The organism is Marinobacter sp. L-46 (assembly GCF_056859535.1).
The window spans coordinates 1-57,671 of sequence record NZ_JBSXOP010000047.1; the positions used below are offsets into that span (position 1 = coordinate 1).

General features: G+C 56.6%; 46 protein-coding genes and 1 pseudogene (1 of these 47 running past the window's edge). 39 read left to right on the forward strand and 8 right to left on the reverse strand.

The window, feature by feature from the left end:
* The first annotated feature begins 500 nt into the window (after window positions 1-500).
* Genes AC13DJ_RS05865 through AC13DJ_RS05885 form a run of 5 tightly spaced genes read left to right on the forward strand, consistent with a single transcriptional unit; the run spans window position 501 to window position 8,201 of the window.
* The gene (locus AC13DJ_RS05865; protein WP_278351413.1) at window positions 501-1,322 is read left to right on the forward strand and encodes a TnsA endonuclease N-terminal domain-containing protein; all 822 of its coding nucleotides are present in this window, start codon (window positions 501-503) and stop codon (window positions 1,320-1,322) included.
* Complete coding sequence (locus AC13DJ_RS05870) at window positions 1,306-3,381, forward strand: integrase catalytic domain-containing protein (protein ID WP_482933006.1); 2,076 nt, start codon at window positions 1,306-1,308, stop codon at window positions 3,379-3,381. The genes AC13DJ_RS05865 and AC13DJ_RS05870 overlap by 17 nt, the downstream gene beginning before the upstream one ends.
* Complete coding sequence (locus AC13DJ_RS05875) at window positions 3,378-5,039, forward strand: AAA family ATPase (RefSeq protein WP_278351415.1); 1,662 nt, start codon at window positions 3,378-3,380, stop codon at window positions 5,037-5,039. The genes AC13DJ_RS05870 and AC13DJ_RS05875 overlap by 4 nt, the downstream gene beginning before the upstream one ends.
* Window positions 5,040-5,044: 5 nt before the next feature.
* Entirely contained in the window at window positions 5,045-6,601 is a 1,557-nt protein-coding gene (locus AC13DJ_RS05880) for a TnsD family Tn7-like transposition protein (RefSeq protein ID WP_023008482.1), read from the forward strand.
* A complete protein-coding gene (locus tag AC13DJ_RS05885) occupies window positions 6,546-8,201 on the forward strand; it encodes a Tn7-like element transposition protein TnsE (RefSeq protein ID WP_278351416.1) in 1,656 nt (551 codons plus the stop codon). Before AC13DJ_RS05880 ends, AC13DJ_RS05885 begins: the two co-directional genes overlap by 56 nt.
* Window positions 8,202-8,228: 27 nt before the next feature.
* On the opposite strand, the gene AC13DJ_RS05890 is transcribed toward AC13DJ_RS05885, so the two are convergent.
* A complete protein-coding gene (locus AC13DJ_RS05890) occupies window positions 8,229-8,543 on the reverse strand; it encodes a HipA N-terminal domain-containing protein (RefSeq protein WP_023008480.1) in 315 nt (104 codons plus the stop codon).
* Window positions 8,544-8,933: 390 nt separating this feature from the next.
* On the opposite strand from AC13DJ_RS05890, the gene AC13DJ_RS05895 reads away from it, so the two are divergent.
* Both AC13DJ_RS05895 and AC13DJ_RS05900 read left to right on the forward strand, forming a co-directional pair.
* Window positions 8,934-9,161: an AbrB/MazE/SpoVT family DNA-binding domain-containing protein gene (locus AC13DJ_RS05895; protein WP_278351417.1), complete on the forward strand. Its 228-nt coding sequence runs from the start codon at window positions 8,934-8,936 to the stop codon at window positions 9,159-9,161.
* Window positions 9,162-9,343: 182 nt separating this feature from the next.
* Window positions 9,344-10,254, forward strand: a pseudogene (locus AC13DJ_RS05900) (IS3 family transposase); the annotation flags it as partial.
* A 38-nt stretch (window positions 10,255-10,292) separates the two neighbouring features.
* On the opposite strand, the gene AC13DJ_RS05905 reads toward AC13DJ_RS05900, so the two are convergent.
* Both AC13DJ_RS05905 and AC13DJ_RS05910 read right to left on the reverse strand, forming a co-directional pair.
* Entirely contained in the window at window positions 10,293-11,042 is a 750-nt protein-coding gene (locus tag AC13DJ_RS05905; RefSeq protein ID WP_278350823.1) for a hypothetical protein, read from the reverse strand.
* Window positions 11,030-13,978: an HsdM family class I SAM-dependent methyltransferase gene (locus AC13DJ_RS05910; protein ID WP_482933005.1), complete on the reverse strand. Its 2,949-nt coding sequence runs from the start codon at window positions 13,976-13,978 to the stop codon at window positions 11,030-11,032. The genes AC13DJ_RS05905 and AC13DJ_RS05910 overlap by 13 nt, the downstream gene beginning before the upstream one ends.
* 755 nt (window positions 13,979-14,733) lie before the next feature.
* Between AC13DJ_RS05910 and AC13DJ_RS05915 the strand changes: the two genes are divergently transcribed.
* The 4 genes from AC13DJ_RS05915 (at window position 14,734) to AC13DJ_RS05930 (ending at window position 29,384) form a co-directional block, all read left to right on the forward strand.
* Window positions 14,734-15,381: an STN domain-containing protein gene (locus AC13DJ_RS05915; RefSeq protein ID WP_278350825.1), complete on the forward strand. Its 648-nt coding sequence runs from the start codon at window positions 14,734-14,736 to the stop codon at window positions 15,379-15,381.
* Window positions 15,382-15,412: 31 nt separating this feature from the next.
* Window positions 15,413-15,934, forward strand: a complete 522-nt coding sequence (locus AC13DJ_RS05920) for an RNA polymerase sigma factor (RefSeq protein ID WP_278350826.1) — start codon at window positions 15,413-15,415, stop codon at window positions 15,932-15,934.
* A 29-nt stretch (window positions 15,935-15,963) separates the two neighbouring features.
* Window positions 15,964-16,911, forward strand: a complete 948-nt coding sequence (locus AC13DJ_RS05925) for a FecR family protein (RefSeq protein ID WP_482933004.1) — start codon at window positions 15,964-15,966, stop codon at window positions 16,909-16,911.
* Window positions 16,912-17,042: 131 nt separating this feature from the next.
* The gene (locus AC13DJ_RS05930; RefSeq protein ID WP_482933003.1) at window positions 17,043-29,384 is read left to right on the forward strand and encodes a filamentous haemagglutinin family protein; all 12,342 of its coding nucleotides are present in this window, start codon (window positions 17,043-17,045) and stop codon (window positions 29,382-29,384) included.
* 21 nt (window positions 29,385-29,405) lie between these two features.
* Here AC13DJ_RS05930 and AC13DJ_RS05935 read toward each other — a convergent pair whose 3' ends face one another.
* On the reverse strand, window positions 29,406-29,735 hold the full coding sequence (locus tag AC13DJ_RS05935; protein WP_482933002.1) for a hypothetical protein: 330 nt from the start codon (window positions 29,733-29,735) through the stop codon (window positions 29,406-29,408).
* Between the two features lie 480 nt (window positions 29,736-30,215).
* Here AC13DJ_RS05935 and AC13DJ_RS05940 point away from each other — a divergent pair, with 480 nt between their 5' ends.
* From AC13DJ_RS05940 to panB, 13 genes are all read left to right on the forward strand, one after another.
* Entirely contained in the window at window positions 30,216-31,736 is a 1,521-nt protein-coding gene (locus tag AC13DJ_RS05940) for a ShlB/FhaC/HecB family hemolysin secretion/activation protein (RefSeq protein WP_278350848.1), read from the forward strand.
* A 60-nt stretch (window positions 31,737-31,796) separates the two neighbouring features.
* Complete coding sequence (locus AC13DJ_RS05945; RefSeq protein WP_482933001.1) at window positions 31,797-33,662, forward strand: DUF2341 domain-containing protein; 1,866 nt, start codon at window positions 31,797-31,799, stop codon at window positions 33,660-33,662.
* 11 nt (window positions 33,663-33,673) lie between these two features.
* Window positions 33,674-34,099: an ExbD/TolR family protein gene (locus tag AC13DJ_RS05950; RefSeq protein WP_278350831.1), complete on the forward strand. Its 426-nt coding sequence runs from the start codon at window positions 33,674-33,676 to the stop codon at window positions 34,097-34,099.
* A gap of 143 nt (window positions 34,100-34,242) precedes the next feature.
* Window positions 34,243-34,890 (forward strand): energy transducer TonB family protein, encoded by a 648-nt coding sequence (locus AC13DJ_RS05955; RefSeq protein ID WP_482933007.1) that lies wholly within the window; start codon window positions 34,243-34,245, stop codon window positions 34,888-34,890.
* Between the two features lie 51 nt (window positions 34,891-34,941).
* Window positions 34,942-36,675: a putative porin gene (locus AC13DJ_RS05960; protein WP_482933000.1), complete on the forward strand. Its 1,734-nt coding sequence runs from the start codon at window positions 34,942-34,944 to the stop codon at window positions 36,673-36,675.
* A 28-nt stretch (window positions 36,676-36,703) separates the two neighbouring features.
* On the forward strand, window positions 36,704-37,363 hold the full coding sequence (locus AC13DJ_RS05965) for a DNA repair protein (protein ID WP_278350833.1): 660 nt from the start codon (window positions 36,704-36,706) through the stop codon (window positions 37,361-37,363).
* A gap of 93 nt (window positions 37,364-37,456) precedes the next feature.
* Complete coding sequence (locus AC13DJ_RS05970) at window positions 37,457-37,951, forward strand: YbjN domain-containing protein (protein WP_278350834.1); 495 nt, start codon at window positions 37,457-37,459, stop codon at window positions 37,949-37,951.
* A 15-nt stretch (window positions 37,952-37,966) separates the two neighbouring features.
* Window positions 37,967-38,923, forward strand: a complete 957-nt coding sequence (locus AC13DJ_RS05975) for a peptidylprolyl isomerase (RefSeq protein WP_278350835.1) — start codon at window positions 37,967-37,969, stop codon at window positions 38,921-38,923.
* 375 nt (window positions 38,924-39,298) lie between these two features.
* Complete coding sequence (locus AC13DJ_RS05980) at window positions 39,299-39,925, forward strand: LysE family translocator (RefSeq protein WP_482932999.1); 627 nt, start codon at window positions 39,299-39,301, stop codon at window positions 39,923-39,925.
* 437 nt (window positions 39,926-40,362) lie between these two features.
* Window positions 40,363-40,893: a helix-turn-helix domain-containing protein gene (locus AC13DJ_RS05985; RefSeq protein WP_278350837.1), complete on the forward strand. Its 531-nt coding sequence runs from the start codon at window positions 40,363-40,365 to the stop codon at window positions 40,891-40,893.
* Complete coding sequence (locus AC13DJ_RS05990) at window positions 40,890-41,609, forward strand: AzlC family ABC transporter permease (protein WP_482932998.1); 720 nt, start codon at window positions 40,890-40,892, stop codon at window positions 41,607-41,609. Before AC13DJ_RS05985 ends, AC13DJ_RS05990 begins: the two co-directional genes overlap by 4 nt.
* 3 nt (window positions 41,610-41,612) lie before the next feature.
* Complete coding sequence (locus tag AC13DJ_RS05995) at window positions 41,613-41,960, forward strand: AzlD domain-containing protein (RefSeq protein WP_104417580.1); 348 nt, start codon at window positions 41,613-41,615, stop codon at window positions 41,958-41,960.
* A gap of 22 nt (window positions 41,961-41,982) precedes the next feature.
* Entirely contained in the window at window positions 41,983-42,813 is an 831-nt protein-coding gene (gene panB, locus AC13DJ_RS06000; RefSeq protein ID WP_104417066.1) for a 3-methyl-2-oxobutanoate hydroxymethyltransferase, read from the forward strand.
* A 408-nt stretch (window positions 42,814-43,221) separates the two neighbouring features.
* Here the strand turns inward: panB and AC13DJ_RS06005 are convergent, their stop codons facing one another.
* Together AC13DJ_RS06005 and AC13DJ_RS06010 are read right to left on the reverse strand one after the other, a co-directional pair.
* Complete coding sequence (locus AC13DJ_RS06005; RefSeq protein WP_178974604.1) at window positions 43,222-43,803, reverse strand: GNAT family N-acetyltransferase; 582 nt, start codon at window positions 43,801-43,803, stop codon at window positions 43,222-43,224.
* A 37-nt stretch (window positions 43,804-43,840) separates the two neighbouring features.
* Window positions 43,841-44,326 (reverse strand): hypothetical protein, encoded by a 486-nt coding sequence (locus AC13DJ_RS06010; RefSeq protein WP_206853115.1) that lies wholly within the window; start codon window positions 44,324-44,326, stop codon window positions 43,841-43,843.
* 284 nt (window positions 44,327-44,610) lie between these two features.
* On the opposite strand from AC13DJ_RS06010, the gene AC13DJ_RS06015 reads away from it, so the two are divergent.
* The 3 genes from AC13DJ_RS06015 (at window position 44,611) to AC13DJ_RS06025 (ending at window position 46,412) form a co-directional block, all read left to right on the forward strand.
* A complete protein-coding gene (locus AC13DJ_RS06015) occupies window positions 44,611-45,291 on the forward strand; it encodes a class I SAM-dependent methyltransferase (RefSeq protein WP_278350838.1) in 681 nt (226 codons plus the stop codon).
* An 83-nt stretch (window positions 45,292-45,374) separates the two neighbouring features.
* Complete coding sequence (locus tag AC13DJ_RS06020) at window positions 45,375-45,776, forward strand: GFA family protein (protein WP_081698919.1); 402 nt, start codon at window positions 45,375-45,377, stop codon at window positions 45,774-45,776.
* A gap of 90 nt (window positions 45,777-45,866) precedes the next feature.
* Window positions 45,867-46,412, forward strand: a complete 546-nt coding sequence (locus tag AC13DJ_RS06025; protein WP_091706200.1) for a DUF6624 domain-containing protein — start codon at window positions 45,867-45,869, stop codon at window positions 46,410-46,412.
* Window positions 46,413-46,555: 143 nt separating this feature from the next.
* Here the strand turns inward: AC13DJ_RS06025 and AC13DJ_RS06030 are convergent, their stop codons facing one another.
* Window positions 46,556-47,584 (reverse strand): IS630 family transposase, encoded by a 1,029-nt coding sequence (locus AC13DJ_RS06030; protein WP_482932997.1) that lies wholly within the window; start codon window positions 47,582-47,584, stop codon window positions 46,556-46,558.
* Between the two features lie 21 nt (window positions 47,585-47,605).
* Between AC13DJ_RS06030 and AC13DJ_RS06035 the strand changes: the two genes are divergently transcribed.
* From AC13DJ_RS06035 to AC13DJ_RS06085, 11 genes are all read left to right on the forward strand, one after another.
* Window positions 47,606-48,448, forward strand: a complete 843-nt coding sequence (locus AC13DJ_RS06035; RefSeq protein ID WP_482932996.1) for a hypothetical protein — start codon at window positions 47,606-47,608, stop codon at window positions 48,446-48,448.
* A gap of 247 nt (window positions 48,449-48,695) precedes the next feature.
* Window positions 48,696-48,941: a VOC family protein gene (locus AC13DJ_RS06040; protein WP_023008422.1), complete on the forward strand. Its 246-nt coding sequence runs from the start codon at window positions 48,696-48,698 to the stop codon at window positions 48,939-48,941.
* A gap of 262 nt (window positions 48,942-49,203) precedes the next feature.
* Window positions 49,204-49,578 carry a nucleotidyl transferase AbiEii/AbiGii toxin family protein gene (locus AC13DJ_RS06045; RefSeq protein WP_482932995.1) on the forward strand — a complete coding sequence of 125 codons (375 nt, stop codon included), beginning with the start codon at window positions 49,204-49,206 and terminating at the stop codon, window positions 49,576-49,578.
* Window positions 49,579-49,710: 132 nt separating this feature from the next.
* Window positions 49,711-49,968, forward strand: coding sequence for a helix-turn-helix domain-containing protein (locus AC13DJ_RS06050; RefSeq protein WP_482932994.1), 258 nt, complete (start codon window positions 49,711-49,713; stop codon window positions 49,966-49,968).
* A complete protein-coding gene (locus AC13DJ_RS06055; protein WP_482932993.1) occupies window positions 49,965-50,795 on the forward strand; it encodes a type II toxin-antitoxin system HipA family toxin in 831 nt (276 codons plus the stop codon). Before AC13DJ_RS06050 ends, AC13DJ_RS06055 begins: the two co-directional genes overlap by 4 nt.
* Window positions 50,796-50,948: 153 nt before the next feature.
* Window positions 50,949-51,317 carry a histone-like nucleoid-structuring protein, MvaT/MvaU family gene (locus AC13DJ_RS06060; protein ID WP_022987636.1) on the forward strand — a complete coding sequence of 123 codons (369 nt, stop codon included), beginning with the start codon at window positions 50,949-50,951 and terminating at the stop codon, window positions 51,315-51,317.
* Window positions 51,318-51,515: 198 nt separating this feature from the next.
* Window positions 51,516-52,397 carry a DUF6160 family protein gene (locus AC13DJ_RS06065; RefSeq protein WP_482932992.1) on the forward strand — a complete coding sequence of 294 codons (882 nt, stop codon included), beginning with the start codon at window positions 51,516-51,518 and terminating at the stop codon, window positions 52,395-52,397.
* Window positions 52,398-52,419: 22 nt separating this feature from the next.
* Window positions 52,420-52,650: a DUF4160 domain-containing protein gene (locus tag AC13DJ_RS06070; RefSeq protein WP_081697521.1), complete on the forward strand. Its 231-nt coding sequence runs from the start codon at window positions 52,420-52,422 to the stop codon at window positions 52,648-52,650.
* A complete protein-coding gene (locus AC13DJ_RS06075; protein WP_022987633.1) occupies window positions 52,631-52,873 on the forward strand; it encodes a DUF2442 domain-containing protein in 243 nt (80 codons plus the stop codon). Before AC13DJ_RS06070 ends, AC13DJ_RS06075 begins: the two co-directional genes overlap by 20 nt.
* A gap of 51 nt (window positions 52,874-52,924) precedes the next feature.
* Window positions 52,925-54,373: an exodeoxyribonuclease I gene (gene sbcB / locus AC13DJ_RS06080; protein ID WP_482932991.1), complete on the forward strand. Its 1,449-nt coding sequence runs from the start codon at window positions 52,925-52,927 to the stop codon at window positions 54,371-54,373.
* Window positions 54,374-54,730: 357 nt separating this feature from the next.
* Entirely contained in the window at window positions 54,731-55,942 is a 1,212-nt protein-coding gene (locus tag AC13DJ_RS06085; RefSeq protein ID WP_482932990.1) for an argininosuccinate synthase, read from the forward strand.
* Window positions 55,943-56,168: 226 nt separating this feature from the next.
* Here the strand turns inward: AC13DJ_RS06085 and AC13DJ_RS06090 are convergent, their stop codons facing one another.
* Window positions 56,169-57,140 carry a response regulator gene (locus AC13DJ_RS06090; RefSeq protein WP_273134890.1) on the reverse strand — a complete coding sequence of 324 codons (972 nt, stop codon included), beginning with the start codon at window positions 57,138-57,140 and terminating at the stop codon, window positions 56,169-56,171.
* Window positions 57,141-57,276: 136 nt separating this feature from the next.
* Between AC13DJ_RS06090 and AC13DJ_RS06095 the strand changes: the two genes are divergently transcribed.
* Window positions 57,277-57,671, forward strand: the 5' portion of a protein-coding gene (locus AC13DJ_RS06095; protein ID WP_022989470.1) for a YajQ family cyclic di-GMP-binding protein. Its footprint extends 88 nt past the window's final position; the window shows 395 of its 483 coding nt (coding positions 1-395); it begins with the start codon at window positions 57,277-57,279; its stop codon lies beyond the right edge, outside the window.

Genomic DNA, 57,671 nt, shown 5'->3' on the forward strand with positions numbered 1-57,671 from the left:
CTCTGGTTGTGAAAGAGCATGCAGGTTAGACTCGGACATGGCGTATCATTCCTCTGTTGGTTGTGATCTTGGCGGTGATCAACCAACAGGATACGCCACCCCTTCAGCCTGCTTCCATACACCAGAAATCACCATAACTCCCGGGCTATTCAGGATGAGTTTTCCGCGTTTGGTTTTGAGGTGACGCTAACGGCTAAAGAAAAAAGGGTTCGCAGCACGATTGAGTCTGCTTTTCTGAAGAAAACGTCAAGTTTGTATGACCTCGCCGTTAAGGGGCGGAAAACTCTCAAGATCAAGCTGGAGGTGGATAAGGACCCTCCGGGTGGGTTTGCTACCGAGGAGCGGCTGCTTTTACAACCTTTTTCCTTTTATACCAAATGTTTTTGTGAGATGGTAATAAAGTTGGTAACAAGGTAAAAGAGTTGGTAACTTTGGAATAAAGTTGGTAACAGACGGTCGGTGTGGCAAAGTTTGGCTATTCTCCTATGGAGCTCTCGGGAATGGCCAACTACAAACTCGACAAAAAAACTGAAAAGTGGATCAAGGAAAACCGTGGCAAAGGTAATGGTAAAGACTACCATCCATGGCTCACCGTCAGAGACCTACCCTCCGAGGGGCGTTCGCACCGGGTGATGGGCCACCTGACAGGGCGAACCCATCATTTCTTTTCTGACACAGAACTTGCGGCTTTTTTGTTAATTGAGTGGAACCCGGATGTCATCGATATCCGTGAGCAGTTTCCGCTAAGAATAGAAGACACTCTCTCACTGGCTGAACAAGCGAAAATTCCTCATCCCGCAGCAAGCGGATACCACCAGATCATGTCCAGCGATTTTTTTGTCGACCTATCCACGTCGACTGGGCCACAGAGCATGGCCATCCAGGTGAAAGTCTCATCCGACCTAATGGATCCACGAACAGTAGAAAAACTGGAAATTGAGCGTCGGTATTGGAAGCTTAAAGGTATCCCCTGGTATCTGATAACCGAGAAGCAGATGCCCTCCACTGTAATGGCGAATCTTGATCTGCTTTATTCGGCGCGAGTGCAAGATGAGAGCCTGGAGGTCCTATTTCAGAGTTTGCCGATCTATGTAAGTACGTTGGCAGATAACCCTAATACCAGACTCCCGGATATTGGAATGCTGATTGACCACTCTTACTCACTTGAGCCAGGCACATCGCTGGCTAGGTTACGGGCGATGGCAGCTTTGAGAGTATTAACGTTCGATATCTCCATCCCGTGGAACAAGCTGGTATCACGAGACCTGCATGTAGTAGAGGATATAGGGTTACTGAGGGCGGGTTATGCTGCGAATCAATGACGTCTTCAAGCTCGGGCAGGAGCGGTATCGCATATTGGCATTGGTGGGCCAACACGCTATCTGGATGAATATTGACTCAGATAAAGCGTGGCCTGAGCTAGTCAAAGCCACAGAGATCGAGCAATGGATATTGGATGAATCACTTCGCCGGGTAGAAGATCCCTACTCGGAGCTCGCCTCGCTAGCCGTTGAACAGGGCAGTAAAGCCCAAGTGATTCGGGACCAGCGGTATGAGTTAATAGCGCCTTTGATTGTTGATGAAGAAATTTATTACCGCAGTGGCAGGGGCCGGTTAGTCCAGTCTCGTAGTGACGAAACCGACAAACCCAGAAAATCGCTTTATAAAAACCTCCGTCAGTTTTGGCAGAGAGGAGCGGTGCCTAATGCCTTGTTGCCTGATTACCGAAAGTCCGGAGGAAAGGGCCAGAGAAAAGTATCCAGGAAGAAATTGGGTCGACCCCGGAAAATTTCGCCGGGTACCGGGATTACCGTCGATGGCGCCATCGGAAAGATGTTTCGTCTGATACTTGATCGCTACTACGTGAACGACAAGGGCTATAGCCTGCCGTATGCCCATCGACGATTCATCGACATGTTCGAGGCTGCTAATCCCGATGTACGGCCAGAAGATTATCCAACACTTGATCAAATCAGATATTTCTACCGCAGAGAATATGAAAACGCCGATCGGATTCGCTTAAGAGCAAACAGAATTTCCTACCAGAAAGATACAAGACCGTTAACAGGGACCGCCACAGCAGGAGTGCTGGGCCCAGGCTCAAGATATGAAATTGATGCAACGATTGCTGATGTTTACCTGCTATCGGCAGACCGGCAACGGATCATCGGTCGTCCGACTCTGTATGTGGTGGTTGATGTCTTTAGTCGCATGGTAGCGGGCTTTTACATAGGGTTGGAAAATCCATCCTATGTCACAGCCATGAGTGCTCTGACTACCTCCATGTCAGACAAGATTGAACTCTGCGCCCATTATGATCTGGAGATTACGCAAGAGCAGTGGCCAACCGTTGGGATCCCAAATGCCATCCTTGCGGACCGTGGGGAATTACTAGGGCATCAGATTGAATCCCTGGAGAAAGCGTTTGGCGTGCGTATTGAAACTGCACCTCCATATCGCGGAGATGCGAAAGGGATAGTTGAGCGTTATTTCCGAACCCTGCAAGCAGAATTCAAACCGTTTACGCCGGGTGTCGTGACAGGGACAAAAGTCAGAAAACAGGGGGGAAAGGACTACAGGCTTGATGCAACACTCACGCTGGATGATTTCACCCAAATTATGCTCGCCTCGATCCTTCACCGGAACCAATATGCCGTGCTGTCAAAGTACGACCGCGATCCGGACATGCCAAACGATATGGCGTTAACCCCTCTCAACATCTGGAATTGGGGTATACAGAATCGAACCGGTCGCTTGAAGAACGTATCGGAGCAAGCCTTGCGCATTGCTTTGTTGCCACGCCAAAAAGTTCACCTTTCTGATTTGGGGGTTAGCTGTTTTGGTGCTTATTACACGTCTAAGGAGTTATTAGCATCTGGCTGGCTGCACAGGAACGGAGATCGCAGAGTCACCGGCCTCCAGGCAGCTTATGATCCTGCAGTAGCTGATTATATTTATCTGTTCCCGGAAAAAGACGGTTCGGAATACTGGGTGTGTTCTCTAACAGATCGTTCGCGCCAGTTTCGCGGCAAGTCTATGTGGGAGTTATGGGCCAGTCAGGAAGAACAACGAAAAGCGATGAGCGTTGCCAAAGTGGCCGAGACAACCAGCAAACGGGAGTTGGAAAATCTGGTCAGCAACACTATCAAAAACGCTGAGCGTTCGCGCCCCGCCATCAATAAACAGCAATCGAAAGCCGCGACAGTCCGAGGCATACGTGATAATCGCAAGCAAGAGCGAGATGCTCAAAGAGCTGAACAAACGAAGGCGCGGCAACCTGACACTAGTAAACCGAAATCTGATGTAACCTACCTACATGGCAAGCCCGACGATGGCGCCTTCCCGGATTTTTTGGATGAGCTGTTTGGAGACGATGAATGACTTTACCTTCAGGCATGGTGAGGGCCGTTTACCAGGACACCGGGATACCGTCATATCATGGCAATCCATTGATTGAGGCTTTACCGCCAATACCAGACCGTAAACAGCTCATAGCGGGGCTCAGTGAGGCTATGGAGCTTCGACCGACAGAAGTATATCTGGACGGCCAGACACGAGTGCACATTATCGCCCAGCTTCTGGACGGTTTTTTTCAGCCGTTGGCGCGCCACATCGAGCTTGAATCAAAAATCTCGATCATGCTGCGTCAGGGATATGTGGGGCGCAATATTGCCACTGGTGAGCTTTCGGCCCACCTACAAAACGGATATGAGCGAATCAAGAGCGGAGACTTGAAGGCATTTCGCTTTGATCACGTGGAGTCGACTGCGAAAAGCCTGGTGTTTATCGGGTGCTCAGGTTCCGGGAAAACGAGCTCTCTAAACCGTATTCTGGCAACGTATCCGCAGATGATTCACCACCCGGAACACAATTTCACACAGATTGTTTTCCTGAAAATCGACTGCCCCCACGACGGTGCTCTCAAGAGCCTGTGCCATAACTTTTTCCGGGAAATTGATTCCATCCTTGGGACAGATTATGTCCGGCGCTATGGCGAAAAACGCCACGGCGTAGAAACAATGATTGCGTTGATGTCGCAGCTGGCAAACACCTATGCTATTGGCCTACTGGTCATTGATGAAATTCAGCACTTGAATGTTCGTGCCTCCGGCGGTGCGGAGAAAATGCTGAACTTCTTCGTAACGTTGGTAAACGAGATTTCTGTACCGGTGGTAATGGTCGGTACACCGAAGGCTCGACCGGTCTTTGAAACAGACCTGAGGTCTGCTCGGCGAGGGGCAGGATTTGGATCAATATTATGGGAACCCTTGCGCCAGCCTGCGCCTGAAGAAAACATAAATAAAACCGAATGGGGCGCATTCACAAAAAAGCTCTGGAGATACCAGTGGCTGAAAAAGGCCAGTGATACTATCTCGGATGATTTGAGGGATCTTTGGTTTGATCTGTCTCAGGGCATCATGGATGTCGTCATCAAGTTGTTCGTGTTGTCCCAGATACGGGCGGTTGTAACAGGCACGGAACGAATCACGCCCAATATCATGAAAAAGGTTTATCACGACGAACTGAAGCCGATACACCCGATGATGGAAGCTCTGCGTTCCGGAGACCCGAGCAAGATAGCCCAATACTCAGACCTCACGATCCCTGATGTGGATAAGAAGATTCTGGAACTCAGTGCCCTCTTGGAATCAAGTAAAGACCAGATCCGGAAATCCGTTCAGTACAACGGCAACGATCAGGCAATTCGGCTGCACAACCTGCTGGTCGATATGGGCCATGAATCAGACCTTTTGGAGCCGTTAATTCAACGAGCGTTCGAGGAGTACCCTGACTTACAGCTGAAATACCTGATGCCCATCATTCTTGACTGGTACCATTCTTCCGAAAAGACGCTACCGGTGACGGGAAAGCGAAAAATCAAATCGATTAAAGTGAAAGAATGGCACACCCTTGAGTCAGACGATTTGCGATTTCTGCACTCCCAGGCGGCAAACGAGGACGAAATGCTGGATGCCGCGCGTCAATCGGGTCTGGTTTTTAACAGCGACGAGTGGCTCGGTTCTGGTAACCAGGCATAGCTGCCATGTTGAACTTCCCGATTCCGTACCCTGAAGAGCTGATATATAGCACCGTGGCCAGGGCAGGTATTCGGAAAGGAATTGCCAGCCCCAAGGAATTACTGACCGAAATTTATGGCAACCGCAATGTTATTGCAACGCTGGATTTGCCCAATCAATTGTCGAGGATTTCTCGGTGGCTGCCCCCTGATTATAGCGTTGAAGTGATAGCCTACTGCCACACGCTATTCCCCTTGTATGCCCCGTTTATCCCGGAAGAACGCCGAAAACGGTGCCTGGCATGGATGGCTGGAAAATCTCGAGGTGCGGCCCACCTGGCGATGGGTGTCGCTGCATCGCTTGTAAAAGTGCCTGGCCGTGTTCGATATTGTCCCGGGTGCCTCAAAGAGCAACAACGTACCTATGGAGAGTATTTCTGGAAGCGGGAGTGGCAGATAGCCGGAGTGGACTGTTGTGAGAAGCACGGCGAACTCTTACATACGGCCATTACCCGCCCCTTAGTCGATCAGCACCGCTACCATGACGCTTCGCCAGCCACTTGTCCGATATTCCCTCAAAAACCTGCTCGTAACGAATCAAAGATGGTTCTGACTCAGGTTAGGGAGCTATTGGAACAGCGACCGGCCATTTCACCGAGTTATGACCAGTGGTCTTCTCACTACCACCGATTGGCTCAACAGTCTGGTTTTATTCGCGGCCAGGCTCACATTGACCATGCCGCCATTGCCAAGTCTGTTTCAGATCACTGGCCTGCGAGGTTTTTGCGCCGATATGGTTTGGGGATAGATCGGAATTCGGATTACTGCTGGCTACGAGCGATTTTCCGGAAGCACCGGAAATCCTTTAGCTATCTGCAGCACATCGTTGTTCACCAAGCGTTGATCCCTGAGTGCTGGTCTATTACCGATGTTATTGAGGGTGTCAGAGAGTTGCCCTTGCCCGTACCTCCAGAATCATTAGAGTCAACCGGAAAGGCACACATTGGGTCTAAAGATGGTTTGACGCCAGATCAGAACGACTGGATTAAAATGCTGGCAGACCGGTCACCGAAAAAGGCCCGTGTGGCGGCCCCGGCACTTTACGCCCGGTTGTATCGGTACGATCGATTGTGGCTGAAGCAGGTCAATCAAGCTCAACCACGAACACAGGTTCTTAAAAGAAAACCGAGAATTGATTGGCGGCAGCGGGACCGGCATTATTTAACCAAACTGCGGGAAATTCTCAGGTTTTTGCGTGCGGCCCCACGCGGCCCCCGGCATTCACAAACGTATTTGCTGAAACAACTGGGTAAGCTCTCCACGCTGGAAAAGGCACTCAATCGGTTGCCGCGAACCCGTCGACTGCTGGCACGTTATACCGAAAGCGTTCCCGAATACCAGGTACGGCGGCTGAGAAATGCTTGGTGGGAATTAAAGCAGGAGTTTCAGTACCCACCACGTTGGCGTTTGATCCGTATCGCCGGGCTAAGTGAAACACGACTTACAGACCAAGCACGGAAATACCTGCATGGCCTCGAAGAAAACGAAGAAGACACCAACGTTCAGGGGAATCAAGGACAATAGCCAGGTTAAAGAAATCGGCTCAATGGTTCGTGATCTGCGAAATCCAAACTGGTACATCGAGGTGAAGCTGGATCCGGCCCAAGACAAGGAAAAGTTTGGCATATCGCAGCTGGGTCTGATACCGAGGCGACGTGTATTAAATGTGACACACGCCGGAGCCTCCAAGGTCGCCGGTTATGAAAAGGGCTTAAAGATAAACAGTACCAGCACCTGGTCACATTGCCGGATAGCCGACTGTCCAATAGTCAACATTCGTAGGCAGGGAGACCGGCAACAATGGTGTTTTAGCTTTAAAGCCGGCGATACACAGTTTTTCCTGCCACAAATAGAACTGGCCCGGGCTCTTTTTTTCCATTCGGCCTATCTGACCCGCCTGGCATTGAATTCAAATGGACTAGGCGAGGAGTTCGACGTTCAGATGGGTGAGAACCCGAATAGGGCAGAGATACATATCTTGCCAAGTAGTTCTCTGCCCATGGTAGTGCGAGGTAACCCCAGCCAACGCAGAATTCTGGCGTGGCTGTTGTTGAATAAAGAGGTCCGGAACTCGTTTCAAAGCATCGCCCAATACCAGCTGACAGAGGGCGAGATTAGGAATGGGCGCCGGTACTGGCCGTTCCGTTTTGATCCTCCTCCTTTGGAAAAGGTGAAAATGAAGGTGCGAGGTCAGTACGTCAAAGAATCCGAGCTTTTCTTCGTGTATGAAATCCACAGCCTTACAAACCTGAGTAGCCAGATCCCGAGAGAGATTGAGTTCATTGATCCGAAATTCACTGAGCAAAAAACAGGGAAAAAAGGAAATTCTATAGAAAGGAGGAGATCGGATGGCCCGCCTGAGATTAATGATGACGAGATGCCAACCACGGATGCAGATGAGTATGTTCTGGACGTCCCAGAAGTAGAATTGGAGTTCTCCGAACCTGCTTATACTACCCGCAAGTCTTCGGATGGCAGACGCCGGTCTGGCTCCAGTAAGGGACAATCAGAGGAAGGCCTTGATGATTCGACCAATAGCCAAACGGATGTCAGTACTGATGAGCCAACCGTTCGGGGAGAGATACCAGTCGGCGTTCCTGATGGCATTGATGACCAAAGTGACGATTCACATCTATTCACCCGCAAATTTGAAGCATTTATTGCCATGAGCAACCTATTGGAAATCAAAGGTTGCCGAATCGTGGCTGAAGAAATGATTCCGCTACCGGCGTTGAAAGGACACTCGAAACATCGACTGCCAGATGGTAACCCAAGATACTTGCTTTACCGTGTGTTCAGATATCAAAACCAGAATTATGCATTGGTGGAGGTTGATACCGTAGACTCTGAAGCAAGACTCTCGACACTGCTTCTGAAGCAACCATCTGAAAAATACGATTGGCACTCAAAGCTTTCGACTATGGGCTGGTCGTTGGTGAAGACTTCCTTACGTTGGCCCACCAATAAGAGGCTTGAAAAGGACTTTCCTGCCGGGTTTCGTCGAGTTCCTCATCAACAAAACATCCAATCAAGACTGGGCCGAAAAGACACCGCTACATTGAGCCATTGGATGGGCCGGCTCTATTCTGTACTTGCTGATTTACATACTACTCAGTTGCCCTAGGTACATTAGCCCAATCCTGGCTTAGTGCTACTCCATAGGTTCGATGGTTACTGCCCCTGTCATATCCCGCCCATTGTTGACCAGCAGAGTGAACTCATCATCCGGATGGATTCCCTGCTGAAAACATTGCGTATGCCGTAGCCATCCCTCACTGCACAACCCACTGAAATAGGGCGGTAGCCCACCCTCTGTGACATACGGCTCTTCCCGCAGAGGAAGGCTCAAAGAGAGTATGGGGAGGCCGTTCCTGACATAGTCCCGGTCGTACTGAAACGACACCATGTTGCCTGTGCGTTCGAGTATGCCGGCGACGCGGTCATGCAGTTTAACGATGGCTTTCATATCACTCCGATAGGCATAAATTTATAGATGCCTGTGGCTACAGACTTAATCAGCGTTGGATTTGTCATGTCGGGATGCGATAGCGTACAGCACCGTTCTGGTGATGCCGACAACAATCAGTGCTGCGGCAGCCACAATTATGTGATGCATGGTGATGACCTCAAAACAAAGTTGATGAATTCAGTATAACCCGCGTCAGGGATCGAAGGTCTGGCCTGGCATTGGGTTCTTTAGTCAGCCTACATGCGTTCTGGGTGTATGTTATAGCACTGCGTATATCCTTTGCCTAAGTATCGAAACCTGTCTCAAGAAAGGCAGGTTGGTTTGGTATAGGATGAGTATCTGGGTTACATGAAGTGGTGTGCCAAGTGCTTACTGTGGAGGATAGATATGAAAAAGCGCTTCAATGAGCGAGAGCTGTTGAAGGATTTGAATGAAGACACTGTCCATGGGGATGAATTGGCCAACCCGCTTCCTCAGGAACTCGATCCGCAGGAACGCCTGAAGGGCTCCGTGAAACGGTATGAGCGGCCTTTTGACAGAGTTTGGGACGAGTTCTTCGACTCGGAAGAAGGTGTCTCTGAGGATTTCATGGACGAAAGAAATCAGCCCTTATAAACAAAGGAGAAGCCAGTTCTGATCTATCTGAAAGATGATCTGCGTATGATGACGGATTGCAATATGGAGGAAAGCTGCCAGATCTTGAAAGCGAGGAATGGTTACAAATGCAATTTGTAGTGGTTCAATGATTCCGGACACCAACGTAGGTGGTAATATCGCCGCCATAAACGAGGTGTCTGATGACCAGAAAGCGACGTTCTTTTTCTCCTGAGTTCAAGCAGGAAGCAGCCGGCCTGGTGCTGGATCAAGGCTACACGATTCCGCAGGCGAGTGTGTCCCTGGGAGTCGGTGAAAGCGCTATTCGGCGCTGGGTTAACCAACTGGCCGAGGAGCGTGACGGCGTCACGCCAAAGGGCAAGGCGTTGACACCCGAACAGCGACGGATCCAGGAGCTGGAGGCCCGCTGCAAGGGGCTTGAAATGGAGAAAGACATACTAAAAAAGGCCACCGCTCTCTTGATGTCGGACGACATGAATCGTACGCGCTGATAGACCAGTTGAGTGAGCGAATGCCTGTTGAAATGGTCTGCACTGCGTTCGATATAAGCTGTTCCAGCTACTACGAATACCGCCAACGGCGGAACCATGTGGATGCGGAGCGTCTGGCCCTGAAGGCTCAGGTAAACCGCCTGTTTACCAAGAGCCGCAGCTCTGCCGGCAGCCGGACAATCAAAGGCTTGCTCAGCGAGGAAGGTGTTGTCGTCGGTCGCTTCAAGGTTCGACGTCTGATGAGCGAACTGGGCCTGATCTGTAAGCAGCCAGGCCCTCACGCATACAAGCAGGCCACCGTTGAGCGACCGGATATCCCGAACCACCTGGATCGTGAGTTTGCGGTAGAGCAGCCCGACCAGGTCTGGTGTGGTGACATCACCTATATCTGGAGCGGCCAGCGGTGGAGTTATCTGGCTGTCGTGCTAGACCTGTATGCCCGCCGCGTTGTTGGTTGGGCGATGTCATCCAGGCCGGATGCGGATCTGACTGTAAAGGCTCTGGATCACGCCTGGGAGCAGCGTGGTCGACCGGAGAAAGTCATGTTCCACTCGGATCAGGGAAGCCAGTATGCCACCCGTAAGTTCCGTCAGAGGCTCTGGTGTTCTATGCAGGAAATTGTGCGCATACCCTTGGGGTTTCATGTTGATGTTTTACAATGGGTGTTCTCACAGGGCTCTTCAGTCTTCAACCATAGGTGATGTAAGGCAATCGGCAGGTTAGAAGTTTGGCGGCTTGCGTTAGAGCCGCGATAGTGCACGCTCGAATATACACCGTCACCATAAATGGTCTGGCCAAGTGAGGCTACACTGTTCTTGACGCGGTACTCCTTTTGCCCCGTAGCACCGTCTAGTACATAAGCAAGGCCATTAGGCAGATCACAGATGTTGCGAACATATCCCAACATAAGAGCGCGGTCTACTGCCCAAGCATAATCTTCTTTAACAAACCGGCTTATGCCCGCCTTACAGTAGGAACTGCCGATAGGGTGTGCGGAATCGATGGGTTTGCATTCGACTAGTATTGCTGCCATCGCATTGCTTCTGGTGACCAATTGACCCCGAAGCGGACGGAATGTGAGATCGGGCTGGCAATCGAGCCTGGTTCCTGTTCGATTTCGCAGGTTACCCTCTCGAACAGGGGTCTGAAAAAGTGAAAGCCCTTTAATAGACTCTGGATGATTGCTGGAAAGTTCATCCAGAATCATGTAAAGCCGCTCAGTAATGGTGTCTTCTTCTTCGCCGCAAATGGAGAATTGCCCTTCGGCGACTTCCTTGAGCAGTTGACGCCAGGCGTGAGCGAGCGCATTTTGAACTACTTCCATTAAGAATACTGGAATTTTGCATGGACCTTCAGCGTCTGTGCCCAGCCCTGTCATCAATCCACGCATTGCTGACTGAGCTCCTCTAAACGCGCCCCGTATTCCCAGACCAGATCTGATGCAAGCAGGCGGGCTTGGCTTTGTGTCCAGTATCGATAACGGTTAAGGAGCCCAACTATCAAGCTGGGCTGCGTCGAACTTAGTAAAGTGATTCGGCTGACGCCGAGACTGCTTACTTGTTGGATCCAATTTTCAGGAAGCTCAAGTGGTGCTGATCTCCCCTCCAATGTGATGGAAATAAAGCGCCACGGGAGGGCTGCCTTGATATTATTTAAGAATTGTACTTGCACCTGATGGCCGCCTGCACCAAGTACCCCAGCCAGTTCTTTTTTCAAACAAACGATAAAAGCCTGAGCTTGTTCCTCTTCGGTCTTCGCCAACCCTTTGTCGCGAGCTGATGCGTAGGGGGCATTTACCATGAGAGTATCCGAAAGAACCTGCTGGTCGGTAGTCGACAAACCATAGAGCTGGCCGACGGTGTAATCGAGCGACGGCCAATCGGGATGGTTACTAATCAGACTCTGCGCGCAGGTTTCGATGGATTGGCGCTGATCTGTTGATAGATTCTCTGGTGGTATAAAGGGTAGGCGGTTAATATCCAACTTTTGCTGTGCTTCTCGTTCAACCCCAAACTCTCCGCTTGTCATTAACGTGAAATACTCAAACAGCTTACTGTGAAGCAATACCAGCAGGTAGTGTGTAAGGAAGCCTGATAATGGATGGCCCGATGCAGAGTACCCATAATAAGATTCAGAAAATGCAATGTCACTAGTACTGAGGAGTGCTCTCCCTCTAGCGCGATCTTCGCGCAAAGATTTTCTTACCAGCAATATAGGTGCCTTATAGACTTCTGGTGACCTAGCGCGGTGAAGTCCTCGTGGGGTATAGCGACTAAGTTTTTTATCCAATACCAAAAAAGGCTGTAGGTTGTAATTTGCGTGTAACTCTGGCTTTCCCACAAGGAAGCTATCGTCTTGGGCACCACCTGCCACTTGAAAACCTTGGCTTTTGTAAAGGCCTGAGCATTCCTCCCAATAGTCGCCAACAGTGCATTTTGTGTGTTGTTTAATCTTTTCTATGATGGCGAGGTCCAGCACAGTGCCGCGATACAAGGTTTTTAGCGCAGCCGGATTGGCATTGACCAGATCAAAAGCGACCGGAGTGGCGTCACTAGCATCGACTCGCAACAGACCCTTACCGTTCAGGTTTGGTTCATAATGTGGGCTAACGAAGATAAACTGATTATCTGGCTCTGGCAGCTCATTGTCGGCAAACAGTAGGCAGAACGGCTGATCTACACTTGGCCAGACCCGGGTTTGCCTCAGTGCAGCACCATTCAGGATACCCGTTATTTTCAGGGCATCGAATATCGCATTGCGAGCCGCAGCTCCCTTTTGAGATTGTTTGAACAGCCAGCGCCCTGCCAATGCCAAAGCAATGCGTCCACCCGGCTTGGCCCAAGCCATGGCCCCCCAAACAAAGGGCAAGTCGGGAACGCCATCTGGATTATGGTAAGACTTGGCAATTTTATCCAGACCGCGTTGTGCAGCTACCTCTCTACACCTCTTGGTAAAAATCCGTTCAATGCTTCGGTACTCCTTGGTTAAACTGGTCCAGGGCGGATTGCCAATGACGAGGTCAAAGGCATGCTGGTAGTGATCAAACACGTGATCACCCAAGCTGCCTGCCATAGGCACTAGCTTGTTACTGTTAGATTCCGGGTCAGCAACGTTGATGAGAACACTGCTCTCAAGTTTCTTGAAACGCAGCTCTTCAAGTGGTGCGGGATGTGGATCAAGTTCAAGGGCCGTCAGGTATAGGGCTAATGCTGCAAGCGTGCGGGCATGACTATTGGTATCGAAGCCAACCAGTTGTTCATGAAGCATGTCTCGAATTTGTTGGCGCGATGGTCGTTTGCCAGTTTCGCGAAAGCGTAATTCCACTAACTTACGCAGTCCGGCGACTAGAAATACGCCGGCCCCGCAAGCAGGATCCAGTAGCTTCGAGTTTGAGCCCTCCGGATATGCGTGGAAGGCTTCTTCCACCATGTATTCGGCAATGTGATAGGGCGTGTAGTACACGCTCGTGGCGTGACGGGCGGATTGATCGAACCGATGAATCAGTTCTTCATAGGTTTCACTTAACAAACCAATCGGCAGGTGATCGAAATCAAGATCCCCCCAATCGAGCCGCTGTTGTGACGCGCCGGGTTCAATGGCGGTATCAAGGGTCATTATAGCGCTCAAAGGTTGAGTGACACTTGGCCCGTGTTGTTGAACTAATTGGCGGAAATAAACGGCGTAATCGGTAGTGGGGAGAGTTAGAAGGTCGCCATTGAAGGTTTTATCGAGCCAGTGATTAGTCTCTGCCAGTGCTACATCTGTGCCCATGCACTCTTTCAGTGAGTTGGCACTAGGAGCGATATCGGCCAGATTCTCGGGGAGCACAATCTTTCGACCTATCAAGTAGCGTAGAAACAGTGCTCTACCCGTGAGTGCTATCGCCTCGTGAGTTGATACGCCAAGATCGCGCAGCGCTTCGCCTGCATCGCTCATCAAATCGAGAAGGACATCACGCAGGCGCAGAGTAGCAGGCGCTACGAAGTCCTCACCCTGAGCAAGTCTGGGAAGAATGCTTGGTGCATCGTTGGAATCGCGAGAAAACCAGACTGGGGTCGTGTCTTCTGAGGGGCGCAGATCGGTGGCGTAAATATCCAGTCGTCCCGGTTTCAATATACCCAACCAAGCCGGCTCACCCCGCATGGCAAGAATTTTTTGGAGATCGCGAACGGGTAACACGTCATCTCGAAAATGAGTTTGGTCGACGACGTATAGCAGCGCCTGGACCTGATGTTCAACAACATAGTCAACCAGCGGGCGTTCTCGATTCCGATATAGATCTGTATACCTCAGACAACGAGCATCCAGGTTGTCGTGCAGATCCACACAACTCTCGTTAGGTGCACCGAATTCCTGTAACAAATTCATCGTTGCTGCCCTGATGCGATGTTTGTGATCAAGGGTAGCTCTCGTTGAGAACATTCGAGTCCCAGGTACCCATCGATACGCTCTCGCTCTTTGGACATATCGACAACCCAGCCCAGGCCGGTGGGATTCTGGCCTCGGAGCAAATGAACGGCCTCTCCCTCGTCCAGGTTTTCCTGTGGAATAAAAATTAACTCAGCTCCAGGAGCCTGACGTGGTGCGCTGACATAACGATGGACTGCGGCTGAGACCCGTTGGACATCTCTGCGTTTCATACCCAGGGTGTCCTCTAGTGTTTGCAGTGCCGCGAACGTAATTAAATCTGCCTTCGTGAAGCGTCGTGCGCTCCTTTCACGAGTTGGCCTGTCGCAAAATGGTGGCAGTTGCGCCCACATGTGAAGCCTTGACCGGCTTATTCCTCCTAAGGCGGCACAAACATCTTTGGCGGTGAACGACTTGATAGCAGGCATTTATACGCTTTCTGTTTTAGAGGTAGAGCAAAACTGTTCATATTATAGAACAGTTTCACCAGAGAAAACATGCTCGGAGCTTGGCGAGACATCCCAGAACACCTTCATGCGTACTTTGGCGCCTCTAGCCGTCCGACAGACTGTCAGGGCTCTGTAACCAAAACGTCATCATTCCCGATCATCATGAGGGCCTTTCGTCGCGAGCGCCCGCGACCAGGCTCGACGTTTCTGATACCGGGGTTGCCAATGAACGTGCTTTTGCGTACGGGTGTCCGGGCTGCCTGTATGTTGCTTTGCGTGCTGTTTGTCCAGCCCACCGATGCCGCTACGACCTCTCCTGCGCAGCCTGTGTGGTTCGATATCCCGGCGATGCCGCTGAGGGATGCGTTGGATATCTATGGCCAACGCACCGGAATGGCGGTGCTGGTGGACAGTCAATTGTTCCAGGGGCGTGTGTCCTCAGCGGTGCGGGGGCGTTTCGCCGCCCGGGTGGCGCTGACGCGACTGTTGAGGGGCACCGGGCTACAGGCGGTGTATCAGGGGCGCTCGGCGTTTACGTTGACGCGGTTGCCGGCATTGCCGGAGCAGCCGCTGTCGCGGGCGGGGTTGGACGGGGCCTCCTACGCCGCCCGGTTGCAGCGTGCTCTGGATCGGGCGCTTTGCTCGCAACCGCTGACCCGGGCAGGCGGGTTTCGCAGCGCGCTTCAGCTCTGGGTCGGCCCGGAAGGCCGTGTCCGCAAGCTGCACTTTCTCAGCTTCAGCGGCGAAACTCGGCGTGACCGAGCCATCGCCGCCTTGTTGCACGAGTTGCGGCCCGGACCTCCGAATCGGGCCTTGCCCAATCCGGTGACAGTGCTGATCGAGCGAGCCAAGGACGGGCGCGATTGTCTTTAAGGGAGCGGACCACCCTCTGGGGAGTAGTAAAGTGCGTAACGCCTTTCTGAATTACTACGATCAATTGCGTCGGCGCCTGCGACAACAGTTGGGTTCCGCGGACCTTGCCGATGACGCTTTGCACGAAACCTGGCTGCGTATCGAGCGGATCGGTGACTCGCGGGAAGTACGCAACCCGGCAGCCTATTTTTATCGCGCCGCGCTTAACGAGGCCTTCGACCGGCACAGGGGCAGCGGCCGCCTGCTACTGGAAAGCGAAATCGATGCCGTGATTCATATGGAAGACGCCAGTCAGGACCCGGTGGCCATCACCTCGGCGCGGCAGGATATTGACGCTCTGCGCCAGGCACTGAAAAAGCTACCGGCTCGCCAGCGCCACGTTCTGATGGCCTCGCGGTTGCAGGGCGAGCCGCACCGGGACATTGCCGCGGGCCTGGGGGTGTCCACCCGTACCGTGGAAAAGGACCTCAAGGCGGCGTTGCGTTTTTGTGGCGAGGAAGTTGGCCGTGAAGTGATCCAGCGGTTCGGTCCCGGTGCGGGAACAACGTCATGAGTACAGAGCCATCGACTTTGGGAGCGAACATGTCCTCTTCGAAGGACGAGCCGGTTTCACGCGAACTTTTGGAGCAGCAGGCGCGCGCCTGGCTGGTCAAGTTGACCTCTGGGGAGGCCACCGACGAAGACGCACGGGCTTTCAAGCTCTGGCGGGCGCGCAGTGCCGAGCACGCGCGCGTTTTCGACGAAATGCGCGGGCTGTGGTCGGCATTGGGCCCCGCCCTGAGGGAGGAGAGCGCTTCGGCACCCATCTCTTCCCGCCGTTGGGGGCGGCGCGCCTTTATGGGTGCGGCGGCGGCCTCCCTGGGGTACGTGATGTTGCGGCCGGTCATGCGCGGTAGCGGCGTGCCCGGGTTTCCCACCGATTATCAGACCGCCGTGGGCGAACAGACTCAGGTGTCCGTGGGCGACCAGGCCACGGTGGCGCTCAATACCCGCACGCGCATGAATCTGGCCCGGACGGGCGGAGCGCCTGTACTCGACCTGCTCGCGGGCGAAGCTGAGATCAGCAGTCGGGCATCCGGCGCGCCCCTGCGGGTGCGTGCAGGCGGCGGCCTTATTGAAGCTGGCAAGGCCCGTTTCAACGTGCGTTTGCACGAGCGGGCAGTATGGGTGACCTGCCTCGGTGAACGGATCACCGTGACGTGCCAGGGGCAAAGCAGTCTGCTGATCGCCGGGCAGCAAATCCGCTACGACGACGCTGGCCTGGGGCACCCGCGAAGCGTGGAGCTGGAACCAGTGGTGGCCTGGCGCCAACGGTTGCTGATCTTCGATAACCAGTTGCTGAGCGAAGTAGTGGCGGAAGTGAACCGCTATCGCCCCGGGCAAATCATTCTGATGAACGACGCCATCGCCGCGCGCCGGGTGCAGGCGCGCTTTTCGCTGGACCAGTTGGACGCGGTGGTGGCACTCATCCATGACGCATACGGCGCCAAGGTCACCGAATTGCCTGGTGGCGTCATCGTGCTGACTTGATGAATTTTTCGTGACAGCGTTCGGTCGTTCCGGACCGCACCGGTCTTTCAGAGAACAAGCCGTGGCGGTGCCGATGTTGCCCACGCCATGGCAGGTCTCTCCGCCGTCTGTTATGGGAAGGAAGTGTCGTCATGCCGTCCACCAGGAAAAAAGTTCAGCCTCGCGCCCACCTCAATAAAGCACTTTCCGCCCGCCAACCAACGCTGCGTTTATGTCCATTGAGTCAGGCGGTGGCCCTGGCGCTGGCGATGGGCACGGCCGGCCCGGCATTGGCCGACGGCCCGCGCCCGTTCAGTTCGGAGTGGTTCAACGCCGCCCGACCCAACGCGGCGCACGCCGGCGCCGCCCGGGCGCCGGGCACGCCGCCGCCGCTGGCCCAGCAACAGCGCTCCCGCGAGCACCTGCAGCGCTCGATCAACAACCTGGGCCGCACCGCCGCCGCGGTGGCCGCGCAAAAAGCGGCCCAGGACGCCGCCCGCCAGGCCGCCCGGGAGATGGCCTCGAACATCCCCAACGGCCTGACCGAAGGCGGCCTCAAGGTGGACGTGAACCCGGACACCGCCGGCTGGTTCAATGCCGAAGACCCGACCCAGTCAGTCCGCGACGGCCACACCACGGTGTCGATCAAACAGAACGCTGACAAGGCCATCCTCAACTGGGAGACCTTCAACGTCGGCCGTGACACCACCGTGGACTTCGATCAGCAGGCCAACTGGGCGGCGCTGAACCGGGTCAACGACCCCAACGCCCGCCCCAGTCAGATCCAGGGGCGGATCCAGGGCGACGGCACGGTGATGATCGTCAACCGCAACGGCGTGGTGTTCAGCGGCTCAAGCCAGGTCAACGTGCGCAACCTGGTGGCCGCCGCCGCCGACATCAGCGACCAGCAGTTCACCGAACGCGGATTGTACGTGGACACCAACGGCTCCCAGCCCACCTTCACCGCCGCCGCCGGCAACGTGACGGTGGACGCTGGCGCCCGCATCGCCACCCACGAGCCGGAATCGGTGACCCAGGGCGGCGGCTATGTGCTGCTGATGGGCCGGGAGGTGAACAACGCCGGGGAAATCACCACCCGCCGGGGCCAGACCACCCTGGCCGCCGGTGAGGATTTCTACATCCGCAAGGGCGCGGGCACCGAAGCCAACCAGGCCTCCACCACCCGTGGCAACGAAGTGGCCAGCACCTGGGAAGCCGGCAGCGACGCCGGCACCGTCACCAATGAAGGCCTGATCGTGGCGCGGGAAGGGGACATCACCCTCACCGGTCACGACGTGCGCCAACAGGGTGTGGCCATGGCCACCAGCACGGTAAACACCCGGGGCACCGTCCATCTGCTCAACTCGGCCAGCGACGCCGAAGGCAAGGTGACCCTGGGCGAGGGGGCGGTGACCACGGTGGTGATCGAGGACGACGGCGAGACCGCCCTGGACAATCAGCGCGATACCCTGATCAGGCAATCCGCCGAGATGGACGCCTTGCGCGATGACATGATCACCGGCGCCTTCGACAACATCGGCCTGATGTCCGACCGCCGTGACCAGTCCCGGGTGGAAATCGTCTCCGGCGGCGACGTGGTGTTCGAGATGGACTCCTTGACCCTGGCCACCGGCGGCCAGATCGCCGTGGACGCCGGCCGCCGCACCCACCTGAACGCGGGATCGGAGCTGGATGTGTCCGGTTCCGTGGGTGTGAAGGTGGCGATGGAATCCAACAACGTCCTGATCAACGTGCAGGGCAATGATCAACGGGACTCGCCGGACAACCGCGATAACGGCGGGCTTAATAACGGTGATGTCTGGGTCGACCGCCGCAACCTGATCTTCGTGCCCGCCGGTACCGGCGGCTATAGGGAGGACCGCTGGTATACCGCTGGTGGCCTGCTGGAAGTGAGTGGCTACCTGGACCTTCAGGGCCACGGCATCGGCGAATGGAGCGCGGCGGGCGGCACCGTGCTGCTCGGCGGCAGTGAGGTGGTGACCCAGACCGGCTCATCGGTGAACCTGTCCGGCGGTACCCTTGATGTGCAGACCGGCTACATCGCCAAAACCTGGCTTAAAGGCGCCGACGGCAAACTTTACGACGCCTCCAACGCCCCGGCGAGCATGCTCTACACCGGCCTGTACCAAGGCTATGAACGGGTCAGCGAGCGCTGGGGCCAGACCGACGCCTGGCGCAACCCGCTGGTGGCGCCGCTGCGCCAACTGGAAAACGGCTACACCGTGGGCCGTGACGCCGGCACCCTGATCATCAACGCTCCCACCGCCGTGCTGGAGGGCGACATCGTTGCCGAAGTATTCCAGGGCGAGCGCCAGAACCAGGCCCAGGACGCCGGCCGGGACAGCTACCAGCAAGCGCAGAACCGGGTGGCCCGCCGTGGCCGCCTGGCGGTGGGGCAGTATGGCCAGTACGGCCTGGAAAACGCCTACGGCAGCGATATCCGCATCGGCGAGTTCGACGACATCAGCGAACAGCTCACCCTGGAATCCGACCTCAGCGAACGGCTCAACACCGTGTGGCTGGACGCGGCGCGCCTGAATGAGCAAGGCCTCGGTGGCCTGGATTTGGTGTCCGGCGGCAGCATCTCGGTGGAGAGCGATCTGACTCTGGCAGAGGGCGGGCAGTTGCGTCTGGTGTCCGGACAGGTGGTGGTGGATGCCGCCGTTACCGCCCGGGGCGGGGACGTTACCTTGAGCAACGTGAGTGAAGTGCAAGGGGTAGGGAACAGCTCGGTCGTTTTCACCGATGCGGAAGGTGCCAGCGACCTGCGCCTGGGCGAGAACGCCACCTTGGACGTGCGTGGCCTATGGAGCAACGGCCTGTTGGAAAGCGGTGAGAACTGGAAGCAGGCCTATGTGGATGGCGGCGATGTCACCATCGAAGGCACTCAAGATGTCACCCTCGCTGAAGGCAGCCTGATTGATGTGTCCTCCGGCGCGGCGGTTCAGGCAGATGGCGCTCTGTTGGGCGGACGCGGCGGTGACGTTACCTTGCGCGCCAACATTTACCGCGATGGCTTGGCCGATTCCAACAGCCGATTACTGCTGGGCGCCGAGGTGCGCGGCTACGGTGTGGAGGGCGGTGGCACTCTGACCGTGGAGACCGGGCAGGCTGTCCTGGTGGGTGACCAGGGGTTGCAAGAGAATGGTTTGCTGCAGGCCGGCGAAACCGCACCCACGGACCTGACGCTGGTGGAAGACCTGGTGATCCCGGAAGGGGGAACCCTGCCCTTTGACTATACCTATGAGAAAAATGCCATCCTTCCCGGGGAGGCAGTGGGGAACGAGCAGATCATCGTGTCCTCGGATAATCCCCTCGTGCCGGCTGTGGATTGGACCATTCCGGCCGACGCACCGGCGGGATTCTTCGTCCAGGGGACTCCGGCGCTTCCGTGGCTCCCGGCCCCTCAGTACGGCCCGGGGGATACGGTACCCGCTGGGACATCGCTGACCGGTATGTCCTCTGATACCAGCTTGCCGGCGAACTACATCGTGCCAGCGGATGCCTTCCCGCAAGGGCTGCCGATCCCCGCCAAGACCGCGACCTATTTAGCGGGATCGATAGCACCCACCGACCTGGTGGTGCTGAAAGCGGGGGAGGTGCTTTCCGAGGGCATGCGACTCGATACCGATGTGCGGGTTGAGGAGTTCATGACGGTGTCTCCGGCGCTCTTCCAGCGCGGCTTCTCGCATTATGAGATCAACGGGCACGCGGGTCTGACGGTCCAGGATGACACACAAATAGAGGTGCTGATGCCCGTCTATCGCCAGGGGCCGGCGGCGCGCCTGGCGTCTAGTCTCGAAGACGGGCTGGAACTGTGGGCACCGCCGCTGCACCTGAACGATCCCCAGGCGCGTACCCTGACGCGTCGTGCTGGAGCCAGCCTCACACTGAAAGCCTCCCGTCGTGATTCGGCTTCGTTCAGCGAGGCGCGCCCCGTGGTGATTGGCACGGGCGCGGAGTTGACCGTGGACCCGGGCCAGACCCTGGCGCTGGTCGGTGGCCAGAAAATTACCGTGGACGGCACCCTGCGGGCGCCAGGGGGCAATATCCACATTCTCAATCCGATCACCACGGGTGTTGAAGAAGGCGGCTCGATTTGGATTGGTGAAAACGCCGTCCTGGATGCCGCGGGCCGCGCCTATGTGGCCAACGGCGTAAACGGTCAGCGCTATGGCGAGGTGCTTTCCGGTGGCCGAGTGGTGCTGGGCAGCCTGCCGCCGGATGACGTGGCTAACGCCAACCTCTACCCGATCAACAATCTGTTTGTGATCGTGCGTGACGGCGCGGTTATCGACATTTCCGGCACCGGCGCGGAGCTGGACCTGAGCCTGGCGCAACCGACCACGGTGGCCAGCAACGGTGGCGCCCTGGAGATGCGCTCCAAAGCCGGTATCGCTTTCGATGGGGAGTTGCGCGCGCAGGCTGGTGGCGACGGCGCCCTGGGAGGCGCGCTTGACGTGATGCTGGAAACCCAGCTTCTCTCGACCGCTACTCCCAACGAGTCGCATGCCGTTCCCCGCATCATCACGCTGACTCAGGGTAACGAGGACGAGGGCGCTGATCAGCCTTCTTCGGACCTGAATTCGGAGCAAGGTGACGAATCCCCGTCCTTTGGTACTGCCCGCTTTGTCATTGAGGATCTGGTCGAATCGGGCCTGGATCACCTGTCCTTGTGGTCCCGTGACGCCATTCTTTTTGAAGGCGATACCCGCATCGACCTGGGGGGCAGCCTGTCCCTGACCGCCGCTGTTCTGGCGGCCGCGCCGCAGACGCCGGACATCGCGGTGAATTTGAGTGCGCCCTATGTCCAGTTGGGCGGGCGCACGCAAATTCCGATTCCCAGCGATGAATATAGCCAGGTGATTTCCTACTTCGAGCATGACAATACGACGCCCTTATCCACACTGACCAGTGATGAAAGCCGCCTGACGGTCAGCGCGGATCTGATCGATCTGGGCAAGGGAGATCTGACCTTCGGTGCCAACGGAAGCTACGATGTCGCCGCCGGCATCTTTGGCGCGGAAACCCGCCCCTTGGATCTGCCCGGTTTTGCCCGGGTGGACTTCGATAGCCAAGGCGATATTCGTCTGAACAACGCCAGCATCGCCACCGGCCAGGAATTCAACTTCATCGCGCAGCGGGTCTATGCCACCACCCATTCCGACAACGCCATCCAGGTGGGGCTGGGGCCTGATGGCAGGAATGGTGATCCGCTGGAAGGGGCGGTTCTGCGTTTTCAGCAGCGTGGAGAAGGCCGGCCGGATACTCCCTTGTCCGTGTTCGGTTCTATCTCGCTGCAGTCGCCGCGCATCGAGCAGGGTGGGGCGTTATTCGCGCCGTTGGGGGCGATCACCATGGGGTCGGGGAATTTCTCTAACCAGGAGTTCCCCTATGCACCGTCCCCCGGGCCTGTCCCTTACTTTCAAAACGTACTCACAGAGATCGTTTTGCAGGAAGGCAGCGTGACCTCGATCAGTGCGGCGGGGCTGGTGTTGCCCTATGGCCACACCGAGGACGGTCAGGATTACTACTACAACGGCGAAAAGGTCGGCTACAACGTTTCCACCAGTAATGTTGAATATCAGGACGCTCGCCTCGGGGGCGGGGTCCGTTTTGATGCGAGGACAGTGACAGTGGAAGAGGGGGCGGTGCTGGATGTCAGCGCCGGTGGCGAACTGCGTGGCGTGGGTTTCAGCAGTGGCCGTGGCGGCTCGGTGGATATCCTCAACACCGCCCTGGCCAACGCCGCCCCCTGGCACACCGGTGAGCGGGACGCCGGGGTCTACGCCATCGTGCCTGGTTTGAGCGACAGCCAGGCCCCGCTCGATCCGGCCTTGGACGGGCCTTCCCAAGTGGGGCAGCAGATCACTATCGGTGAAGGCGTGCCCGGTGTTCCGGCGGGCACCTATACCCTGCTGCCGGCGGAGTACGCCCTGATGCCTGGTGGTTATCGGGTGGAACTGGGTGCCGATACTCTGTACGGCACCGGAGGCGTCGCGCAAAACGCTGAGGGGGTTCACACCACGGCGGTGACCGTGGGCAATGCATTGACGGGTATCAACCAGTCGTTGCCGGTAACCGCGACGCTCATGGCCGGCGATACCGTGCGCCGCTATGCGGATTACAACGAGACCACCCTGTCCCAATGGATGGCGGACAAAAAGGCGGAGTTCGGTGATCCTGGTCTGATGGCGCCTTTGGTCCCTGAGGATGTTCGCCCGCTGGAATTCAACTTCGGCGACGCCGACCCGGCCGCCGATCAGGTGTTTCAATTCGATGGTGAACTGCGCAATGCCCAGGTGGAAGGCGGCCGCGGCGGCATGGTGCTGTTCAATGGCGCCGACTATGAAGTGATCGCGGAAGGAGGAAGCCGCGCCGATGACCGGGTGACCCTGGTCGATACGGATCTCAACGCCCTGGGCGCCACTCTGCTGAGCCTGGGCACCGGCCGGGTGGACCGCTTTGGCTCGCTGAATGCGAATGGCACCACGGTGGTGCGTTCCGGGGCAACATTGAAAGCAGGCGCTGTGATTCTCGGTGGCCAGAATGCCAGCGGTGATGAAGTGGTGATGGAATCCGGCGCCACCCTCGATACCCGGGGCCAGGAGGCGCCGGGCTGGACCGGCGAGAACGGTTTTTTGATTCAACCACAAAGCGGCGGCAACGCGGCGTTCCTGGTGGTGAGCAACGATCTGATGCAGTTCGGTGCCGCGGAAAGCCAGGGCAGCGTGCGCATCGAGGACGGTGCCGCCTTGCACAGTGAAGGCACTGTGGCCCTGCTGGCGCCGGGTGGCATCGATATCGGTGATATCGATCTGAGTGCCCGGGATTTCCTGATCTCCATGGAGGACATCAACATTGGCACCGACGCGGCCCTGGTGCAAGCCGAGGCCCAGGGTGTGCTTTCCGAGGGCTGGCAGCTCACGCAAAGCATCCTGGATGGTCTGCTGGGCCTGGGCGAGCTGGAAAGCTTCAGTCTGCAAACCGTGAGCTCGATCAACTTCTTTGGCCCCGTCACTCTGGATACCTACGACCCTGACACCGGAGAATCCCGTGCCAGCCTGCGCTTTATCTCCCCGGCCATCTACGGACTGGGCGGGGATGGCGACACCGCCACCATCCGCACTGATCAGTTTATCTGGAGTGGTTTGGGGTATGTGTCCGGCAGTGGCGTCAATGAGGAAATCGGATCGGTGGCCCCTGGTGACGTGATCGACGGTGGCGCCGGCACCGGCAGTGGCGATTTTACAGTGGACGCCAACGAGGTGGTCTTCGGCTTCAACGGTTTGGCCGGTGATCAAACCGCCAACACCACCCTGGAACGTTTGATGCTGGGCTTTGGCGACGTCACCTTCCAGGCCAATGAGCGCATCACCAGTGAACTGTACGGTGAGTTATCCGTTTATCAGCAGCAAAACGGCGATGTATTTAGCGGCGGCAATCTGACCCTGAGCGCCCCGGTGCTCACCGGGCAGGCCGGCTCCGAAATGGCCTACCGCACCGGTGGCAACCTGCTGGTCAGCCGCCCCGGCGATGCCACCGCCGTGGACCCGGCGGACCTGGACCTGGGCGCGCAACTGAGCCTGGAGGGTAACAGTGTCCGTGTCGAGGGCAGCATCATTGCCCTCAGCGGCAAGGTGGCCATCGAGTCCACCGACGATCTGCTGCTGGCCGACGGCAGCCTGATCAACGTGGCCGGCCGGGCGGTGGAGTTCTTCGATGTCACCCGATACAGCTTCGGTGGCGCGGTCAGCCTGGAAAGCGCTGAAGGCAGTATCCAGCAGTCGGCGGGGAGCCGCATTGATGTCTCCGCGCCTTATAGCGACGCGGGCAAACTGGAAGCCAACGCCGTCAACGGCACCGTGGACCTGGTCGGTGAGCTGGTTGCCCGTAATCCCGAGGAGGAGCCGGAAGGGGAGGGCGAAGGCGGCACTATCCGCATCAAGGCCAATACTCTGCCCGGTTTCGTGGCCCTCAACCAACGCCTCAGCGACGGCGGCTTTGATTACCTGCGCGGCTTCGAGACCAACGAGGGTGATCTGACCCTGGGCGAGGACGTTCGCGCACAACATATCGAGGCCACGGCCAACGGCGGCGACCTGATCGTCAACGGCAATCTGCGTGCCGGTGGTAAGTACGCAGGCAGTATTTACCTGGCCGCCGCCAATGATTTGCGGGTGGAGGGCGGCGCGACCCTGGACGCCAGCGGCGAGCAACTCAAACTGGATAGCTATGGCGACCCCATCGAGGGCAGCAACCGCGCCATTATCAACCTGACCAGCCGGGACGGCCGTCTGGTGCTGGGCGATGACGTCACCCTGGATGTGGGCGCTGGTGGCGAAGCCCGCGGCACCATCGATCTGAATGCGCGCCGTCTGGGCGATCCCTCCGCAACATCGGCCACCGGCAACGACGTGGCGGTGGATGCCGGTGACAACCTGACGGTGAACGGCGCCAAGCGGGTGTCGGTGAACGGATTCTGGACCTACGATGATGCCCCGGTCGATCCTGAGAACGAAAAAACCCAGATTATCGATCAGGATTGGTTGGATAAAACGAAAGAGAAAGCACCTGAAGGCGAGGACGAAAATCCGCATTGGGATGGTCTTGATGGTGTTCATGAGCACAGTAAGGACTTCATCAACGCGGCGCTGGCCAACGACGATTTGCAACAGCGCTTGGCAAGCCTGAAAGACGTCGCTGGCGAGGCCTTCTCCCTGCGTCCCGGTGTGGAGATCGTCTCCGCCACCGAGGACGGCAATCTGCGTATCGATGGTGATCTGGACTTCTCCGGCTATCGCTATGGGCCGGATGTGGATGAGGCCGTGCACGGCAGCGGTACCGCTGGTGTGTTCGTGATGCGCGCCGGGGGCGATCTGGAGGTGAATGGCAGTGTCACCGATGGCTTCAAACTGCCACCCAATACCCCCGACAGCAGTTATGCGCTGGACCTGGAGTTGCCCCCCGGACTACTGGACGGAAATGGCCGGTTGACCCAGGACCTCACGCTTGAGGAAGACCGAACAATGAGACCGGGGTGGAGTTTGGGGAACGCCGTTGGGGAATATTCGCTGCCCTTTGATCTGAACCCGGTAGGGACAGGACTGATGTACTTCCATGCGGGCGAGGATGGTGTCGTCGAAATACCCTTCGAGACCATCGCAGCTGGCAGCTGGATAGGGGACACGGTGCTTGTAGCTCCTATCGAACTCCCCTTCGCGGTTCAGGATGGTGCGGGGGTGACGCACGGTCCTGGATTGGTGGAAGCAGGCACGCATTTCCAAGGACGTACGAGCATACCCGATGGAACCGTTATTTCTGGAGGGAGTAGGTTTAACGTTTTAGGTGTTGGGCAGCAGAGAGTTGGTGTCTTAGTACGGACCATCCCTGCCGGTACGAATCTAGGGAACATCGAGCTTAATAGTATGGGAGCCGAAGAATTCAAGCAGCCGCTCGATTTGGCTGCGGGGACAGTATTACCCGAAGGCTTTGGTGTTTCCAGTTTTGAAGGTGACGAGCGCATCCCGCAGCAAATGTGGCCCATGGCATCCGCCATGGATGAAGGCTCGGAAAGCTGGGATCTGCGCTTTGTCTCCGGCGCCGATCTGGCGTCGGCCAGCAGTCGCTCAACCCAGGTTTTGACAGCCGGAGGGGACCTGATCCTCGACAATGACTATAAGGTCGTTACCTATAAAGGGCCGGATGCGAATGTAGTGCGGGAGGGGCTGAGTGTGATCCGCACCGGCACGGGCGATCTGGAACTGATCGCCAGTCGCGACTACCTCCAGAATTCCCGGTTCAGCATTTACACGGCGGGTACGGCGGTGGAAGGGGCGCCGGCACTTGGTGCTGAGCGTACCGAGGACGGTACCGTCCTCAACACCGATTATGCCTTGTATGAGGATGCCGCGGCGGCGGCCACCGCGCTGATCAATACCGGCGGCGGTAATGTCCTGCTGCAAGTGGGCGGTGATATCCAGGGGTATGAATCCAATGGTGAGACCGATCACTGGCTATGGGCTGCCTCGAACACTGAAACCGGAAACCAGCAAGTATGGGGCATCAACCCCGGTAACTATGGCTTGGCCGGTTCTGGCAGCAATCAATATCTGGACCTGCTGGGTTTCGACGGCATCGGCACCCTGGGTGGCGGCAATCTCACGGTGATCGCTGGCGGTGATGTCGGTGCCCACACTCGTACCACCGACGGTCAAGTATTGGGCGGCGTCTTCCTGATGGTCGGCGCCGGCGGTTGGGTGGATGACGAGGGCGGACGTCACGTTTATGGGGGCGGTGATCTGAATCTGGACGTCGCGGGTAGGATCAATCCGGTTTCGTCCTCTCGCCCCCTATCGGAAGGTGGCGTGGCTAGTTTGCGCGGCGATGTCAATATTCAGGCGCAGGCGGTTGGTGACCTTTGGCATACTTATAACGTAGTCAACAATACTGATCCACGTCCGGACGATGAATTGCTGTTGGTGGATAAGGACGTGTATGGCGGGTTACGTCTGGTGTTGGGCGATGCCAGGGCCGATGTCCACAGCTACGATGATGTCCTGGTGAATATCCAGGACCCCTCCAGCAACGGAGTAGTGTTGCGTACTGACCATACTGAAGCACTGCTGCTCAGTGCTGGCGGTGATATCGGTGTCGGTGATGGATCGGGCTATAGTAACTTGCCCGCCCGTTTCAGCGCGGTGGCCGGAGGCGGTTCCGTATACGGCAACGGTAATTCGCCCAACAATGTGGGGAACTTGACCACAGATGTGTCGTCTGACGGCTGGCTGGAGTTTTTGGCTCAGGACTCCATTTACACGCTAGGCTTGTCGACGGCCTACGATGCGTCTCTGTCCGGCTCGAAGGTGACACCGGCCCGCTTTTACGCGCGGGAAGGCGATATTTATCAGCTGTATTACGGCTATTATGGTGTGGTTGGTACCTCTGGCATTCTGCAAAATCGGGCTGGCCGCCCCGCCCATGTGCGTGCCGGTCGCGATATCGTTGGGTACGGCGACAGGAGTTCTGCGCTTGGGCATTACAGTCCGACGGATGTTTCTCTTATAGAGGCCGGCCGCGACCTGATTCATATCAACACCCAGGTGGTGGGACCGGGCACCTTGGAATTGACCGCCGGCCGTAATGTTTACCAGGCCGACAGGGGCTGGGTGCGTAGCGTAGGTCCCTTCAGCGACGTAGCGAGTGATGCCAACAACGGCGGAGCCGATATCGTGGTGAACGTGGGCATGGGCGCGTCCGGGCCGGATTATCAGGCATTGATCGATGCCTACCTGAACCCGGTCAACTTGGCCGACCCGGACCTGCCCCTGGCGGACCAGCCGGACAAGGTGGCCAAAACCTACGAGGAAGAGCTGGAAACCTGGCTGTTGTCCCGATACGGGGAAGCGGTGCTCGATGACACCGATGCGTTGACGTACTTCCAGGCCCTGGCGCCGGAGCAGCAGCGGGTATTCCTGCGCGACGTCTATTACACGGAGTTGCGCGAAGGCGGCCGTGAGTTCAATGATCCGGACGGTGACCGCTACGGCAGCTACCTGCGCAGCCGCCGCATGATCGAGACCTTTTTGCCGGAGATGGACAGCGAGGCAGGCTCCTCAGGCTATGACGGTGACTTCACCATGTTCACCAGCCAGGAACAGCGCTCCAGTCTCCTGCGCACCGAAGGCGGCGGCGACATCCAGATGCTGGTGCCCGGCGGCGACTTGATCATCGGCCTGGAATCGGTGCGCCCGGAAAGCGGCGACAACGGCATCATGACCCAGGGCAGTGGCGATATTCAGTTGTTCAGCCAGGGCGACATCGCCTTGGGGCTGTCCCGCATCATGACCACCTATGGTGGTGATATCTTCGCCTGGTCCAACGCCGGCGACATCAACGCCGGCCGGGGCGCCAAGACCACCCTGGTGTACACGCCGCCGCGTCGTACTTATGACGATCTAGGCAATGTGACGCTGTCGCCGTCCGTGCCAAGCACTGGTGCGGGGATCGCCTCCTTGGCGCCGATTCCGGAAGTGCCACCGGGGGACATCGATTTGATCGCACCGCTGGGCGTGATTGACGCTGGCGAGGCGGGCATCCGCGTGTCCGGCAGCATCAACGTGGCGGCGCTGCAGGTGGTGAACGCGGAAAACATCCAGGTGCAAGGGGAGTCCACCGGTCTGCCGGCAGTGGCGGCGGTGAATGTTGGGGCTCTGACCAGTGCCAGCAACGCCGCCTCCAGTGCGGTGCAGGCGGCGGAGCAGGTCGGCCGGCGCTATCAGCAACAACCCTCAATCATCAACGTGGAGATTCTCGGCTACGGCGAGGAACGTCTGGAAATGGGTGGTGGCGCTCGGGCGGTGCCGGCCGGGTACGACCGGAACGGCTCGGTGCAGGTGCTTGGTGCCGGTTCGTTGAGCGATGAGTCCCGTCGTCGCCTGACCGACGAGGAACGCGGCAGGATGACGGATTAGCCCGCGCGCCGGCACCCGGCGCTAGCGCTGCGGTTTCACTCCGTGGCCGAGGGTATTGCCCATCCGGTTGCGCAGGGTGGATTGGCTGAACTGGCCGGTCTGGTTCGGCGGCAGGCGGGTGACGTCCGCCGAATCCAGAGCCGGGTTGGCGTGGCCCGGTGTCTCACGCGGTGGTGCCACGGGCGCCATCTTTTGCTGTAGGCAGCCGTAGGCCGGCGCACGCTGGCCGTTCACTTCCACTTCCACGCACGTTGGTTGCCGCGCCGGTGTTGCCGTATCCGCCCACGCGGGCAGCGCCAACCCCGCCAGCCAGAGCATCACGACCGTTCTTTTTCCCGTCCAAAACCGCATGGTTGGCTCCTGATCAGAATCGTTGGATCAAGGAGCATCAGGAGAATGAATATCCAACGATTTTTCAATGAATTTTTGATGACTTTTCATGTTGCGCTGAAACCCGCCTGAACCAAGGCGTTGGCTCCCATTCCACGGATTCGCGGCGCCCGTTTCGGTGTACCAATTCTCCTGGTTCGTGAACTTTTGGTGACAACGGTTCGGTCCTGGCTCGCTCAAACCATCTAAGGATTGTTAACTGGTTCACCGCTTCGCGGCGGGGAAGCCTCGGGGGTTGTGGTGTCGGATTTGCCAATGTTCGGCGGTGATGATGGCCACCGGTCCATGTGTAGTCTTTACAGAGTCGAATCAATGTGTGACGCCAACGGAATATTCGAAGTATCCCCTGTTTTTCTGCGGGGGGTGTTCCTGACGGCCATTGCCCTGTCGCCATCTCTCCATGCTCAACAGGAAACCGCCGCCGAACAACCTCCGGCGGCGATGGAGGATCAACAAGAGGAAGCACCGGTCGCCAGCACGGTGACCATCACGGAGTACATCGTGCGTGGCAATACGGTGCTGGAAAACCGTGAGGTGGAAGCCGCCGTCTACCCTTACCTGGGGCCGGGAAAAACTCTGGACGATATCCAGAGCGCGCAACGTGCCCTGCAGGAAATCTATCAGCGGAAGGGTTACCAGTCGGTCTACGTGGACCTTCCCGAGCAACAAGTCAGTGGTGGCGTGGTGTACCTCCAGGTCACCGAAGTCACGGTCGGGCGGGTGCGCGTGGTGGGCGCGGAATACCACTCCCCGCTGAAAATCCGCCGCGAGGTGCCGGCACTGACGGAAGGCGAAGTGCCCAACTTCGATCTGGTCCAGGAAGACCTCACCCGCGTCAATCGCACCGGCAAACGCCAGGTGATGCCGGTGGTCAAGGAGGGCGCGATCCCCGGCACCATGGACGTGGATCTGACTGTGGAGGATCAGCCCCCCTGGAGCGGCAGCCTGACGCTGAACAACGATTACAGCGCCGACACGGAGAAGCTGCGCACCATCGCCACGCTTGGTCATTCCAACCTCTGGCAGCGTGGCCACAGCCTGTCGCTGACGTTGTTCACCGCGCCGCAGGAGACCGATAACGCCGAGGTCTGGTCAATGAGCTACGGCATGCCGCTGTCCGATCGTTGGTCGCTGCGTTTTTCCGGCTACACCTCCGACAGCGACGTCAGCACGGTGGGCGGCACCACGGTGTTGGGCAAGGGGCACTCCTACGGCGTGAGCGCCACCTACAGCCTGCCCTTCGACGGGGTTTGGGGGCACTCCTTCTCCATGGGCATCGACTTCAAGGATTTCGACGAGTCGCTGGAGTTCGGGGACGTGGGGGATGACATCCCCCTGAAGTATGCGCCCTTTACCTTTGAATACAGTGGCTATTACTACACAGAACGCAACCAGGGTTACCTCAATCTTGGTCTGGTGACCGCCACGGAACAGTTTCCTTCAAACGGCAGCGATTGGCGCGAGTTCGACTACAAGCGCTACCAGGCCAACCCGGACTTCGCCGTCTTGAAAGTCGATGCCAGCAACGAGATGCAACTGAACAACTGGGGGCTGGCAACCACGTTCGGCGCGCAGGTGGCCTCCGGGCCCCTGGTTTCCAACGAGCAGTTCGCGGTGGGCGGCGCTGGCACCGTGCGCGGTTATCTTTCCGCCGAACAATCCGCGGACGACGGGGTGTTGGCTAGCGTCGAACTGCGTACACCCTCCATCGCGGATTCATTGGGGGCGCCCTGGAGTCTGGTGCGCGCGCATGTGTTCGTCGAGGGCGCACATCTGCGCTTGCGGGACCCGCTGCCCGAGCAGGTGGATGCATTCGATCTGGCCAGTGTTGGGGTCGGGCTGCGCGCGGAGATCGGCGCCTGGTTGAGCGGCAGTCTGGATTTCGGCTATCCGCTCACCGAAGGGGCGAACACGGAGAAGCACGACCCCAGAGTGCATTTCAGTGTCACCGGTAGTTTTTAGAAGTAAACAAGGCCCTCGACGAAGGCCGCCAAACTGTTTTGTTTTTCGGAGTGTCTGATCATGCAACATCGTCTACTTGTACTTTTTATTTGTTGCTTGGGTGCGCTGTTTCCCACCCTGGCCCAAGCTTGGTGGCAGGATGAATGGAGCTACCGCAAGCAGATCACGTTTGATACGTCGCCGCAGGGCGCTTCTATCGACGAACGCATTGGGCGTGTGCCGATGTTGGTGCGCCTGCATACCGGCAACTTCAGTTTCCAGGATGTGAAGGAAAACGGAGCCGACCTGCGCTTCGTGGCCGGCGACGATGAAACCGTTCTCAACCATCAGATCGAAAGCTTCGATGCGCTGCTTGGCGTGGCGTATGTCTGGGTTGACGTGCCTGGCCTGGAAGCCGGTGCAAGCCAGGACATCTGGATGTACTACGGCAACCCGGACGCGCCGGCCACCAGCGCCGGGCAGGCGGTGTTCGACTCCGATTACACCCTGGTCTGGCACTTCGACGGCGCCGCCGGGGCATCGGTGCGCGATGTTACCGCCTACGGCAATAACGCCAACCAGAGCGCACCGCGGACCTTGACCGGCGTGATCGGCCAGGCCGCGGGTTTCGACGGTGGCGGTGCGCTGACCGTGGAAGGCAACTCCCTGGCCACGCCGGCCGGCGGGCAGTTCACTTTCAGCGCCTGGGTGCGTACCGAGCAAAACACCGGCGAGCAATTGATTTTCGCGCGCCGCGACGCCGGCAACGCCCTGCTGATCGGTATTGATGGCAGCCAACCCTTCGTGGAGATCAACGGCGAACGTACCGCGCCAGCGTCGGTTCTGTCTTCTGGCCAGTGGCAGCACCTCGCGGTGACCGCCGACGGCCAGGCGGTGACTCTGTACGTGAACGGTCGCGAGGCCGGCAGCCTGGCCCTGGCGCTGCCGCCGTTCGCCACCACCGTGGCCATCGGCGGCGATGTGCCCGGTTACGTGGCCACCACCGAAACCAGCGGCGAAGAAGGCGAGCAGGTCGCAGCGGCACCGCCGCCTTCGCGCAACTTCAACGGCGCCCTGGACGAAGTACGTATCTCCAAGCAGGCCCGCCCGGCGCCCCTACTGATGGCAGATTACATGGCCCAGGGCTCGGAGTCCCGGCTGGTGTCGTTCGGCGTCGATGAAGAGCAATCCGGTTTTGGTTTTGGCGCGCTTGGCTTCCTGTTCAGCGCCGTGCCGATCGATGCCTGGGTGGTCATCGGCATCCTGGTGCTGATGATGTTCCAGACCTGGGTGGTGATGTACCGCAAGTTCCGATATTCCGGCCGGGTCGAGAAAGGCAATGAGCGTTTCCGTAGCGAGTTCGCCGAAGTGGGCACCGACCTGGAACAGCTCATGGACAACCGTCAACTGGAAGACGACCTGCGTCATTCTTCCCTGTGGCAACTGTACCGGGTGGCTGTGGGCGAACTGCGCACTCGTCGCGCCCAGGGCGCCGATACCAACAACCTTTCCGCCGAAACCCTGGAAGCGATCCGCGCCTCCATGGACGGGGTGCGCACCCAGCAAAACCGCGAGCTGAGCTCGAGCCTGGGCGTGCTTTCCAATGCCATCGCCGGCGGCCCCTACATCGGCCTGTTGGGCACGGTGATGGGGATCATGGTGGTGTTCCTGGGCACGGCCATGGCCGGCGACGTGAACATCAACGCGATCGCGCCGGGCATGGCCGCGGCACTGCTGGCTACCGCCATGGGGCTGTTCGTGGCGATTCCGGCATTGTTTGCCTACAACCGCCTGAACGGCCGCAACCGGGACATCAGTTCCGACATGCGCGTGTTTCTGGATGAGTTCGTGACGCGGCTGGCCGAGATCCATGCCACCAGCACGGAGCCGGCGGAACGGCCCGCCAGTGCCGCCGGCCATGACCATGCGCAAACACCAGTGACCTGAGGAGAACGACGATGGCTTCGGTAAGAGCGTCGATGGACGACGATGAAATGGATGGGCCGGTTGACGGCATCAATATTACACCGCTGGTGGACGTGTTGATGGTGGTGCTGGTGATGTTCATTCTCACCGCCACCGCCCAGATCGCCGGCATCAAGGTTGATCTGCCTAAGGCGAGTGCCTCGGTGTCGTTGTCTGAATCCAAAACCAAGGCGATCTCGGTGAACAACGATGGGCAGGTGTTCCTCGATGCCTACCCGGTGACCCTGGCCGAACTCGAGGACCGGCTGCGCACTGAGAAGGCGATGAACCCCGGCTTTCCAGTGATCGTGCGCGGCGACGCCATGGTGCAGTACCAGAAGGTGGTGCAAGTGCTCGATATTCTGCGGCGCTTGGATCTCTCCCAGGTTGGTCTGGTTACGGGCAAACCGCCGCAATGATCGACGACAACGGAAAAATAGGAAAAACCATGTCGATGCAGTCGCCTCAATCGCGGGACAGCAACCCGGCATCGGGAAAGCGGCCCCCGGTCCATGTCGCTAGGGCAAGCAAAGCCGGCCGCGGGCCGACGACCTATGTGCGTATGGGTGTGGGAATCGTGGTTCTGGTGGTGGCCGGCTGGTTGATCTGGCAGTGGGCCAACGACATGAGTGGCGTTCGCCGGCAGGTTCCCCAGGAGCCGATGCTGATGCCGTTGCCGCCGCCCCCTCCCGAGCCGGAGCCCGAACCCGAACCGGTGGAGGAACCGGAACCCGAGCCCGAGGAAATAGTCGAGGAACCCGAGCCGGAGCCCACGCCAGTGGAGGAGCCGACCCCGGACGAGCCGCCGTCACCCAGCGATGATCTGGCCGATGCCATGGAAATCGACGGCGAAGCCCAGGCCGGCACCGATGCCTTCAATATCGCTGCCGGCAGCGGTGGCGGCATGGGCGGCTCCGGCGTGGGCCGGGTGGGTAACGCCACTTACGGTCAGTACCTTTCCTACGCATTCCAGAAACGTCTGCGCGAGGAAGCCACCATCCGTCATCTGAGCTACCGAATGCAGGTCAATCTGTGGCTCAACGAGGCGGGACAAATCACCCGGGTGGAACTGCTGAAATCCAGCGGTGATTCGGAAACCGACGAGAAAGTGATCGCCGCTCTGCGGTCGATTCCGGCGCTGGACCAGGCGCCGCCGAAGTCCCTGACGTTGCCGGTCAAGCTGGCGCTTCAGGGCAGGCGCCCGGGCTGACGAACGATGGTCGAAACAATCGAGACGAACCGTTTCAGGAGCAACCAAGTAATGAACACTAAGTGCAACAAGTGGCTGCTGACACTCGCGGTGGCCGCGGTGGCCGCGGCGGTAAGCGGCCCGACCGCGGCCCAGGCGCCCGCCGAATCGCCCGCGCCGGGCGCCGACACGCAGGCGAACGCCCCGGCTGACATGAACACCACGGTGCATCTGATCCGTCTGTTGGTCAGCCAGGGCGTGATTACCGTGGCCCAGGGTGAAGCGCTGCTGATGCAGGCCCAGGAAGAAGTCCGCCAGGCCGCGCAAGGCGATGCCGGACCGGACGTGCGCGAAGACGATGTGCGCGTGCCCTACATTCCCGAGGTGGTGCTCGAGGAAATCCGCGAGGAGGTCAAGGAAGACGTCATGGCCAAGGCCAAGGCCGAGAACTGGGCCGCGCCCAATACCTTCCCCGACTGGGTGTCACGCATCAAGGTGTACGGCGACGTACGGGTACGCAATGAGAGCCGCTTCTTCTCCGGTGACAACAGCAACGAAATCACCGACTTCCATGAGATGAACGAATCCGGTCCCCATGACGTCAACAGTAAGACCGCCGTGTCGCTTCCTCCGTTGATGAACACCCGTGAGGATCGCGAGAATCTGCTGCGCATACGCGCCCGCTTCGGGCTGGAAGCGGCCCTGTCGGACAATTGGGACGCCGGCGTGCGCTTGGCCACCGGCAGCAGCAATGGCCCGGTGTCCACCACCCAGACCCTGGGCGGCGGCCTGGGCAAGAAGGACATCTGGCTGGACCAGGCCTGGGTCAGTTGGCACCCGGGAATCTGGAATTTCACCGCCGGCCGCGCGGAAAACCCCTTTGTTTCCACCGACATTCTTTACGACGGTGATCTCAACTTCGACGGTGTGTCCGCGGGCTTCTCCGGACTCGACTTCAGCGATAACGGTTCCGTCTTCGGTACGTTCGGTGCCTTCCCGCTCCAGTACAGCGACGACGACTGGCCTAGCAACCAAAAGGACAAAGGCGACAGCGAGGACCGCTGGCTGCTTGGCGCCCAGCTTGGCGTCGATTGGGAATTCGACAACGGTGATGGTTTCAAGACCGCGCTCGCCTATTACAACTTCGACAATGTGCGCGGCCAGAGATCCAGCGAATGTTACCTGTATGCAGCGGCACCGCCCTGCGACAGCGACTGGTCGGTCCCCGCTTTCATGCAGAAGGGCAACACCGTGTTCCTGCTGCGCGACATCCAACTCGACCCGGCCAACCCAGCCCTTACACCCATGCCACAGTATGTGGGCCTGGCTTCCGAGTTCGAACTGCTGGACTTGAACGCGCGCTGGAACACTTCCCTGTTCAACGGCTACAAACTGCAACTGGCCGGCAATTACATCTACAACCTCGCCTACGATGAGGATGAAATGTGGGAGAACGCCGACGGCCAACTGATCAGCAACTTTGACAGTAACACCGGAGAGCTCGAAAGCGGTCGCGAAGCCTGGATGCTGCACGCTGCCTTCGGCAGTTCCCTGGATCTGCGCCACGCCGGTGAGTGGCTCGCGTTCATGGGTTACAAATACATCGAACCCGATGCGCTGCCGGACGCTTACAACGACTCGACGTTCCACCTTGGCGGCACCAACGCCAAGGGCTACTACTTGGGCGGGTCCTATGCCCTCAACAAGAACCTGTATTTCCGGGGGCGTTGGATGAGCTCGGAGGAAGTCTACGGTCCGCCATTGGCGATTGATGTTTTGCAGTTCGAACTGAACGCCCAGTTCTGACGGCCGGGCGACAAACGGAGTAGTGACCATGATAGTCGTGGAGAACATCAAGGCGAAATGGCTGCCCGCCGCAGCGATGATGCTGGCAGTCTCATTGCCCGGGCTGGCCCCGGCACAGCAATCCAGTCTTGAAGAGCGTCTGCGCAGCGAACTGCGCGGTACCATCCAGCAACTGAACAACCTGCAATCGCGGCAGGCCAACCTGGAGGCCGCGCGCGCCAACGCAGAAGCGCAACTGGAAGCGGCGCACGCCCGTATCGCCAAACTGGAAGGCCAGATTGACGCTGGCCAGAACCGCATGAAGGCGCTGCAACGCAGCAGTGCGGCGCGCGTCGCCGCCAGCCAGGAACGCGCCGAGCAGGTACGCAGCGCCTATGACGAGCTGCTGCAACTGGCGCGTAACAAGGAGATCGAGCGCCTGAATCTCGCGCAAACCCTGCAACAGCGTGAAGCCGCCTTGCAGACCTGCGTCGGCCGCAATGAGGAAATGTACCGGGCTGGCAAGGACATCCTTGCCGAATACGAGAACCTGGGCGCCGGCAGCCTGTTCATGATGCGCCAGCCGCTCGCCACCTCCTCACGAGTGGAGTTCGAGAATCGCGCTCAGGATCTGGGCGACCGCTTGTACAACGCCCAGGTGCAAGTCGTGCGTGCCGAGGAAAGTGGCGACGACGCCACCGACCAATGACGCCGGTGGCCTGAAAGTGTCACCGGTTGTTCATTGAATGCTGTTAATCGAACAATGCCAGAGTCTGTTTAACTCTCCGGGAGAATTGATTCCATGAGCGACAAAGACACCATCATCGAAAGCCTGCTCCTCAACGAACTGGCGAAGCTGCTACAGGAAGCCGGCTACCGCACCAATGAATCTGAGCACAACGGCAGCAAGCAACTGCTCAGCGCCAGCCAGGGCATCGGCTTCGCGGCGCGTCCGGGCAACGTGGTCGGCGAAGGCATGCTGGACTTCACCCTCAGCTGCGCGCTGCGCATCCAGGGCGACCTGCCAGCCGGACTGATTCCCGCCTGGAACCGCGGCAAGCGCTTCTCGCGATTGAGCCAGCACGGCGACTTTCTGGTTCTGGAAATGGACGTGATCGCCGCCGGTGGCGTGCGTCGGGCACACCTGCTCTCCAACCTGGAGATCTGGGACCATCTGCTCCGCGAGTTTCTGCTGTATCTGCGTAATTACCGCGAGGGAGACAATGGCGCCGTGGAGGACAACCCGGTCGACGCACCCGCGCAAGAGCGGGATACCCAAGCGCAAGAGTCGTCGTAAACGAGGAGACAGAAGATGAAAGCCGCGCACGTAATGGTCACCGCGATACTGGCCTTTTTGGCCGGAGTCGCCGGCACGGTGCTGGTGACACAGCCTTCCGAGGCCAGGGACATGCAGCCCAAGACGGTCTCGCCGCCGGCCGCTCGAGCGGCGCCCCAAGGCGCGGCCGTCGCCAGCCTTGGCGACGTGTCCTTGTACCAAGGCGAAGTGACCGCCTGGCTGACCACTCTGCCCGACGGTGCGCGGTCCGCGCTGCGTGACAAGCGCGCCATGTTCGACGACTGGGCGCGCCGCCGTCTGGCCGAGAAAGCACTGGTCGCCGAAGCCCGTCAACAGGGCTGGGAAAAACGCGATGAAGTCTCCCGGGCCCTCGCCCGGGCCGAGGACCAGGTGCTCCTGCGCAGCTATCTGAGCGCGGTCAGTGAAGCGCCTGAGGGATACCCCGATGAGGCGCTGCTCAAGCAGGTCTATGAAAACGGCAAGGACAATATGCGGGTGCCCGAACGTTACCACCTGAGGCAGATTTTTCTGGCCGCCACCGGCGAAGATGCCGAGAGCATCGAAACCCGCGCCCGTCAATTAACCCAGCAAGCCCGCGCCAAGGGCACGGACTTCGCCGCCCTGGCCCGCCGCCACTCCGACGAAGCCACCAGTGCCGCACAGGGCGGCGCTATGGGGCCGCTGCCGCTGGCGCAACTGACTCCCGAAGTCCGTCCGGTGGTGGCCGGTTTGGAACCCGGCCAGGTCTCCGACCCGGTGCGAACCGCTGCCGGCTGGCATCTGATCAAGCTGGAGCAGGTGGACCCGGAACGCACCGCCACCTTTGAGGAAGTGCGCGGCCAACTCACCGCCACGCTACGTGAACAGCGCCGTCGCCAGAACGCGGAATCCCATCTGCGCCGCCTGGTCGGCGAATCCTCGCTGAGCATCGACGGCGCGGCGATCACGGCCATTCTTGAGGAACAACAATGAACACCCGCGTGCGTCTGCTTGCATTGAAGCCGCCCCAACCCGGGAAATGGAAGGCCGGCCCTGCCTGGCCAAGGCACGAGACCTGCAGGTAGTAGAGGATATCGGGCTGCCGAGAGGGCTCGTTCTTCTGTGAATCAATGACGTCTTCAAGCTCGGACAGGAGCGGTATCGCATATTGGCATTGGCGGGCCAACACGCTATCTGGATGAATGTTGACTCAGATAAAGCGTGGCCTGAGCTAGTCAAAGCCACAGAGATCGAGCAATGGATATTGGATGAATCACTTCGCCGGGTACCGGGATTACCGTCGATGGCGCCATCGGAAAGATGTTTTGTCTGGTACTTGATCGCTACTACGTGAACGGAGGACAATCAATGCCATTAGAAATTTGGTTTGCATTTGCTGTTGCCTCTACAGCTCTGCTGGTTATTCCCGGCCCCACTATTTTGACGGTAGTTAGCTATTCGATTGCTCAAGGCGAGCGCGCAAATGCCCCATTGGTACTTGCCGTTGCTCTCGGAGACTCCACTGCTCTTCTGTTTTCTCTACTAGGCTTGGGAGCTCTTTTAACCACCTCAGCGTTTTGGTTCACAGTGGTCAAGTGGGCCGGAGGTCTTTACCTCCTTTACCTGGGAATTAAGCTTCTACGTTCTGGTGTTCAAATTGGAGGAATCGAAAAGACAGCAGGGGGTGGATCGAGATGGAAATTGTTCCTCAATACCTATCTGGTAACCGCCCTTAACCCAAAAGGAATTGTTTTTTTCGTTGCGTTCTTGCCCCAGTTTGTGACGCCAGCCGCGAACGTTACGCAGCAGCTCTGGCTTTTGGCGATTACATTCGTGGTCTTGGCCACGATCAACGCAACACTGTACGCTCTTTTTGCCGCATCGGCTCGTCGGTTTCTCACCTCGCCCAGAGCACAGCGTCGTTTTAATGTGGTGGGCGGCACTCTCTTGTCTTCTGCTGGGGTGTGGGCATTGCTGGCAAAAAGGTCGGTTTGAAACGTATAGGACATAGAAAAGAGATCAGGAAGCTGGGAGCATGCAGTTGTTCCGTGGTTCGAACCCGTGAAGAAGTTAGTATCTCGGTGATGCTGATTGGCAACACTGTGGGGATGGTAGAAATAGGGTTAGAGAGTACGAAGCATGTCACCATCTAGAACGTGGAGCATCACCTGGTGTTGCTGGACGAGGCGCCCCGGATACGCATCTCATTAAATCTTCCATTTGGCACTGATAAATACGTAGACAATGCCTTGGTGAATGCCCGCTGGTTAATTGCAGTGACGGCGCGTCAGGCGGCACCTCCTTGCTGTTAGCCGGATGCGAACGAGAGCCTTAGTAGCACTAGGATGCTGCCGCTATTAGCACCTCATAATTGACATTTCCTTGTTCCTTTTGTAGAACGTTCTATAAATGGAACATTGGAAGTGGTTTACATGGATCAGCATTCTCTCGAAACCCTGGGGCGACACCTTCAGTCTCTTCGGGTAGCTCGCGGATGGTCGCTCTCGGGGCTGGCCGCCGCTGCAGGTGTTGCCAAGTCGAATCTTTCCCGCCTGGAACAGGGAAATGGGAATCCGACCCTGGATACCATCTGGCGACTGGCGGTTCAGCTTAATGTCCCCTTCGGCAACCTCGTTGCCCCGATCCGTGTGCCGGTTGGTGAGGAAGGTGTGCAGGTCCGGCTTGTGGATCAGGGGGAAGACAATCCCCGGGTAGACGCTTACTGGATGTCGTGCGCTCCCAATACCACACGCATGGCGGAGGGCCATACGCCGGGAGCAGAGGAATCCGTTACCGTTGTCAGTGGTCAGCTGGAAGTCGGTGTCACTGGCCACAGCCAGCATTTGCGGGCTGGGCAGAGTCACACCTTCGATGCGGAGCAACCTCACCTTTATCGCACCCGGGACTCCTGGGCCACGTTACTGGTCACCATCGTGTATCAGAAAGAAGGTGAGGAATCATGAGCGACCAGGCAATCAGTGCGGGCGGGCGCGCGTGGGTGAGTGGGGTACGGGATGCGACTCCGCTGCTCGGTGGCTACATTCCGGTGGCGATTTCGTTTGGCCTGATCGCCAATCAGGCCGGTTTCAGCAGCTGGGAAGCCATCATCATCTCCCTGGTTATCTATGCGGGTGCCTCCCAGTTCCTGTTTGTTGGCATGGTGGCGTCGGGAGCCCCCTTGTGGCTTGTGGTTGTGATGACGCTGCTGATCAATGCCCGGCATCTGGTTTATGCCCCGAACCTGGCCACCTGGCTCAACGGGAACCGGTGGTGGTTCTGGTTGATGCACGGGCTGACGGATCAGGTCTTCGCTCTGGCGCACACCCGCCTGCCGGCGTTGCCACCCTCGGAACGCCTGGGGTGGTTCACTGGCGCCATGTTGCTGGCCTGGTTCAGTTGGGTAGGGGGCACGGCCCTAGGAGCTTTTGTGGGGCAGGAGCTGACCGGGCGCTGGCCATTACTGAATGACGTTATGCCCTTCGCGCTACCGGCCCTGTTTGTGGTTCTATTGGCCCCGAGATTCACTTCCTGGTTATGGGCTGCAGCGCTCGGGTGTGCCATTGTCGTGGCGTTGTTGTTCGCGGCTAATGGCCTGCCCAATATGGCGATACCGGTTGCGGCGCTTCTGGGCGCGGCGGTGTTCTTTGTGATGCAATCCAATACACGGGCGGAGGTTTAACGCATGGCTGGTGAGCTGTGGGTTGCGGTGATGGTTGCCGCAGCGGGTACATTGTTAATGCGTTTGTTACCACTGGTGTGGATGCAGAGGCGTCTGGCTCGGGAAGACAGTCAGGGCGGTACAGCGGCCATGCCCAGGTGGCTCGGGGTGCTCGGCCCGGTGATGATTGCGGCCATGCTGGGGGCTTCGTTGGTTCCCGCAGCCGGCACCCTGAATGCCTGGGTTGCAACGGCTGTTGGGGGATGCGTAACCCTGCTAGTCTGGTGGAAAACAAAGTCCCTGGGGTGGCCGGTTGTCTCGGGCGTTGTGGTGTTTGGTGTGGTGCGGTTTCTCAATTTCGTTGTGATTTAACTGATCAAGGATAGGAGTGAATATGAGTACTCATACTTCCAGCCAGAAGATAACAACCTCTAAGATTCAGGCCATGAAAGGACGAGGTAGCATTGTTTCCCTTACAGCATACACGAAGCCCATGGCAGAACTCATGGACCCTTTTGTCGATCTGATCATCGTCGGGGATTCCACAGGGATGGTGGCTTACGGATACGATTCTACGCTGCCCGTTACTCTGGATATGATGATTAACCATGGTGCAGCAGTGGTGCGTGGCAGCCAGAAAGCCTGCGTCGTTATCGATATGCCCTATGGCTCGTATCAAGAAAGCAAGGAGCTGGCTTTCCGAAACGCGGCGCGCTTACTGACAGAAACTGGTGCTCAGGGCATCAAGGTTGAAGGTGGGTTAGAGCTTGTTGAAACGGTGGAGTTCCTGGTCAGTCGTGGTATACCGGTAATGCCACATATTGGCTTGCGTCCTCAGCATGCAAACACTATGGGCGGATTTAAGGCCCAGGGCAGAGATGAGGCTGCAGCCAAACGGTTGGTTGAAGAAGCACAGGCTTTTGAGTCTGTTGGCGCGTTCTCAGTCTTAATTGAAGGGGTATTTGAAGCCGCCGCGCGGCGTGTTACGCAATCTTTAACCATTCCTGCCATTGGTATTGGCGCATCTCCCGAGTGTGATGGCCAAGTGCTGGTAACGGAGGATATCCTAGGCTTGTTCTCTGACTACACGCCGAAATTTGCCAAAAAGTACGTCGATCTGAGCGCCCAAATCAAGGATGTGTTTGCGCTGTATGAAAGAGAGGTCAGAGCCGGCGAATTTCCCGCAGAGGAGCATTGCTTTGGGATTAAGAAGCAACCAACTTAGATTGTCGGGAGGGCCAAGGGGTTGTGTGTGAACAAGTGCGAAACAAAGGGAATGAGCCGAACCTGGGCAAGCCTGAGTACCTCTATCACGGTAGTCGACAAAAAACCGTCCGGCTAGAGCCAGCCCAGGGCATTGGGCATGGTGAGGCTGACAACGAATACGGTATTTATGCTGTCTCAGAGCGGGATTTAGCTGTTCCGTTTGCAATCACATATTACCCCCTGAGCCCTCGTGCAGTTTTCTCGGTCGACACCTCGCAACGCCCACCCCGGATAGTGCTGAGGGATACTGAAGTAAGTTGGCATGAGAAGGGGTATATCTATACGTTGCGATCTGAAACCTTTGAGCAAATAGATGCTCTCCAGTGGGTTTCGCGAGTTCCTGTAGAGCCTGTGTTGATTGAAGAAATTACCCCTGAGCTCTACCGGGATTGGGTCGTTGATTCCTGACTACAGCTAATTCATCGTGGAGACGAAGGCGCCAGTCTTCATTTGTCATCCGATACAGCCGCACCCTCTTCTTATGAAACTCTTGCATGGTGTAGCAGGAGAATCCAGCCTTCTCAGTTACTCGAACTGAGGCCGCATGGTCTGGCTCTATAATGACCACTACTGACTCACACTGTTTTTGATCGAAGGCATACCGCAGCACGCCTTTAACAGCTTCGGTTGCAAGCCCTTGATTCCAGTATCGCCTCGCTAATCGATAACCGAGGTTGATCTCCTCAACCCCTCCGACTAGCTCCGGCCCAATACCACAGAAACCAACAAGTTTTCCCGACCTCTTCTCAGTTAATGCCCATGGACCCATACCATGGGATGCGTAACATTCCTGGCACCAACCTATAAATTTGCGGGTAGCTTCTTCATCACAAACCCCTCGAACGGAATACCTCATGACCTCAGGGTCACTCAGTATCTCAGTGAGCGCGGGAATATCTTGATGGGATAGCTGCGTTACGATTAGTCTTTTCGTTTGAAACACATACACCGTGTGTACCTATGATTGGAATTTTCAAAATTGGCCCTCAGGAACCGTCGAATTCTACCAGTCTTACTGCAACATTGGCGTGGCGTGCTCCTGATGTACTTTCGTGGTGCGAGCCAAACAAATGGACCCACTGTCCTTTTTCCAGCAATAACTCCCCACTTCCCGAGCTTTGTCCGCTGCTTGTCGTATGTGTACCCGTATAGTTGAACGAGAACGTGTCGGATGAGTCTTTGATTGGGCTGAATTCATACCCCATGGTGACGTAATCGGACGCGACGAAGCCGTTATCTTCAGTAAACACAGCCGTTTTCACAACACTCGACTCCTGCAAAAAATCTGACAGCAATACGGACGGATGACCATTCGGCTTGACGGCTTCGCATTCGCAGTGCCGGATTTCCAAGACCAAATGCTTGCTGCCAATGTAGGCCTCAGGAGTGGCATTTTCGGCCAGCGTGAAGGCGGGAAGTACAGAAAGGCCGGTTAGAAAAAGCGGCAATAAAATTCTTGGCATCATTGGCATAGAACCTCCATCTTGAGATGCTTTAATGTTAAACGAACTGAGTGACGGTGATGACCATTTGATTCGCATTCCGTTGACGACATTATTACACATGGAGCTACTGTTCGAGGTCGCGCACTTCACCTGCCGTCATACCACAAAACCATTTGCAGTATAATGAAGTTACTGAGCGGAGCGGCTTTCTAAGTTTTACAGTATGGCAATGACCGATCAGGCTGCCAGATGCCGCTTTACGCGGCTCCTTCGTCACCACCGTGCTTCGTCAAACAGACTAAGGAGAGCTGATGTTGGATTTAGCTAATGTAGTTCCGTGGGGGCGATCGCTAAAGGAATATCAGGCGATGTTTGAGCTATCGAATGATGACCTGAACAAGAAAATTCTGGGTTGCGGCGATGGCCCGGCCAGCTTCAATGCTGAGGCGACAGAGGTAGGATGCCAAGTCATCTCATGTGATCCGGTATATCAATTCAAGGTTGCTGAAGTGCGTCACCGAATTGGCGAGGTGTACCCGGAAATCATGGCCAAGATGCAGCAGGCCGCAGACAGTTATGTTTGGGACTCATTCAATAGCGTTGAGCATCTTGGCGAGGTTCGGATGGAAGCTATGTCGCGGTTCCTGTCCGATTTTGATGCTGGTTACCAACAAGGACGGTATGTGTCGGCGTCATTGCCTATGCTGCCATTCTCTGACTCCAAGTTTGATCTGGCACTCTGTTCTCACTTTCTTTTCCTTTACAGTGATCATTTAGATCGGGCGGCCCATCTGGCATCAATGCGGGAGTTATGCAGAGTTGCCTCTGAGGTTCGCGTCTTTCCAGTTGTCTCGCTGGACGGAAAAACCTCAAAGCACCTTGATTCGGTCATGGCGGGACTATCCGCTGACGGAATCGCTGTCTCGTTGCAGCCTGTTAGCTATCGTTTTCAAAAGGGCGCTACTGAGATGTTGGTGGCAAAATCGGCATAACCATTGGCTGTTGTCGGACGACCCTACGGGTCACTTCGGCACGTTCCAAATCTAAGTTTTAAATTTACAGAGTGAGATCTCTCATGGGGTTGAAGGGAAGCTGTTTGTGTGGCGAGATAAGTTACGAAATCGACTCAGTGGATATGCCAATCGTGCATTGCCATTGTCAGACTTGTCGTAAAGCCCATGCTGCACCGTTCGCCTCCACTGCGGGAGTAAAGCGCGAGAATTTCCGTTGGCTCAGAGGTAAGCGTTCTATTTCTACGTTCGAATCATCCCCTGGAAAATTGCGCCATTTTTGCAAACGCTGTGGTTCCCATTTGGTGGCTGAAAGGCCTGCGCAACCCCACGTCATTGTTCGGGTAGCTACTCTGGACTATGATCCCGGTTTAAAACCAGAGGCTCATATTTGGGTGTCGCACGACGTGCCATGGCTTGAGTACGATAGGGCCTGTAAGCATAGAGAGTGGCAAGACGACATTTAACAAATCAATCGAGTTTCCGGCATGAAGGCCTGCCACCGGATGCCCCTGCCGGGGCGGCGCTTATTTGTGGCATCAACTGGGAGGGAGCCCATGAATCAGAGTCTTGCGGATGAGCTGGTCATGATGCTGTTAGAAGACCAGCGATTGTTACAGCGACTCTTCGATTCCGGCGAGTTACCGTCGGATTCCTACCATCCCCGACTGAAAGCACTGCACCAGCGCAACGCCTCCCGCCTGAAGGAAATCATCAGGGCTCACTGCTGGCCTGGTATTTCCTTGGTCGGAGAGGAAGCCTCCAAAGCCGCCTGGCTGGTGGCTCAGCATTCGGTGTCCGAGGCCGGGTTCATGGCGGAATGCGTTCACTTGCTGGAGGAAGCCGTTGCGAAAGACGACGCCGAGGGTTGGCAGTTGGCGTTTCTTCAGGATCGGGTGCGGACGTTAGCCGGCGAGCCACAATATTACGGCACCCAGTTTGATGTTGATGAAAACGGGTGGCCAACACCGTTTCCCATCAAGGATCCCGCCTCGGTTAATGAGCGCCGTGCGCAACTTGGACTTGATTCCCTGGAGGAGCGTTTAGGACAAATGACTGAGCAGGAACGGAAGCGACGTGCCAACAGCCAGCACGCCAGTTAACCAAGCGCGGCACTTGGTCGCCTTCGTCTCCATTTTGCTGCGTCGCGCTCGCCGGAACACTTTTTGCGCCTGTTCGAGGTTAGAAGCTGAATGAGCGAAAGAAGATTGAGCTACATACTAATACGAAATAAAGTAAGCGAACATCATCCGAAGATATAAGCCAAGTCCGGATGACCAAAAAATGATTTCAATAGCCGTGGCAATTTCTGCAAACGGCGGAGCTGCCGGTAAACAATACTCCGAAGTTGTTCTTTGCTATTAATGATCTTTTTACCGACGTGGTGGTACTTGATGTAGCCCCAAACAGACTCATCAGGATTCAGCTCCGGTGAGTACGGTGGCAGGAAGAACAGCTTGAGTTTGCCGTCAAGACTCTCGACATACTCGCGAACGCGACGAGCATGGTGAACCGGGTGATTATCGAGGATCAGGAAAACCGGCTTGTCAGCGTCTTGCACCAGAGCCTTGAGGAAACCGAGAAACGCATCAGTGTTCATGGTGCCCTGAATCGTTTTGAAGCGAAGCTCACCGCGAGGTGAGATGGCCGAGATCAGATTGATGCTGAAGCGACTGCCCGTATTGCGGATGATCGGAGTGTCACCCTTGGGCGCCCAGGTCGTGCCACTGTGATAATCAGACCGGATACTGGCTTCATCACCGAAGTAGATGGTGGCACCGACTTTTTTGGCTTCCTTGCGGATTTCCGGGTAGGTCTCTTCTTTCCACTGCTTCACGGCCTCTGGCTTTTGCTGGTAGGCCCGATGCAGGGGTTTCTGAGGCGTCAGCCCCAGGTTTCGAAGCAGACGACCCACCGAGACATCGCTTAACCGGACGTTGAACTTTTGCCGGATAAGCTCTCGCACACGACCCCGGGTCCACAGGGCAAAATCAAACTTCAGCTGGTCCGGCGTAAACGTCGTTATCCAGGTATACAGCTCCCGGATCTGAGCGCCACTCAGTTTTTTGGGGCGACCAGAAATTTGCTTGGCCTTGAGTGCGTCAAAGCCACCCTCGCGATAAGCAGCCAGCCATTCGTAAATTCGTGCGCGGCTCATGCCAAGCGCTTTGATGACGACTTCCGGGCTCTCGCCATCCATGACTCGTTGAACGGCACGAACGCGAATGGCTTCTAATGTTTTGTGATCAAGTTTACGACCGTCATCGTGGCGCATGTGTGTAGATATCCGATAAGCTTGGCGAACGACCGCTACATTATAAATGATGTTCGCTTACTTTCGTGCCCATTAGTATACAGTTTCAAGTGTGGAGATGAGCTTGAGCACGTCGACAAACTACCTGACTATGAGCAAGCCAATATCGAACGATACATTGTACAAGTAATCAGCGATTCTTTTGTTAAACCTGCAGATGAAGACTATGTGACTGCTCGGTTACTGGCAAAAAAAGGACTGCATCGCGCTTTTTTTTGGGCTGCGTGTCAAGCGCTTGAAAAATACCTCAAGGCTTTTCTTTTAATGAGGGGTGCTTCGGTTAATCGCTTCAGAGGTCATCCGATTGCCGATTTATACGCTGAAGCGTGCTCGGTAGATGCTGAGCTCTTAACCGTTGACACGAGTTTCCATTCAGCAATTAAGATTCACCAAAACGTCTCTGAGTCCATTGAAGGGTTATCTGTAGCTGAATTTATCAATGGCATTGAAATGCAGGGAAGTCCCGACAACCGCTATAACTCGTTTGGAGTTAACTTCAACTCAGGCTATTTGTTTTCGCTTGATAGCTTTGTTTTTGGCTTGCGGCAGCGGATCGGCGTGCCCCCGATAGAAGAAACTCTCAGAAAGTTTGATCAGGATCTTGTCGAGGGATTCAACTTGTACAACCCATGGTTTGCTCCTGTGCACGTGGATCTTGCGGAAGTTCCCAATAAAGATTTCAATCTGCGCATATCTGGCTCTTTCACAACCCTGGACATTCTCACCGGTCCACATGCGCCAAATGGATCCCGATTTGTGTTGCGATGGCTCGACAAAAAAATGAAATTGCCCAGGAAAATCAGGCAGCATTTGAACAAGGGCTAATGGGCTCACAGTGATACGCGGCTAACGAGTCAAATCATACTAATGCAGATATGAGCCAGCTCCATCAGTGGCGGGGGAATGAATGGAAATTAAGTGTATTGCGGGGTTTGCGTCAATTACTAAAGATTCTGCGGCGAGTGCGTCTTTGTATGAGGGTGCGCGAGGCTTGCCGCTAGAAAAGATGGACGATTATCGTTTCATGGATACGTTCCCCGGAGCGCATCATTTCGGGGTATGACCCCTCTCTATGGCGGCCCAGTCTTGTTTTGGGCAGGAGGAATGGCCTGACCATGTTCCCGAGCCGACAGCTACAATTGAATTTGAGTTGGCGGACGCGGCTGCAGTGGACGCGGCATTGAAAGAAATGAAGGAAAGGGGTCAGGAATTCGTTCATGAAACCCGGACTGAACCCTGGGGGCAAACAGTCGCAAGGTTTATGAGCCCTGAGGGTGTGTTGGTTGGCCTGAGTTATGCGCCATGGCTTCATGAATAAGAGCTTAACCACATAGCGTTACGCCGACTGGCTTTTCAGCTGATTCTCCAAGGTTAGCCGGTTCCGCTTTGCGACAGTTTGTACCCTTTTAGGGCCTCATTGGGGGAAGCTCAGATCGTTTACTGGGAGCTTGCCAATGATAAGTTACCAACTTTATTACCATGATTTTCGAGGGGTTTTGCTCTGGGTCCTTCGAAAGTTACCAACTTTATTTATCTTTATGGTTGATTAATTACTGTAAAATTGAGCTCGGGAAGGCATTTTGTTACCAACTTTATTCCGATCCTACAGTTTTGTCTTTCAAGATTTGTTTGCGGGCAAGATGCATGCTCTTTTATTCCGGAAGTGGAATAACCGGGTGAAGGGGCGAGATTGGTATGACTTTGAGTGGTACGTTCGCCAGGGAGCTGGCTTGGGGCTTGCACATTTTGTTAAGCGTGGACTCCAGAGTGGCGATATTGCAAGCCCCTGTCTTGATGAGCGGGATTTCCGGAATTTATTGCATCAACGTATCGATTCTCTTGATGTTCGATCTGCAAAAATGGATGTGGAGCGATTTATTCCGGAACCAAGAGATTTGGATATCTGGTCGAGAGACTATTTTCATGCACTGGCGGACAGGCTGAAGTTCGCCTGATTATCAAATTCGGGGTCAGACCCCCGGTACATTTCGTCATGCCAAATGTATCGCGGGTCTGACCCCGTTTTTTATTATTGTGAATATACGCTACACTGAGGTTATAGGGTATCATTTGAGGATTATATTCACGTGGACCTTGCAGAGTTGTCCGTTCTCATCCGAACCGAGCGCAAGCGCGCCGGTCTTTCGATGCAGTCCCTGGCGGAGCTGGCGGGGGTTGATCGTACTACCTTATCCCGGCTGGAGAATCAGCGGTTGCCGGAGCTGGGCTATGCGAAACTGGAGCGTATCCTGGCGGTGCTGGGGCTGGAGTTTGCGGTAAGGCCTGCCGGTGCGTTGCCTACGCTGAATGATCTGAAGCGGGATAGAGGGCAGGGCGACGTATGAGTAGCTTGCATCGGGCTGTTGTGGAGGTTTCCGGAGAGGTTGTAGGCGATCTGGTGGCGCCGGGCCGGCCGGAGCCTGCTGTTTTTATGTATGGGGCGGAAGTGCCGGAGAGCTCGGCGGTGTCTGTGACCATGCCGGTGGCGGGGCAGGTGTATTCCTACGATGGCTTGCATCCGGTGTTTGCCCAGAATCTGCCGGAAGGTTATCTGGGCGATATCATTCGCAAGCATGTGGCCAAGCTTTATGGCTCGGGTGATCTGACCGTTCTGGCCGCCTTGGGGCGGCACCAGGTTGGGCGCGTGGTGGTTTCTGACCCTGGCGCGGAAGCGGGTAGTGAATTCGCCGATGGGGAGTCTTTGTCGTCGCTCTTGAGTGCGGATAATGCCGGGCTATTTGAGGAGCTTCTGGATAAGTATGCCCTTCGATCCGGAGTGTCCGGCGTGCAGCCAAAGGTGCTTGTGCCCGGCACGATCAGCGAGAAAACCACACTTCGAACCCGCGGTTATATTGTAAAGACCTGGGGCGATGATTATCCCCAGTTGGCGGCTAATGAATATTTCTGCATGACAGTGGCCAAAGCCTGCGGTTTACCGGTTCCGGATTTTTATTTGTCGGATAACGGGCGTTTGTTTGTTATGACCCGCTTTGACCGCGATGATTCGGGCAATTGGCTGGGTTTTGAAGATGCCTGTGTGTTGCAGGGCCTTTTGCCTGCAGACAAGTATTCTGGCAGTTATGAAAAACTGACCAAAACCATGAGGGCGTATCTTTCTCCTGAATATCGGGTTCGGGATTTGCGGTGGTTGTCTCTTTCTTTGGCGGTGTAATGGTTAATACTTATCAGGCAAGTGCGCAAGAGATCATGAAGAGTCTTTAAACAAATAACTTTGCCATATCCCCGGTTGTTTATTATTATTCCGCCCGACACATGGTCTTTATGATCTTTGTTTAAAACCCCACAGATAATAGGTTTTAATTTCATGGCAAAAATTAACGATTATTACCAGAAGAAGCAGCTGATGGAAAAGCTGGCTGCAGAGCTGGAGAAGCTGGAAAAAGATCAGGCTTTGAAATCCGAGCTGGAGTTTGAAAACAAGGTTCGTGATTTGATGAAGCAGTTCGACAAGTCTCCGAAAGACGTGCTTCAGATTCTGGCTGCGATTGATCCCACCATTGCTGGCGGCAAGGTTGAAGCGCCTGCAGGCACCCGTGCCAAGCGCCCCCTGAAAACCTACAAGAACCCGCACACCGGTGAAGTGGTTAAAACCCGTGGCGGCAACCACAAGACTCTGAACGAGTGGCGTGACAAGTACGGTAAGGAAGCGGTTCAGAGCTGGCAGGAAGCCTGATTTTAGCCTGAGTGTGAACGGCATCATGGAAGGTGTAAGTTAACCTTCGGGTAATGAGTGGATGTGATGCTGTTCACTCTTTGATTTGCTTTGTCTGAGTATAGTGAGGATTGAGGTTCGCCATAAAAACATAATAAACGGGCGACATTGAGCTGGGCGTTGAAATCGGCTCACTAAAACAATTCAGAGACACGAACTATGACAAAGTTAGCGTATGGATGCGCTGCCCTTGCCACGCTCCTGCTGGGTATTTCGCCCGTTGCTCAGGCGGAGCTTGAACCCATTTCTGACAACAGAATGGGGGAGGTTACCGGGCAGGCCTTTATGAACATCGAAAATATTCCCGGCAATGGGGTGGATTACACCCGAATGACGCTGGGCATTGATGTTGAAACCCGCGTTAATATTGATGACATTCAGGTCGGCCAGATTGATGGCGGCACTGACTTCTCCGCACAACACCTCGCGCTTGGCCATATCGCCCGCAACGACGGCGAAACCTTTAATGGCGTTACCTATAACGAAGGCGAGGCCATTCCTTTTGAAGCCCGTAAGCCCTACATTGAACTTGCTGAGGATTCTGCCGGGCTGAAGGGGTTCCGGATGGGGTTTGCGGAGGCTCGTGGGTCGGTTTCTTCTTATACTGAGAGTTTTAGTGGGGCTCTTCCGGGGCTGAAAATACGGGGTGATGACGGAAACCTCTACGATGGGGCTTTATATGCAGGAGCTGGGCTGGAAGAGACCAGTCGCCGGGCGACCTATGTTGGCTTGAAGGTTTCAGAGGGGGGTGACTGTGCTGCGCCCACTCTCTGCGCGCCTCTAACCAATCTCCGCTCAGTCATCGTTGGAGAAGACACCGGCGTCGAGGGCAACAGTGCGTTCACAGACGCCTTTTTCATTGGTTTCCAGCGTGACGATATGGATTGGCAGAGCCTGGATGGTGCGAATACCATCAATGCTGGAAAAGGCGCATTCATCAACTTGCCGGTTAACATGACGGTTGATATGAGCAAGCTGGCTGGTGAAGGCGTGGATCGCCTCCGCACCCATCAGGTCGATATGCGCAACAACCTGTTCTGACAGTTTCAAGCAAGTGGCCAGGATGCCGACATTACTTCTTCTGAATGGATTCAAATTTTTCTTTTACGCCAATGATCATCCTCCTGCCCACGTGCATGTGCTTAAAGGCGAGCGATGGGCTAAGATTGAAGTGGTTTCTTTGGCCGTCAAATACAGCACGCTGAAGAATCAGGAATTGAAAGAGTGTCTTTCGATTGTAGAGAGCCATCAGTCTGAGTTTCTGGAGAAATGGAATGCCTGGTTTCAAAGGTAAATCCGTTCACATTGATGATCGCCACCTGCACGTCGAGCTTGAGGACGGTCGGGTAATTTCCACGCCTGTGCATTGGTATCCGGAGTTAGAGAAGGCGTCTATCTCAGAAATTCGCCAGTACCGGTTTATTTGCGATGGCACAGGCATTGAGTGGCAAGCGCTGGATTACCATCTGAGTATTGAGGCTATGTTGTCTGGTAATGCCCGGCAAACTGCTGCGTGATTTTGCTACACTCCTGCCTCATCTGATTCATTGATTCGCAGGAGTCTTCCTTTGATCCGCTCTTTCTACTGGCACGACTACGAAACCTTCGGCGTAGACCCGGTGCACGACCGCCCCTCCCAGTTTGCCGGTGTGCGCACGGATGCGGATCTGAACATCATCGAAGACCCGCTGGTGATTTACTGCAAGCCAGCGGATGACTACCTGCCTTCCCCCCAGGCCTGCCTGATTACCGGCATCACCCCGCAAAAGGCGCTGCAAGACGGCTATCCGGAAGCGGAGTTTATTGCCCAGATCAACGAGGCGTTCAGCCAGCCTGGCACCTGTGCAGTGGGCTATAACAGCCTGCGCTTTGATGACGAGGTTACCCGCCACACCCTGTACCGCAACTTGCGTGATCCATACGGCCGGGAATGGCAGAACGGCAATTCTCGCTGGGACATCATCGACATGGTGCGGTTGACTTACGCTCTGCGCCCGGATGGCATCAACTGGCCGAGGAAGGAAGACGGCAGCCCCAGCTTCCGGCTGGAAGAGCTGACGGTGGCCAACGGCATTGCCCACGAGGCGGCTCACGATGCGATGTCTGATGTGTTGGCGACGATTGCCGTGGCCAAGCTGATCAAGGAAAAGCAGCCCAAGCTTTTCGACTTTGTACTCAAGCATAAAGATAAGCATTCCGCCCGCCAGATGCTGGATACGGCAACCCTGAAACCGGTGTTCCATATTTCTGCCAAGTATCCGGCCAATCGTGGTTGCTGTGCGCTGGTGGCGCCGGTGGCGGATCATCCCACCAACAAAAACCAGGTGATTGTCTACGACTTGCGCGAAGACCCGAGCGAGCTGATCAACGCCAGCCCGGAGCAGATCCGTGAGCAGGTGTTTACTTCCCAGGCGGAGCTTGGGGAGGGCGTTAGCCGGTTCCCGCTCAAGGGTGTGCAGGTCAATAAATGCCCGGTGCTGGCGCCGGCCAATATGCTGTCTACCTTATCCAAGGAACGGCTGGCGGAGCTGGAGCTGGACGGCGACGTGCTGCGCGCCAACCTTGCTAAACTCCGCAACGCCCCGGACCTGCCCGCCCGCATTGCCCAGGCCTTCGACCACCAGTTCGGCGGCAGCGACCTGACTGACCCGGACGAGCAGCTCTACGCCGGCGGCTTCATCAGCAACACCGACCGGGAGAAGCTGAACTGGCTGATCTCTGAACCGGTGGAAACGCTGGGCGAGCACGAAGTCCGCTTCGAAGACGAACGCCTGCCGGAAATGCTCTTCCGCTACCGCGCCCGCAACTACCCGGCCACCCTGGATGGTGAGGAAATGGAACGCTGGGAGCAGTTCCGCAGCCAGCGGCTGATGAGCCCGGGCAAAGGCTGGCGCTCGCTGGAGGCTTATGGGCTGGAGCTGCAGAAACTGGCGGCAGATCCGGAGCTTTCCGAGCGGAACCGGCAGATTCTGGAAGATCTGCACCTTTATGGCGAGTCTATTATTCCGTATATGTAAGGACTTTCTTGGCCACGGAATCCGCGGAAGGACACGGAAAAAAAGAATAAAAGACTTTTTTGCCACGAAAACCACGAAAAAACACGAAAGGATTAAAGGCTTTTGGGCCACGGACACTCACGGACGCTCACGGACAAAGAATAAGCTTTTTGGGGTTTTCGTCCGTGAGCGTCCGTGAGTGTCCGTGGCAAAAAAAATCAGTTGTTTTAGTCTTTAACTTTCGTGTTTTTTCGTGGTTTTCGTGGCAAATCATTTTCTTTTATCGCAGCCTTCCGTCGAATAGCCATTCCCCCGGCCATCCCGTACAATATGGCGCTTCTATTCAATACATCCATTCTGTTCAGTCTGGAGCAAAGCATGTCTGATATTAAAAAGGTGGTGCTGGCCTATTCCGGTGGCCTGGATACTTCCGTTATTGTTCGGTGGTTGCAAGACACCTACGGCTGCGAGGTGGTGACCTTCACCGCCGACATCGGCCAGGGCGAGGAAGTTGAGCCGGCGCGTGCCAAGGCGGAAGCGCTGAGCGTTAAGGAAATCTACATCGAGGACCTGCGCGAAGAGTTTGTGCGCGATTACGTGTTCCCGATGTTCCGCGCCAATACCATCTATGAGGGCGAGTACCTGCTGGGTACCTCCATTGCCCGCCCGCTGATTGCCAAGCGTCTGATCGACATTGCCAATGAAACCGGCGCCGATGCCATTTCTCACGGCGCGACCGGTAAGGGTAACGACCAGGTGCGTTTCGAGCTGGGCGCCTACGCGCTGAAGCCGGGTGTGAAGGTGATTGCTCCCTGGCGTGAGTGGGATCTGAACTCCCGCGAGAAGCTGCTGAAGTACTGCGAAGAGCGCAACATTCCGGTGGAAATGAAGAAGGGCAAGAGCCCGTACTCCATGGACGCCAACCTGCTGCACATTTCCTACGAAGGCATGAACCTGGAAGATCCCTGGTCCGAAGCCGAGGAAGAGATGTGGCGCTGGAGTGTGTCTCCGGAGGCCGCTCCCGAGAAGCCGACTTACGTTGAGCTGACCTACAGGAAGGGCGACATTGTTGCCGTTGATGGTCAGGAAATGAAGCCGCACGTGGTTCTGGAAACCCTGAACAAGCTGGCCGGCGAGAACGGTATCGGTCGCCTGGACATCGTTGAGAACCGCTACGTGGGCATGAAGTCCCGCGGCTGCTATGAAACACCGGGCGGCACCATCATGCTGCGCGCTCACCGCGCCATCGAGTCCATCACCCTGGACCGCGAAGTGGCGCACCTGAAAGACAGCCTGATGCCGCGCTATGCCGAGGTGATCTACAACGGCTACTGGTGGTCCCCGGAGCGTGAAGCCCTGCAGGCGCTGATCGACCAGACTCAGGAATACGTGAACGGTACCGTTCGCCTGAAGCTGTACAAGGGTAACGTAGACGTTGTTGGCCGGAAGTCTGAAGACTCTCTGTTCGATGAGAAGATTGCCACCTTTGAAGAAGACCAGGGTGCATACGATCAGAAGGATGCCGAAGGCTTTATCAAGCTGAATGCGCTGCGGCTGCGGATTGCTGCTGGTAAGGGGCGTAAGCTCTAAGTAATAAAAAAGCCAGCTCATATGAGCTGGCTTAAAATTATTCGGAAAGAACGAAAGTGCCTGAAAAATTCGTTGATCCTGTGGGAGAGTACCCATACGGCGGCGGAGGTACTGCACGGCTCCTCCGCCATGGGTGGATACTGCTTCATTCCACGCTGTCAGATTAAGGCCTTCCGTTCTCTCTGTCTGTTTGTGATCTGTGTCGCAGTGTTACGGTGTGTAGTTCTTATACGCCTTCCCGAATTTCCGGTGTGATTTCCACAAAGCGACGGGTTTCGTAGGCGTCTATAAGGCCTTGTATCGAGGCTTTTTCCATATCCTGTACAGACGGCGTGCCTTCTTCAGCGCTGGCGCGGCACAGGGCCATGCCGGCTTCTACGGAAATGTAGCCGGCGGTGGTTTTCAGTGCTTTGTGGTTGATGCCGTCGAAGATGCGCCGGAAGGCGGTGGGTGTGCAGTGGTCGCTGTTGGGGAAGTAAGACACGATCACGAACTGGTTGTCACCAATGCGGCACAAGGCGTCGATTGGGCGGATCAGGCTGTTCAGGCGGCGGGCGATGCCGATGGCCAGTTCGCTCATGACGCTGGGCGGGTGTTTGCGTTTCAGGTCTTGCCAGTTACGGATGCCGCACATGACGTAGGCACTGGCGCCGCCACGGGATTCGGCATGGCGCAGGATTTTCTGCAGGCGCTGGCGGGCGTACTTGGCGTTGCACAGGCCGGTTTCCATGTCGATGATGTTGCTGGATTCCAGCTCCCGGTTGTTCTCCACCAGTAAGGCGTTGGCCCGCAGCAGGGTGTTCTGGCGGTCTGCCATGCGGTCTGCAGCGAAGATGCGGGGAATCAGCTGCTTGGTCATGTCGGACTTGTAGATGAAGTCATCCACGCCTCGGTCGAAGGCTTCTGAGAGGGCTTCCACGCTTTCCCGTGCGGTCAGCAGGATCACGTAGGTGTAGTGGTTGGTTTGCTCATCCAGCTGGCGCACCTGGTCTGTGAGTTCCAGGCCGTCCATCTCTGGCATCAGCCAGTCTGCAATCAGCACGCTCACCGGGCGTTCTTCCATCAATTTCAGGGCCGCCGGGGCGTTGTTGGCGATGCGTATGTCGCGGTAACCGGCATTTCGCAAGGTTCTGCCAACCACCATACTGCTGAATTTGGCGTCGTCTACTACGAGGATGGGAAGGTCCAGGTTTGGCATCGTTTATCTACTTCTTACCAGTCCATTGTCGGGTGCGGTTCGCCTTGGCTCTTGGTATGCTTTGGCGGTTCCGGCGCAGCCGCTGTTAATCATCTCGCCACAGTATACTCTGGGTGGCCTTTGGAGAATGACGACCATGCCTTCTTTTGACATAGTTTCCGAAATTGAAATGCACGAAGTAACCAACGCGGTGGACCAGGCCAAGCGTGATCTGGGCAACCGTTGGGACTTCAAGAATGTAGACGCGAATATCGAGCTGGAAGACAAGCGGATTACCGTGAGCGCCGAGCAGGAATTCCAGCTGGAGCAGCTGATTGATCTGCTGCGGATGGCCTTCGCCAAGCGCAATATCGACGCCCGGGCCCTGGCGGAAGATGGCGAGAGCAAGGCCGGCAAGCTGGTGAAGCAGCACTTTGCCCTGAAGCAGGGTATTGAAACCGATATGGCCAAGAAGATCGTGAAGATGATCAAAGACCAGAAGATGAAGGTTCAGGCCAGCATTCAGGGTGACAAGGTGCGGGTAACCGGCAA

Excerpts from the sequence above, each read along its gene's own strand:
- AC13DJ_RS05940 (WP_278350848.1), top strand. The coding sequence starts at position 30,216 with ATGGAGGATCAACAAGAGGAAGCACCGGTCGCCAGCACGGTGACCATC.
- AC13DJ_RS05985 (WP_278350837.1), top strand. The coding sequence starts at position 40,363 with ATGGATCAGCATTCTCTCGAAACCCTGGGGCGACACCTTCAGTCTCTT.
- AC13DJ_RS05990 (WP_482932998.1), top strand. The coding sequence starts at position 40,890 with ATGAGCGACCAGGCAATCAGTGCGGGCGGGCGCGCGTGGGTGAGTGGG.
- AC13DJ_RS05930 (WP_482933003.1), top strand. The coding sequence starts at position 17,043 with ATGCCGTCCACCAGGAAAAAAGTTCAGCCTCGCGCCCACCTCAATAAA.
- AC13DJ_RS06090 (WP_273134890.1), bottom strand. The coding sequence starts at position 57,140 with ATGCCAAACCTGGACCTTCCCATCCTCGTAGTAGACGACGCCAAATTC.
- AC13DJ_RS05980 (WP_482932999.1), top strand. The coding sequence starts at position 39,299 with ATGCCATTAGAAATTTGGTTTGCATTTGCTGTTGCCTCTACAGCTCTG.
- AC13DJ_RS05925 (WP_482933004.1), top strand. The coding sequence starts at position 15,964 with ATGTCCTCTTCGAAGGACGAGCCGGTTTCACGCGAACTTTTGGAGCAG.
- AC13DJ_RS05865 (WP_278351413.1), top strand. The coding sequence starts at position 501 with ATGGCCAACTACAAACTCGACAAAAAAACTGAAAAGTGGATCAAGGAA.
- AC13DJ_RS05960 (WP_482933000.1), top strand. The coding sequence starts at position 34,942 with ATGAACACTAAGTGCAACAAGTGGCTGCTGACACTCGCGGTGGCCGCG.
- AC13DJ_RS05955 (WP_482933007.1), top strand. The coding sequence starts at position 34,243 with ATGGGTGTGGGAATCGTGGTTCTGGTGGTGGCCGGCTGGTTGATCTGG.
- AC13DJ_RS05970 (WP_278350834.1), top strand. The coding sequence starts at position 37,457 with ATGAGCGACAAAGACACCATCATCGAAAGCCTGCTCCTCAACGAACTG.
- AC13DJ_RS05870 (WP_482933006.1), top strand. The coding sequence starts at position 1,306 with ATGCTGCGAATCAATGACGTCTTCAAGCTCGGGCAGGAGCGGTATCGC.
- AC13DJ_RS05890 (WP_023008480.1), bottom strand. The coding sequence starts at position 8,543 with ATGAAAGCCATCGTTAAACTGCATGACCGCGTCGCCGGCATACTCGAA.
- AC13DJ_RS05895 (WP_278351417.1), top strand. The coding sequence starts at position 8,934 with ATGAAAAAGCGCTTCAATGAGCGAGAGCTGTTGAAGGATTTGAATGAA.
- AC13DJ_RS05875 (WP_278351415.1), top strand. The coding sequence starts at position 3,378 with ATGACTTTACCTTCAGGCATGGTGAGGGCCGTTTACCAGGACACCGGG.
- AC13DJ_RS05905 (WP_278350823.1), bottom strand. The coding sequence starts at position 11,042 with ATGCGTGGATTGATGACAGGGCTGGGCACAGACGCTGAAGGTCCATGC.
- AC13DJ_RS06040 (WP_023008422.1), top strand. The coding sequence starts at position 48,696 with ATGGCGGCCCAGTCTTGTTTTGGGCAGGAGGAATGGCCTGACCATGTT.
- AC13DJ_RS05935 (WP_482933002.1), bottom strand. The coding sequence starts at position 29,735 with ATGCGGTTTTGGACGGGAAAAAGAACGGTCGTGATGCTCTGGCTGGCG.
- AC13DJ_RS05880 (WP_023008482.1), top strand. The coding sequence starts at position 5,045 with ATGTTGAACTTCCCGATTCCGTACCCTGAAGAGCTGATATATAGCACC.
- AC13DJ_RS05950 (WP_278350831.1), top strand. The coding sequence starts at position 33,674 with ATGGCTTCGGTAAGAGCGTCGATGGACGACGATGAAATGGATGGGCCG.
- AC13DJ_RS06030 (WP_482932997.1), bottom strand. The coding sequence starts at position 47,584 with ATGCGCCACGATGACGGTCGTAAACTTGATCACAAAACATTAGAAGCC.
- AC13DJ_RS06065 (WP_482932992.1), top strand. The coding sequence starts at position 51,516 with ATGACAAAGTTAGCGTATGGATGCGCTGCCCTTGCCACGCTCCTGCTG.
- AC13DJ_RS06020 (WP_081698919.1), top strand. The coding sequence starts at position 45,375 with ATGGGGTTGAAGGGAAGCTGTTTGTGTGGCGAGATAAGTTACGAAATC.
- AC13DJ_RS05945 (WP_482933001.1), top strand. The coding sequence starts at position 31,797 with ATGCAACATCGTCTACTTGTACTTTTTATTTGTTGCTTGGGTGCGCTG.
- AC13DJ_RS05995 (WP_104417580.1), top strand. The coding sequence starts at position 41,613 with ATGGCTGGTGAGCTGTGGGTTGCGGTGATGGTTGCCGCAGCGGGTACA.
- AC13DJ_RS05965 (WP_278350833.1), top strand. The coding sequence starts at position 36,704 with ATGATAGTCGTGGAGAACATCAAGGCGAAATGGCTGCCCGCCGCAGCG.
- AC13DJ_RS06025 (WP_091706200.1), top strand. The coding sequence starts at position 45,867 with ATGAATCAGAGTCTTGCGGATGAGCTGGTCATGATGCTGTTAGAAGAC.
- AC13DJ_RS06010 (WP_206853115.1), bottom strand. The coding sequence starts at position 44,326 with ATGCCAATGATGCCAAGAATTTTATTGCCGCTTTTTCTAACCGGCCTT.
- AC13DJ_RS05975 (WP_278350835.1), top strand. The coding sequence starts at position 37,967 with ATGAAAGCCGCGCACGTAATGGTCACCGCGATACTGGCCTTTTTGGCC.
- AC13DJ_RS06075 (WP_022987633.1), top strand. The coding sequence starts at position 52,631 with ATGCCTGGTTTCAAAGGTAAATCCGTTCACATTGATGATCGCCACCTG.
- AC13DJ_RS05885 (WP_278351416.1), top strand. The coding sequence starts at position 6,546 with ATGGCCTCGAAGAAAACGAAGAAGACACCAACGTTCAGGGGAATCAAG.
- AC13DJ_RS05915 (WP_278350825.1), top strand. The coding sequence starts at position 14,734 with ATGAACGTGCTTTTGCGTACGGGTGTCCGGGCTGCCTGTATGTTGCTT.
- AC13DJ_RS06015 (WP_278350838.1), top strand. The coding sequence starts at position 44,611 with ATGTTGGATTTAGCTAATGTAGTTCCGTGGGGGCGATCGCTAAAGGAA.
- AC13DJ_RS06055 (WP_482932993.1), top strand. The coding sequence starts at position 49,965 with ATGAGTAGCTTGCATCGGGCTGTTGTGGAGGTTTCCGGAGAGGTTGTA.
- AC13DJ_RS06070 (WP_081697521.1), top strand. The coding sequence starts at position 52,420 with ATGCCGACATTACTTCTTCTGAATGGATTCAAATTTTTCTTTTACGCC.
- AC13DJ_RS06085 (WP_482932990.1), top strand. The coding sequence starts at position 54,731 with ATGTCTGATATTAAAAAGGTGGTGCTGGCCTATTCCGGTGGCCTGGAT.
- AC13DJ_RS06060 (WP_022987636.1), top strand. The coding sequence starts at position 50,949 with ATGGCAAAAATTAACGATTATTACCAGAAGAAGCAGCTGATGGAAAAG.
- panB (WP_104417066.1), top strand. The coding sequence starts at position 41,983 with ATGAGTACTCATACTTCCAGCCAGAAGATAACAACCTCTAAGATTCAG.